A 55,844-nucleotide genomic window follows, 5' to 3' on the forward strand; every position below is an offset into this window, starting at 1 on the left:
GCGAGCACGATCTGCGCGGCCGACGCGGCCAGGTAGTAGAAGCTGACGAAGAAGACCCGGAACAGCTCGGGGCGGGTGAACAGCCTGACGTAGTTCTCCAGGCCGATGAAGTCCCGGTCCGGGCTCACCCCGTCCCAGTCCGTGAAGCTGTAGGAGACCATGCCGGCCACGGGGACGTACGTGAACGTGATCAGCAGGGTGAGAGGTGCGAGCAGGAAGAGCCAGGGGGTGATCCTGCGCAGGGGGTGGTCGCGCCAGGACGTGGCGCGCGGGGAGCCGGGGCGGGTGCGGCGCCGGACGGGCGCGGTGTGCCGCTTCGGTGCCGGTGGGGCTTTCGATGGGGTGACGGTCATGCGGAACGGCCCTTTCGTGGTCCGAGGCGGTGGCCGGCGGTGGGGCCCGGCCCCGGCGGGGCGGCGGCGCGGGCCCCGCACACGTGCGCGTCCGGTCAGCTCCCGGCGGCCGCCGCCGCTTCGGCCCAGCGCTTGTCCAGTTCGGCGAAGTAGCCCTGCAAGGAACCCTTCTGGGCGCCGCGCGCGAGGTCGATGAGCTTTTGCCGGTAGTCCGGCTTGGCGAGGCCGATCTCGGCGGCGTTGTCGATGGCGTTGACCTCCTCGGTCCTGGCCTCGGAACGCTCGATGAGCTTGACATCGTTGTCCTGGAAGGGCTTCAGGACCTCGGGGAAGCTCATGGCGGTCAGCGCCGAGACCCCGCCCTCCTTCGCGGCGAAGCCCGACTTCTCGGTGAACCAGTCGATCCAGGCGCGCGCGGCGGGCTTGTGGTCCGAGTGGGTGTTGACGGCCAACTGGTAGTCGGAGACCAGCGTCGCGCAGAACCGGCCGTCCTTCTGGGCCGGGAACGGCATGAAGCCGATGTCGTCCGGGTTCTCACCGGCCGCCGAGGCGGCGGCGCGCATCTGGTTGACGGCCCAGGAGCCGAGCATCATGCTGCTGATCTTTCCCTTGGCCAACTGGGTCTTGGACGCCTCCCAGTTGGTGGTCGTCGGGTCCTTCTCGGCCAGCTTGTGGTGGACGATGTCGTAGAGGAGCGTGTCGTCGACGTTGAGCTCGCTGCCGGGCCGCCACGGCTTGTCGGCCGTGGCCAGCGCGTCCCAGGCCTTGCCGTCGCAGGTGACCGAGCCGATGTTGTTGCTCCACGCGCCGCTCAGCGGCCAGCCGTCCTTGAAGTTCGTGTAGTACGTCGCGCCGGTCTTCTCCTTGACCCGTCGCAGGTCGTCGAGGAAGCGCGCCGGAGTGGTGGGCCAGTCGGTGATGCCGGCCGCCTTCCAGACGGCCTTGTTGTAGACGAAGCCGTTGGCGGTACCGAAGTTGGCGATGCCGTACGTCTTCCCCTCGACGTCCGTCTTGCCGGTGAAGCGGTAGGTCCTGGCCATCTGCGCGGTGGAGCCGAGCGGGGCGAAGAACTTCGGATAGTCGCCCTTGGCGATCACCCCGGGGATCAGCAGCACGTCCCCGTAGTTGTCGGTGTTCATCCTTATCTTCACCTCCCCCTCGTAGTCGGTGATGCCCTGGAACTTCACGGTCACCTTGGGGTACGTCGTGCGGAACGCGGCGGCGTACTTCTTCATCGTGCCGTCCTGGACGAGGTCGGTGCGGTTGGTGAGCACGGTGATGGTGCCCGACACCTTGGCCGGGTCCGACGGCGACCCGGCCGCCTCCCCCGAGGAGTCCCCTCCGCCCCCGCACCCCGTGACGGTCAGCAGTGCGGCGGCGAGCGCCATCGCGCTCAGCGGCTTCGTCCTCATGTGCCCAACTCCTTCCAAGGATTACGGCTCGGGCCCAGCGGGCTGACGGCACTATGTCAGCCGCGAATGAACCGGTAAAGGCTCGATTTCCGCCGCGATGCTCAATCGTTACCGTTCGCCACCAGGCAGTGAGCAAGTCGCGGTACTGACAGGCGTGTTGGCCGGGCTGGTGGAACGTCGTGAGGACTAGACCGGTTCACAGCTCGGAGGCTAGGTTGGCGGCGTCTCATACGAACCGGGCCCGCGTCCGTCCGATTGGAGCCGCACTATGAAGGACACCGCCCAGCTCAGCGAAGGATGGAGTCTCGACCACGACGGGACGCGCCTGGCCGCCCAGGTCCCCGGCTGCGTCCACACCGACCTGCTCGCCGCCGGCCGGATCCCGGACCCGTTCATCGGGCGCAACGAGCGGGAGATCGCGTGGGTGGGCCGCCGCGCGTGGACCTACACCCGCGACCTCGGCGCCGCGCAGACAGCCACCGGCGCGCACGAGCGGACGGACCTGGTCTTCGACGGCCTCGACACTGTCGCCCGGATCGTTCTCGACGGCGCCGAGCTGGGCCGCACCCGCAATATGCACCGCTCCTACCGGTTCGATGTCACCGGCCGCGCGGGCGAGTTGAGCGTCACTTTCGACTCCGCCTACGACGAGGCGGACGCCGTGCGCGCGACGGTGGGGGAGCGGCCCAACGCCTACCCCGAGCCGTTCCAGTACCTCCGCAAGATGGCCTGCAGCTTCGGCTGGGACTGGGGCCCGACCGTGGTGACGGCCGGCATGTGGCGCCCCGTCCGCCTCGAACACTGGTCGACGGCGCGCATCACGCGGGTCCGCCCCCTGGTCACCGTGGACGGCACGCGAGGGCGCGTGGAACTGCGCGTCGACCTCGAACGCACCGCCGCCGGCGCCGCCCGGCGGCTCACCGCGCAGGCCACGGTGGCCGGCGCGTCGGCCCGCGCCGAGACGGACGGCGACGCGCTCACGCTGGTGCTCGACGTCCCCGACGTACGCCTGTGGTGGCCACGCGGGTACGGCGAACAGCCGCTCTACGACATCGAGTTGACCCTCTTCGCCGATGACCGGCCACTCGACGGCTGGCACCGCCGCACCGGCTTTCGCACCATCGAGATCGACCGCGCCGCCGACGAACACGGCACCGGATTCACCTTCGTCGTCAACGGCACCCGGATCTTCGTACGCGGCGTGAACTGGATCCCCGACGACGTGCTGCCCTCCCGCCTCACCCCCGAGCGTTACCGCACCCGGCTCCAGCAGACCGCCGACGCCCATGCCGACCTGGTCCGCGTCTGGGGCGGCGGCATCTACGAGGACGCGGCCTTCTACGACGCCTGCGACGAACTCGGCCTCATGGTGTGGCAGGACTTCCTCTTCGCCTGCGCCGCCTATCCCGAGGAACAGCCGCTGCGGGGCGAGGTCGAGGCCGAGGCCCGCGAGAACGTCGCACGCCTGATGCCGCACCCCAGCCTCGTCGTGTGGAACGGCAACAACGAGAACCTGTGGGGCTTTCGCGACTGGGAGTGGGAGGGCGCGCTTGCCGGGAACTCCTGGGGCGAGGGGTACTACCTCGGACTGCTCCCGCGCGTCGTGGCCGAGACGGACCCGACCCGCCCCTACCTGGCGGGCAGCCCCTGGTCCGGCTCCTGGGACCACCACCCGAACGACCCCGACCACGGCACCCACCACTCGTGGGAGGTGTGGAACCGGCAGGACTACACCGCGTACCGCGCGAACGTGCCGCGCTTCGTCTCCGAGTTCGGCTGGCAGGCGCCCCCGGCCCTCGCCACCCTGCGCCGCGCCCTGCCCGGAGAGCCGCTCGCCCCGGACTCACCCGGCATGCTCCACCACCAGAAGGCCGAGGGCGGCAACGACAAGCTGAACCGCGGAGTCGCCCGCCACTTCCCCCTGCCCGAGGGCGACTTCGACCGCTGGCACTACCTCACCCAGCTCGTCCAGGCCCGCGCCGTCGCCACCGGCATCGAGCACTGGCGCGCGAACTGGCCGCGCTGCGCCGGCACCATCGTCTGGCAGATCAACGACTGCTGGCCTGTCAGCTCCTGGGCGGCGATCGACGGTGACGGCCGCCCCAAGCCGCTCTACCACGAGCTGCGCCGCCTCTACGCCGACCGCCTGCTGACCCTGCAACCCGGCGCCGACGGCCCCGAACTCGTCCTGGCCAACCAGGGCGCCACCCCATGGAGCTGCGACGTGACGCTGCGCCTGATGCGGGCCGACGGGACCCTCGCGGCGCGCGTCTCGCTCGGGCTCACCGCGCCGCCCCGCGAGGTCCTGCGGCTGCCCGTCCCGCCGGAGGTCGTACCGGCCACCGGATCGGCCAAGGAGTACCTGGTCGCCGACGCCGGTGACCTGCGCGCGCTCCACTTCGAGACGCGGGACCACGCGTTCGACTACCCCGAGCCCCGCTTCGAGATCGCCGTCGAGACCGTCGGCCGGGACCGGGATACAGTCGACGTCGTGGTGACCGCCCAGACTCTCGTACGAGACCTGCTGCTGCAGGCCGACCGCATCGCGCCCCACGCCCGGGCCGAGCGCGGACTGACCACACTGCTCCCCGGCGAGAGCACCCGTATCCGGCTGCACGGCACGGACGGCGCCGGGGCCAACGCCATCCGGGCCGCCTTCTTCTGCGTGGAACCCGCGTGAGCGCACCCACGCAGCGCGTCACCATCAAGGACGTCGCCGCCGCCGCGGGAGTTTCCAAGGGCGCGGTCTCGATCGCGTTCAACCACAAACCCGGGCTCTCCGACGCGACCCGGGAGCGGATCTTCGCGGTGGCCCGGGAGATGGGCTGGGCGCCGAACTCCTCGGCCCGCAGCCTCTCCCGGCAGACCACGGACACGGTCGGTCTCGCCCTGTGCCGCCCGGCCCGGCTCCTCGGTCTCGAACCGTTCTACATGGAGTTCATCTCCGGCATCGAGAGCGTGCTGGCCGAGCGCTCCTGCTCCCTGCTCCTGCGCCTGGTCAGCAGCAGGCAGGAGGAGATCGAACTGCAGCAGACGTGGTGGCGCGAGCGGCAGGTCGGCGGCTCGGTCCTGGTCGACTTCGACCGGGACGACCCGCGGATCGAGCCGCTGAAGAAGCTGGGCATGCCCGCCGTGGCGGTCGGACACCCCGACCTGACCGGCGGCATGCCGTCCGTGTGGACCGACGACGCCACCGCCATGGCCGAAGCCGTTCGCTATCTGGCCGCCCTCGGCCACCGGCGGATCGGCCGGGTCGGCGGGCCCGAGGCGCTGGGCCACAGCGCCATCCGCGAGGAGGCGTTCCGGCGGACGGCGGAGTCCCTGGGGCTCGACGGTTCGCTCCAGGTGGCGTCCGGCTTCGCGGGGGAGGAGGGGGCGCGGGCCACCCGGTCGCTGCTGCTGCGCGCGGAGCGGCCCACCGCCATCGTCTACGACAACGACATCATGGCGGTCGCCGGGCTCGGCGTCGCCGCCGAGATGAACGTCTCCGTGCCGGCCGAGCTGTCCCTGCTGGCCTGGGACGACTCGCAGCTGTGCCGGCTGACACATCCGACCCTGTCCGCGATGAGCCACGACGTGCACGGGTTCGGCGCGGACGTGACGCGGGTGCTCTTCGACCTCATCGAGGGACGGACGGTCACCTCCCACCCCGTGCCCATGCCGTCCCTGACCCCCCGCGCCTCCACGGCGGCGCCGCGCCCGCGCCGCCCCTGACCGGTCGGCACGGCCGAGGTGGCCCGCCTCTCGGGGGCGGGCCACCTCGCCGTCCCCTACGGCAGCTGCACCTCACCCTGGTTGAGGACGCGTGGGTGGAAGTAGCCGGCCTGGAGCTCGGCGTTGCTGTTGTTCCCGCGCAGCTGCTCCGACCACATCATGAAGTAGGCCCAGCGGGTCTGGCCCTCCAGCAGGGACGCGTTCGGGATCTTGCCCATCTCGGCGAGCGCGATCGGCTTGCCGGCCGCGATGGCCTGGAGCTGCTGGTAGTCGGCGGTGCTCGGGTAGTTCTTGTACCAGACGTCGAGGGACGCGACGTCGACGTAGCCGGCGCCCGGGTAGTAACCGGCCCAGCCGCCCGCCGGGTTGTCCTGCACGTTCCACACCCAGATCAGGTTGGTCAGGCCCTTGGCCTCCAGGTAGTCATGGGTGATCCGGTAGAGCTTCGCGCTCCCGTCCGCCCCCGGGCGGTGGCCCCACCAGTTCCAGCTCTCGTTCATCTCGTGCAGCGGCCGGAACAGGACGGGCACCCCCGCCGCCTTCAGTTGCTGCAAGTACGGGACCGCCTCGTCGAGCCGGCGCTTCCACGCGGTGTTCAGGGCCGTGCCGTCGGTCACGACCTGGGTGAACTGCGCGTCCGAGATGGTGGACTTGACGCCGCCCTCGAACGCGCACGAACTGCCCATCGTCGGCGGGCAGACGTGCCAGGTCAGCGCCACCAGCGAGCCGTTGGCCCACTCGGTCTTCGCCTGGTCGATCACCCGCTGCCGGGCGGCCACGTCGGCGGCGTTGAACATCAGGTCGCCGCCCCACAGGCCCGGGTACTGGCCCGTGACGTCCTTGACCTGCTGGGTGTACTGGCCCGGATTGCTCGCCGGCTCCTTGTTGTGCTGGCCGGAGACGATGTGCGAGCCGCTGATCGAGCGCAGGTAGTCGATCACCTGCTGCCTGGACCGGCCGGGGAACGCCTGCGCGTCGGGGGCCAGGGCGAGCGCCACGAGCGCGGCGGCGAGGAGGGCGACGAGCGGCGCCAGCGCGCGCGTCCGCGGCAGCGGAGTTCTGGGCATGGGGGTCCCTTCCGTCAGGGGGTGGGGTGCCTGGACCGTGCTGGCGGGCCACTCTGCACACCCCGGACAACGATGTCCAGGAGGTGAGCAAGTTAAGTAAAGGGCCAGTAATATGGCGGATCCGTCCGTGCAGGGCCGGTGGACAGTGCGCTCAACCGGTCTACGCTGACGGGCTCATGAGCCCCCATCAGGTGACCATCAAGGATGTCGCGGTACGTGCCGGGGTCTCCCGGGCGGCCGTCTCCCTTGCGGTCCATGGCAAGCCGGGGATCTCCGCCCCGACGCGGGCCCGGATCCTGGCGGCCGCCGGGGCGCTGGGGTGGCAACCGGCGCCGGGCCACCCGGAGACGGGCACGATCGGGTTCGTCATCCGCAGGCCCGCCCACCAACTCGGCCTGGAACCCTTCTACATGGAGTTCATCTCGGGGTTGCAGAGCGAGGTCTCGGCCCGCTCCGGCGCCCTTCTGCTGCGCCTGGTGCGGACCCTGGACGAGGAGATCGACCTGCAGCGCCACTGGTGGCGGACCCGGCGGATCGCCGGCTCGGTCCTGGTCGATTTCCGCGCCTACGACCCACGCGGCCCGCTGCTCGCCCGGATCGGGCTCCCGGCCGTCGCGGTCGCCCATCCCTCGCTGACCGGGCCGTTCCCCGCGCTGTGGACCGATGACGCCGCCGCGGTCAGGGCGGCCGTGCGCTACCTGGCCGCGCTCGGCCACCGGGCCATCGCCCGGGTCGGGGGCGCCCCCGACCTCGGCCACAGCACGATCCGCCGCGCCGCGTTCCGCGCGGCGATGCGGGAAGCGGGGCTGGACGCGGACCGGCAGCGGGACACGGACTTCTCCGGAGCGGCGGGGGCCCGGGCCACCCGCTCGCTGCTGACCGCCGAGCGGCCGCCCACGGCGATCGTCTACGACAACGACCTGATGGCCGTCGCCGGACTGTCCGTCGCGGCCGAGCTGGGGCTGCGAGTGCCCGCCGATCTCTCCCTGCTGGCCTGGGACGATTCCCAGCTGTGCCGGCTGACGCACCCGGCGCTCTCCGCGATGAGCCACGACATCCACGCCTTCGGAGCCGAGGTCGCCCGCGCTCTCTACGGCGTCCTGGCAGGGGACCGCCTCGCGGCCCGACCGGTACCGACCCCGACGCTGATCCCGCGCGGTTCCACGGCGCCCCCCGGCTGAGAACGGCGCGGGGGCGGTCTGACACTCCCCAGTGATAATGACCGCCCCCGCAGCGCATCCTCGAAGGGAGTGTCCCCGAAAGCGCCCCTCAATCCTGTGCGGAAGCCTCCACATATGTGGCGCTGATCACTGTGCGCGCGCCGCGGCGGAGGCGCCCGCGAGGACGGAAATCCCGCTCGGCCACCTGCCGGCGCGTTGTACTCTCGCCCCTCATGAGCTGGTTGCCTGACGACTTCGTCCACCCTGTCCACGTGCCGGTGCCCGCCACCCCGTTCCACCTGCGGCCCATCCGGGAGGCGGACGCGGCGATCGACTACCCGGCCGTGATGGGCTCCCGGGAGCGCCTGTTCGCGATCTACGGCCCGGCCTGGGGCTGGCCCGCGCAGACGATGACGTACGAAGCGGACCGCGCCGACCTCCGCCGCCACGAGCAGGAGATCATCGCCCACCAGTCGTTCAACTACGCCCTGCTGAACGAGGAGGAGACGGTCCTGCTCGGCTGCGTCTACATCGACCCGCCCGAGCGGGCCGGCGCCGACGCCGAGATCTCCTGGTGGGTGGTGGACGAACTCCTCGGCACGCCGGCGGAGCGTGCGCTCGACGCGCTGGTGCCCGACTGGATCGCCGCGCAGTGGCCGCTCCGGCAGCCGCGTTACGTGGGCCGTGACCTCAGCTGGCAGGAGTGGCTCGCGCTGCCGCCGCTCCCCTGAACCCGCCTCGGCCGCGCCGGTCCGGGTCTCATTCGTACATGACGTAGGAGGGGCGCGGGGTCAGCGCCAGGACCTCGTCCGGTGTCATCAGGCGGCCGCCGCCCTCGGTGTCCTCCTTGAAGAAGAGCTTGAAACCGGTGTGCAGGTGGGGCGGCATCGCGTCGACCAACTGCTTCCAGGTGTCCCGCTTGAGCCGCGGCGAGCCGATCCCGTCGGCGCTCTTCACGACGGCGACCCCCTGCGGGACCTTCAACCGGTGTTCGTCCCTGACCACCGACGCGGCGACCTGGTGGTAGACGAATGCCTTCTCCGGGAGGTCGTGTGCGTCGACGAGCGAGGCGAGATAGGCGGCGATGCGGGTGAGTTCGGCGCCGCTGGTGTGGCCGTAGCTGTCGCCCGGCACCTGACCCGCGCTCATCTCCCACTCCGGGTCCAGGGCGATGCCGACGTCCGGGTGGACGAGCCACTTCTCCAGCGCCTTCACCTCGTCCAGGGCCGCGGCCCGGCCCGGCTGGACGTTCAGCAGGAGCAGTGCCTTGTGGGCGCGGGCCGCCTCGTGGAAGGTGCGGATCGTCCGGTCCGGGACGCGGGTGCGGTACGTGCCGTCGGACCCGGCGCCGGAGTTGGCGACCGCGGCGAGCAGTTCGAGCACGGGCAGCACGGTGCGGCCGTCCGCGTAGGCGCGGCCCCGGCGTTCGATCTCCGCGATGCGGTCGTCGAGATCGCCGGTACCGAGCCGGCCGAGAGCGGCGGCCCCGGGCAGCCCGCAGAAGCCGACGAGCCGGTGCTCGGGAAAGAGCCGGCGTCCGCCGCGAGGCAGCTCCGGACGGCGGCGGGTGGCCCTGGGGGAGGGGGAGCGCGAGGCGCGGGCCGAGGAGGCGGGCGAGGTGCGGGCCGCGGGCTGCGGACCGGCGGCGCCGCCGCCCTCGGCGCCGGAGGCACCGCAGCCGGCCGCGAGGGTGGCGGCGCCCGCGGCCCCGGCGGCGAAGAAGGCGCGGCGGCGCACGCTCCCCGGGACCGCGTCCGTACCGTCGCTGTGGCTGCCGCTTCCGCCGTGGCTGTCGCCGTGGCCGTCCGTCCGCATCACGCCTCCTGTCCGCCGCTGCTTCGCCGCGCGCCCGCGACACTCGGGTGATCAGCGTGCAGGGGGTGCCTTGCCGCGGGGCGGAGGCGCGAAACGTACGCGTATCCGTCAGGCGCGGCCCGATTCCGCCCGCGTGACATCCCTCCAAGGCCCATCCTGGTGACGCGGTGGCACCTGACGGCGTGGCAGCGTCCTGCCCCGACCCGCCCTGACCAGCATGTGCGGGACCTCTGGCAGTGGCCGAGGGCGTCGACGGGAAAGAGGGAACGGTGCAGATCGGTTACAAGCTGGCCGCGGAGGCGTTCGGCCCCGCCGAACTGGTGCGTCAGGCCGTGCTCGCCGAACAGGCCGGGTTCGACTTCGTGGAGATGAGCGACCACTACCACCCCTGGCTGGACGTGCAGGGACACTCACCCTTCGCCTGGACCGTGTTCGGGACGATCGCCGCGAAGACCGACCGCATCGGACTGGCGACCGGCGTGACCTGCCCGACCGTCCGCTACCACCCCGCGATCATCGCGCAGGCGGCCGCCACGCTGGCCCTGCTCTCGGACGGCCGCTTCACGCTCGGCGTGGGATCGGGCGAGCGGCTCAACGAGCACGTCACCGGCGAAGGGTTCCCCAACTCCGTACCGGAGCGCCACGCCAGGATGCGAGAGGCGCTGGAGATCATCCGGCTGCTCTGGAGCGGCGGCTACCACTCGTACCACGGCCGGTACTTGAAGCTGGACGATGCCCGGGTCTTCGACCTGCCGCAGGAGCCACCGGTCATCGCCGTCGCGGCCGGCGGCCCGCTCGCCGCCCGGATCGCGGCGGAGCTGGGCGACGGCCTCTTCGCGACCGACGCGGAGAGCGAGATCGTCTCCGCCTACCGTGCGGCCGGCGGGAACGGGCCCCGCTACGCCGAGGTCCCCATGGCGTGGGCCCCCGACGAGGAGACGGCCGCGCAGGCGGCGCTGAAGACCTCCCGGTGGGCGGTGACCGGCTGGAAGGTGATGAGCGAACTGCCCAACCCGGCCAACTTCGAGGCGGCCACGACCACCGTCCGCACGGAGGACATCCTCGGCCAGTTCGCGTGCGGGTCCGACCCCGCGCGCTTCGTCGAGGTCGCGCAGCCCTTCGTGGACGCGGGCTTCGACCGGCTGGTGATGCAGAATGCCGGCCCCGACCCCGACGGATTCATCGACTTCTACCAACGGGAACTGGACCAGCGCCTGCGCGCACTGCGCCCCTCCGCGTAGCCCCCGCGTCAGCCGCGACGGCCGGTGGCGGAGGCGAAGCCCAGCCAGGTGTGCCGGTTGCCCGCCCAGCACCAGCCGAGCTTGGGGGCGTTCCGCCGCTCGCGGCCGTCCCGCCCTGTGCCGTTGCTGATCCACAGGGCCGGGGTACGGGCGTCCAGCGCGCCCCCGGCCTTGCGGAGCCGGGAGCCGATGGTCATGAAGCAGTGGTTGCGTTCGAGGGCGGCGGGTTGTTGCAGCACCCAGTGGACGCCCTCGCTGAGCAGCAACGGGGTGCGGCCCGTCGCGGTGAGTGCGGGAAGCGCCTCGTCCGGGCTCCAGTTGGCCATCCGGTCGCCGCGGTCGACCCCGGTCAGCAGGTAGAACGGTGCGTCGGGCAGCTCGATCCCGTCCAGCGGCGCGAAGAGATCGACGTCCGGCATGTCGGTGACGACGAAGCCGGGCTTGTCGTCGCGGCGGAGCAGCGGGGCGAGAGCAGAGGCGGGGGCGTGCCGCGGATGGACGGTGAGCAGGGCGCCGGCGCCGTCCGCGGTGTTCACGGTCGGCCCGGCGTTCTCGGCGAAGGTACGCAGGTCGGTCGCGGGCAGTCCCGCGATCTCGTGCACCCCCAGCTCGATCAGCCGGTCGGCCTGCGCGCGCAGGGAAGGCAGCGTGGGACGGGTGTCCGGGGTGGTGGGTGTGGAGTCGGGCACGTTCTCTCCCCAGGGCCGACTGGTGGTCGGGTCCGTGAACGAAGCGGACCGCGCCAAGGTTCCCGAGTCGGCCCCGGTGCAGATCTGGATGAGCGTCAGAACGCTATGAGCGTCCAGATGTTATGCGCGTCAGAACATGATGAGCAGCCGCGTATGCGGTTTGAGCTTCCGATTCACCGAACGGCTCTGCACGTAGACCTCCAGCCGGGGATTGTTGCCCGCCTTCACCGAGACCGTTCCCTGAATTCCCGTGCCGAAGAGGAGATTGCGTGCGGCGTCACCCGTATAAGCGCGGTCGGTGTCCTTCTCGACCACGATGACTTCTTTGTTCGGCTGGACCTGGGCGCGGGCTCCCAATTGGTAATAGCAGGCGCCGCGTTCGTAGGTCACGCCCGGGTGCGAGTTCACAAAAGGCCGAATCTCGATCTCCTTGTCGACCTTCAGGAGGCGGTACCTGTCCGCCGGAATGGGTTCGAGGCTGGCCCGCACCTCGTCGACCGATATGTCCTGGCCGACCGCGAACAGGTTCTTGGTGCCGCGCACGCCCTGCTCGCGCCCGCGCAGGAAGCTGGTGGCGGCCGCGCGCACCGTGCCGATGGCCTCTTCGACGCCCTTCTGGGAGTCCGCGTCCCAGATCGCGATGTTCCCCGCCGGGAAGCCGTAGTTCTGCGCGGTCCGCTTGGCCAGGGAGTTCGGCACCAGGATCGCGGAGGTCCAGTGGCCGGGCAGGCCGCCCATCCGCGTCGTGATCCGCTCCAGCCACGGCCCGAGGACGGCCATGTCCCCGTCGTGCCGGCGGTCGCCCCCCGACGCGTTCTCCTCGCCGTCCGTCACCACGATCTGGAGGAAGCTGTGCTCGCCGTACTCCTCCCAGATGTGTCCCAGGTCGTCCAGGGATTTCACCGAGGCCTCGATGAGAGCCGTCGCGCCATTGTTCACCTGATACAGCCCCCGCATGGACGGCAGGTGCTTCACGTCCATGTCCCACACCAGGTTCTCCACCCGGTGGTCGAAGGAGTAGAGGCTGATCCGGGTCTCGTGGCCCAGGCTGTCGGATTCGGCCTTCAGACCCGCGACGAACTCGTCCACCACCCGCACCAGTTGATTCTGGTGCGGCCGCATGGAACCCGAACAGTCCACCACCAGCGCGACGTGATTCACCTTGTGCTGAATCCTGTTTGCGGACACGATTCGCTCCCCCTCCGAAGCTTCCCGAGTGATGTATTCACCCTAGGGGGAGGCACTGACAATGGGCCGGGAGCCGCCGTTCGCTCCGACGACCGTGCGGTCACTCAGCCACTCCCTCGGGACGCCCGGTGGTGGCCGTCGCCGTCGGTGGGAGACTGGAACGGTGACGGACGACAGCGAACGGCAGATCGAACAGCGCCTGGAGCGGGCGATCGGTGCCTTGCTGGACCGCCGTGCTCCCACCTCGTCGATCTGCCCGTCCGACGCCGCGCGCGAGGTGTACGAGGGTGAGGACGACGGCTGGCGCGAGCTGATGGAGCCCGCCCGCCGCGCCGCCCGGCGCCTCGCCACGGCCGGCGAGGTGGAGATCACCCAGGGCGGCCACCCCGTCACGACGGCCGGGGTCCGCGGCCCGATCCGGATCCGCCGGCCCCGCTGAGACCCGGGCACCCGCGGGCCGGCCCCGGCCTAACCCGTGACGGCGACCGTCACCCCCGCTGCGAGCAGCAGAGCCACATAAGTCCAGGCGTGCAGCGCATCGGGGATGCGCGGCGGGCGCCTGCGTACCAGTACCACCAGCGGCACCGACCCCGCGAGCAGCGCGAGCGCGGACACCACATCCACCGAGCCGACCAGCCCCGCGGCGGCGGGCGCGTGCCCGCGCAGCAGCAGGGAGACCAGCAGGGCGGGGGCGACGATGACGAGGGTGAGCGGGTTCGCCAGCATGGCGGCGACGGGCATCGAGGCGCCCGCGCGGCGCATCAGCGGGACCGTCATCACGCTGCCGCCCACACCGAGGAAGGACGCGACACCGCCGATGGGCAGGCCGAGCGCCGTCGGCACCCCTCGCGCGTGCCCGGTCCGGGAAGCGGGCCGCCTGAGGAAACCCGGCCGCGCGAGCAGATCGACGACGGTCACCGCGACGTAGAGCACGAACCCCCAGCGGAGCGCCGCGCCCGGCGTGAACCGGGCGGCGGCCGCGCCGAGCCCCCCGCCCGCCGCGAGCGAGGCGAACAGCGCGGCGCGGCCCCGCAGGCGCGCCAGCACCTCGCGCCGGGTGGCGAGCGTGGCCACCACCGCGTTGACCAGCATCACCAGGGCGGAGGTCGCGGTGGCGACGCGCACCGCGTCACCGCCGAGCGCGGCATCCGCCACGGTGATCACGGGGACGGTCACGAAACCACCGCCGAAGCCGAAGAGGACGGTGGTCACCCCGACGAGCAGACCGACGAGGAGGAGGACGAGAACAGACACGAGTACGGACACCCGACGATTGCACCGTGCCGACCAGCTGACCAGCAATCGATGGTCTGCCGAAAACCTTCGCGTCTCAGCCACAGTCACCTACACTGCCCGGATGCGCAACGCCTCCATCGACGACCTCGACCGCCTGCCCGTGGACGTGCTGCCCGTCGGCGTCGACTATCCGGCGGACTTCCAGCTCGTGCGGCACGCGCACCGCCGGGCGCAGTTCCTCTACGGGGCGAGCGGGGTGATGCGGGTGGAGACCGACGAGGGCTCGTGGACCGTCCCCGCCGACCGCGGCGTCCTCATCCCGCCGACCGTGCCGCACGAGGTCCGCATGCTCGGCGTCTCCACCTGGAGCCTCTACATCGAACCGGACGCCGTGCCGTGGTGGCCCGCCACCTGCACGGTCATCGAGGTCGGCCCCCTGCTGCGCGAGCTGCTGCGCGCGGCCGACGACCTCGACGCGCACTACGACACGGCGGGCCGCGACGGCGCCCTCGTCCGCCTCGCCCTGCACGAACTGCGCCGGATGACGCCCGTGCCCTTCGCCGTCTCACTGCCCCGCGACGAGCCGTTCCGCGCGCTGTGCCGCGCCTACCTGGCCGCGCCCGACGCCACGCTGACGAACACGGACTGGGCGCGCGCGGCGGCGATGAGCACCCGCACCTTCGACCGCCGCTTCCGCGCGCTGACCGGGACCGGCCCCGCGACCTGGCGGGCGCGGGCGCGGCTGCTGGCGAGCCTGCCGCTGCTGGCCACCGAGAGCGTGACCGCGGTCGCCGCCCGCCTCGGCTACGCCTCGCCCGCCGCGTTCACTGCCGCCTTCTCCCGGGCCTTCGGCTCACCCCCGTCACACTTCAGGTGAGGCGGCCGGACCGGCCGGCCGGGGGTGCTGCCCGGGGCCCTCGTGGTAGTCGGCGAGGCGGCTGGGCGACAGGTCCGTCGGGTCCTCGCCGGTCTCCAAGAGAGTGTCGGCGGGGCCGATGACGAGCGGGTCGGCCTTGCCCACCGCGGCCTCGTCCCGGGACTCGTAGTCGAACCGCAGCAGGAGGTGGCGCATGGCCTCCAGCCGGCCGCGGCGCTTGTCGTTCGTCTTCACCACGGTCCACGGGGCGTGGCCGGTGTCCGTCGCCCGGAACATCTCCACCTTCGCGCGCGTGTAGGCGTCCCACAGGTCCAGCGAGGCGACATCGGTCGGTGAGAGCTTCCACTGACGGACGGGGTCGACCTGGCGGATGGCGAACCGCGTGCGCTGTTCGGCGCGGGAGACGGAGAACCAGAACTTGATCAGGACGATGCCGTCGTCGGTGAGCATCTGCTCGAACAGCGGCGCCTGCTCCAGGAACTGCTGGTGCTGCCGGGGCGTGCAGAAACCCATCACCGGCTCGACCCCGGCGCGGTTGTACCAGGAGCGGTCGAAGAAGACGATCTCACCGGCGCTCGGCAGGTGCGCCACGTAGCGCTGGAAGTACCACTGGCCCGCCTCCCGCTCGGAGGGCTTGTCCAGCGCGACCACGCGCGCGCCACGCGGGTTGAGCCGCTCCGTGAAGCGTTTGATGGTGCCGCCCTTGCCCGCCGCGTCGCGCCCCTCGCAGAGGATCACGACGCGCTGTCCCCGGTCGCGGACCGTCTTCTGCAACTTGAGCAGTTCGATCTGCAAAAGACGCTTGCCGCGCTCGTACTCCTTGCGGCCGAGCTTCTTGGTGTAGGGGTAGTTCTCCTGCCACGTGCGCAGGGGGCCGCCCTCCTCGTCGAGCAGGACCGGGCGCTCCGGCTGGGAGTCGTCGACCCACAGCCCGTCGAGAAGCGTCTTCTCCTCGTCCTTGCCGCTCAACGTGGTCTCCTCAAGTACGGCGATGCGGGTGCGGTCAGCTGCACTGCAGGTCATACCCCGTCATAGCCGCCACAAAAGAAAGGGTCAGCCGGCTCCGAGGCCGCTGACCCAGTCGTCGACGCCGACGACCTCCGCCCACTGCGGGAACAGGCGCTCCACGAGGACCCGGTGCACGACCGGGTCGGGGTCCAGGCAGGCGTCCGCGAGGACCGTCAGGCCGAGGTCCAGGTCGTTGGCCTGGCACACGGTGGACAGCACCACGGCACTGGTGGCGATGCCGGTGAGGACGAGGCTGTCGATGCCGCGAGCGCGCAGTACGACATCGAGATCGCTGCCGGAGAACGCGCTCGCCCGGCGCTTGGTGACCACCACGTCGCCGGGCCGGGGCGCGACCGCGGGATGGATGCCGGTGCCGGGCGCCCCCTCCACGTAGAGGCCCTCCCGGGCGATCGCGGCGAGCGGCTTGTTGCGCGTGCCGACCTCGGGAAAACCGGGGCGCAGCGCGATGACCACGTAGATCACCGGGATCTCGGCCGCCCGGGCGGCGTCGATGGCCCGGCGCAGCCGGGGCAGGTACCCGGAGCCGTCGTCCACGGCGTCCACGATGGCCTGTTGGACGTCCATCACCAGCAGGGCGCTGCTCATCTCGGCTCCAGAACACGGTGGGGCGACGGGTGGGCCGCGGTCGGCTCGGACGCCGGAATTCTACGTGGCGCCGGCGCCCGGCGGCCTCCCGCGGCCGCGGACCGGCGCTCGCCCTACGGCAGTTGCGCGGTGTCGGCGATCCGGCCCGGCGCCCGCCGCGGTTGCGGCCCGGCCAGACGCCTGCGCTCGGGCCGCCAGGTCGCGACGAGGGCCGCGGCGAGGAGGAGTTCGGCGATGTCGCCGCCGTAGTACATCAGCTCGGCGCCGCCCCGCACCTGTGCCGCCGGTGCGTGCACGCCGAGGAGGAAACCGCCGTAGAGCAGCTGCGAGATCGAGGCGTGTGCGGCGACCGCCACCCCCAGCACGACGAGCCGGGCGGGCACACCGGGCCGGGCCGGAGCGGGGTCGGGTCCGGCGACGGCCCAGGCGAACAGGGAGCCGGAGAGCAGGAAGTGAGCGTGCATCAGCCAGTGCAGGGCGGGCCGGTCCATCGTCGCGTCGTACAGCGGGGTGAAGTACAGCAGCGGCAACGTCCCGGTGGCCAGGACCAGGGCGGTGACCGGATGCGCGAGCAACCGGGCCGGGCGGCTGTGCAGGACGCCGGTGAGCGCGCGGGCCCGGGCGGCGGGCAGGGTGCGCAGCAGCAGGCTGACCGGCGCGCCGAGGACCAGGGCCAGTGGCGCGTACATGCCGATCAGCAGGTGCTGGGCCATGTGCCCGCGGAAGTCCTCGTGCGCGAAGCGGGCCAGCGGCGGCAGCAGGGCGACGGCCAGCAGCGCGCACCCGGCGAGGAAGCAGAGGGCCCGCGGACGGCTCCAGCCCTGGACGGGGTTGCGGCGCCGGGCCCGGCGTGCGAGGAGGAGGTAGCCGACGGCGAGAGCGAGCACGACGGCCGCGGGGAGCAGCGTCCCCCACGGGGCTCCGCCGGCGCCCTGCTCGTGCATGGGGTGGTGCGGGGCAGAGCCCGTCAGCGGGGCGGCGACCATCAGGCGGGCCGGCCGGTCCGCGCGGCCGCCTCGGACGGGCCGGGGGCGTCGGGGTCGAAGGGACGGCCGGTGCGCTGGAGCAGGTACCCGCCGGCCATCAGCAGGACGCCGAGGAACAGGAAGGCCAGGTCCCACCAGATGCGGTGCGGGCCGCCGTGGACGTGGTGGATGCCGAGGATCTGGTGGTCCAGGAGCCCTTCCACGAGGTTGAACAGGCCCCAGCCCGCCAGGATCCAGCCCCACAGCACCCGGGAGGTCCAGACCCGGCGGCGGTGGTGGGTGACGCGGGAGTACAGCAGGCCGAGGCCCAGGATGACCGCGACCCAGCAGACGGCGTGGAAGACGCCGTCCCACACGGTGTTCATCCGCAGGCCCGAGACGGTGTTCGCGGGGTAGTACTTCACCCCGATCCGGTCGCTGTCGGTGCTGGTGAGCATATGGTGCCACTGGAGCAGCTGGTGCAGCAGGATGCCGTCGACGAACCCGCCGAGCCCCACCCCCAGCACGATCCCCGGAAGGCGGATGCTGCTGGGCGCCGTGCCCGCTCGCGTCTGGTCGGTGCCGGCCATCGTCTGTCCCGTCCGATCTGTCGGTCCGCCGGTGGTGTGGTGCCCGGACGAGTACGGCCTTCCCGTCCTGGCCCGGCTCTCACGAACGGGCGTCCTTTCGGCCGAATCGCACCCGGGAGCAAGGGGCGCGGACGGCGCGCGGTCAGGCCCTGACGTGGCGCGCGGCCCCGGCGGGCCGGAGCGTCGCCGTGCGCGCCCGCCGGACCACCGGGCGCGAACGGGTCGCCTTGCCGAGCCACAGGGACGTGGTGGCCAGCAGGGCGCCGAACACCGTGAGCAGGAGCAGGGACACCCACATCTGCCTGCTGCCCGGGTTCAGCCACCCGGTCCAGGCGGCCGACGCCGCCCACAGGAGCGCCCCTCCCGCGTAGAAGCCGCGCACGCGGCGCAGCCCGCGCACGGCGGCCGACGAACGCTCCGGAAGCTCATTGGTAGCTGTCATGCCGGCCCGTGTACCCAGCGATCACCGGATCACCACGCGTTCACCCGGGCGGGCTGTTTTCCGTCATCGTGTGCGCCAGAGTCGATTTGCTCCAGGCGGTGGTTGTGCGGCCGCAACCGCCGCCACCCTGGCCCGGCGGGCGCGGGCGGGTTCTCGCGGGCGACCATTTCGCGCCGTCGGCAGGGAAGTCGGAGCGGGGGCGCGGGTGGGTGCGGCTAGGGTTGCCCCAGGCTCAACGCCGCATCCCCCCGTGTGCGGCGTTGAGCCCCTTCACGTTTGCTGCGTTGTCACGGGCACAGGCGCGCCCGGCGTCACCCCGTCCCGGCGCACCGTTCGATGACCGAGGCGACCTGCTCCGCGGCGGGGGAGTTGCGGTGCGCCCGGCGGGCCAGCAGCAGGTCGACGGTCTCCGGCTCCTCCAGCGGCACATAGGTCACCCCGTCCAGGCTCAGGCTGCGCACGGAGCGCGGGACCAGGGCCACTCCGTGCCCGGCCGCCACGAAGACGACGAGCGTCGCCGTCTCACCGACCTCGGTCAGCCGGTCCGGGTGGAACCCGGCCCGTGCGCACGCGGACAGCACCCGCTCGTACATGGAGGAACGGGCCTGGGACGGATGGATGACGAAGGGCTCGCCGGCCAGCGCGCGCAGCGGCAGCGACGGGCGCCCGGCCAGCGGGTGGTGGCTGGGCACCACGGCCACCAGGGGCTCGGACCGCAGCCGGGTGACGTGCAACCGGCTGTCGGCGACCGAGCCGCGCAGGACCGCCAGGTCGTAGCTGCCGCAGAGCAGGCCCTCGACGAGTTCCGGGGTGAGGAGTTCGCCGCGCAGGTCCATGGTGACCGCCGGCAGCTCCGCCCGTACCGTCCGCGCGACCTGGGGCAGCACGTCGTAGGTCGCGGTGCCGATGAACCCCACGCGGACGCGTCCCGCGTGTCCGGTGGCCAGCTCCCGCAGGTGCACCCGGGCGCGCTCCTCCTCGGTGACGAGGGCGCGCGCGTAGTCGGTGAGCTGCAGGCCTGCCTCGGTCGGTTCCACCCGGCGGGTGGAGCGGTGGAACAGCGGCAGTCCCAGCTCCCGCTCCAACTGCTTGATCTGCTGGGACAGGGCCGGCTGGGCCACGTGCAGGCGGGCCGCCGCACGGCCGAAGTGGCACTCCTCGACGAGCACGAGGAAGGACCGGAGCTGACGGAGTTCCATGGCGCCACCCTAGAAGCATTTATGCATCCGGCTTATCAATCCATGCCGACCAGGTCTTGGACGTGATGAACCGGACGCTCCTAGGGTGAGCACGTGACCGACAGTTACGTGTACGCAGCAGCACGCACGCCCTTCGGACGGTTCTCGAGCGCTCTCGCGCCGGCGAACCTGACCGGAGGCACCCGATGACCGCCCGGGTGTGTGCCGACGCCGACGAGGCCGTGGCCGGGGTCGAGGACGGCGCCACCGTACTGATCGGCGGCTTCGGCATGGCCGGGATGCCGGTCGAACTGATCGACGCCCTCATCCGCCGGGGCGCCGGCGACCTCACCGTCGTCTCCAACAACGCGGGCAACGGGGACACCGGGCTGGCCGCGCTGCTGGCGAAGGGCCGGGTCCGCAAGGTGATCTGCTCCTTCCCGCGCCAGGCGGACTCGTGGGTGTTCGACGGCCTGTACCGGGCGGGCCGCATCGAGCTGGAGGTCGTCCCGCAGGGCACCCTCGCCGAGCGCATGCGGGCGGCCGGGGCCGGGATCGGCGCCTTCTACTGCCCCACCGGCGCCGGCACCCTGCTCGCCGAGGGCAAGGAGACCCGCGTCATCGACGGACGCACCCATGTCCTCGAGTACCCCATCAAGGGCGACGTCGCCCTGATCGGCGCGCACCGCGCCGACCGCATGGGCAACCTCGTCTACCGCAAGACCGCCCGCAACTTCGGGCCCGTCATGGCCACCGCGGCCACCACCGTGATCGCCCAGGTCCGCGAGATCGTCGCGACCGGCGCGATCGACCCGGAGACCGTCGTGACCCCGAGCATCTTTGTCGACCGAGTGGTGCAGGAGGCGGGGCGCGCATGAACCCGACGAGCGGGACGAACGCGTCGAACGGCGGACGGGGGCCGCTCGGCAAGCACGAGATCGCCGCCCTCATCGCGCGCGACATCCCCCACGGCGCCTTCGTCAACCTGGGCATCGGACAGCCGACCCTCGTCGCCGACCATCTCGGCGCCGGCTCCGCGGTCGTGCTCCACACCGAGAACGGCATGCTCAACATGGGACCCGCCGCCCATGAGGACGAGCTCGACCCCGACCTGACCAACGCGGGCAAGGTCCCCGTCACGGAGCTGCCGGGAGCCGCGTACTTCCACCACGCGGACTCCTTCGCCATGATGCGCGGCGGCCACCTCGATCTCTGCGTCCTCGGCGCGTTCCAGGTCTCCGCCGCCGGTGACCTCGCCAACTGGCACACGGGCGCACCGGACGCCGTCCCCGCCGTCGGCGGCGCCATGGACCTGGCGATCGGGGCGAAGCGGGTCTTCGTGATGATGACGCTCTTCGCCAAGGACGGCGCGCCCAAGCTGGTGCCCGAGTGCGGCTACCCGCTCACCGGACTCGCCTGCGTCGACCGCGTCTACACGGACTTCGCCGTCTTCGACCTCACCGGGCAGGGCGTCACCGTCACCGAGACCTTCGGCATCACCCCGGCGGAACTCGCGGCCCGCCTGGAGACCCCGCTGACCTTCGCCGGGGCGTGAGGCCGGCCCGGGGCAGGCGCCCGGATGTTCCGCGGCCGTGACCCGGGGTACAGTCCTGGGGTCGCGGGAGAGCGGGGGCGTGTGGTGACCGAACCGCAGGCGGAGGTGGCGTCGGCCGGTGGCGGGACCTGCGCGGCCGAGCTGGAGTTCCGGCCGCTGACGAGTGGCCCCGTACCGAAGGTGACCGAGCACATCAGCCTGCCCACGCACCCGAGCGGCGTACCCGCACCCCAGCCCTTCGCCCACCCGGCGCTGTTCTACCGGGACGAGCAGGAGTACCTGGCGGGTACCGTGCCGTTCGTCCAGGACGCACTGGCCGCCGGTGAGCCGGTGGCGGTGGCCGTGCCCGGCGGCAGCCTCGCCCTCGTCCGGGCCGCGCTGGGCGGACAGGCCGCGGACGTCCAGCTCCTCGACATGGAGCGGGCGGGGCGCAACCCCGGACGGATCATCCCCCGCGTGCTGCGTGCCTTCGCCGACGGCCACCCCGGGCGCCGGGTGCGCATCGTCAGCGAACCCGTCTGGGCAGGCCGCACGGCCGCCGAGTACCCTGCCTGCGTCCAGCACGAGGCCCTGGTCAACAGGGCGTTCCAAGGCCGTGAGGCGACGGTCCTGTGTCCGTACGACGCGACCCGGCTGGACGAGTCGGTGCTCGCCGACGCCCGCGCCGCCCACCCCACGGTCATCGACGCGGGCACCCGCGCCGCCAGCGCGGCCTACGCCCCCGAGGCGCTCGCCGCCCGGTACAACCTGCCCTTGAGCGCACCGCCCGGCGCGGTGGCGACGGTCTACCGGGCGACGACCCTGACGGACGTCCGCCACGAGGCGACCTGTCGCGCCGCCGCGTTCGGTCTGGGCGCGCCGCGCCTGGACGACCTGGAGCTGGCCGTCGCCGAGCTGACGACGAACAGCGTGGTCCACGGGGGCGGCCAGGGGGCGCTGCGGATCTGGGCCGAGGACCAGCACGTCGTCTGCGAGGTCCGGGACGCCGGTGTCGTCGGCGATCCGCTCGCGGGACGCCATCTGCCGCCCCGGGGACAGCACGGCGGACGCGGGCTGCTGCTGGTGAACGTGGTGGCCGATCTCGTACGGACGCACAGCGATCCGGAGCGGGGCACGACGACGCACGTCTACTTCCGCCGCTGACTCGGTTCGGGCGGGCCGCGGCGGCGCTTCACCCGTGGCGGGCCTGACGGACCGGATCGGGGCGGGGAGCGGCCGGCACCGCCCCGGACCAGGTCTCCAGGCGCAGCAGGTCCAGCAGGGCCGCCGCCGGGTCCGCGTCGGCCGGGAGCACCGCGATGACGGGCTGGGAGACGGCCGGGCGGACCGGGCGGGCGAGGTGCTCGTACCCGGGCGGCACCGTGGAGGCCGGGACGAGCGTGACGCCCAGCCCGTCCGCGGCCCAGCGCACCGCCGTCGCGATCCGGGAGACGCGGGCGGCCGTGGCCGGCGTCGGCCCGCTCGCCCCCACCGCCGCCAGCAGTACGCCGTCGAGGGCGCTCTCGCGGTCGAACCGCACCCACGGCTCGCCCGCGAGATCCGCCAGGTCGACCCGGTCGGCGGCGAGCAGCGGATGGTCCGCGCCGAGCACCACGACGAACTCCTCCTCGCCGAGGCGGTGGGCGTCGGCGGGGGACCGCTCGCACGCCGCCATCAGGGCCAGGCCGAGCGCGCCGCGGCGGGAGAGCCGCTCCAGCTCCGCGGAGCTGGACTGTTCGAGAACGGTGACCTCCAGGCGGGGACAGCGCCGGCGCAACGCGCTCAGGGCGCCCGGGAACTGCCGGGTGCCGAAGCCCATCTGCACGGCCACGACCAGCTCGCCCGTCAGCTCGCCCGCACCCGCCCGGGCCGTCGCCCGCGCGCGCTCCGCGGCCCGCACGGCGACCTGCGCCTCCCGCAGGAAGTCACGGCCGACCGCGGTGGGGACGAGCCCGGTCGGCGTACGGGCGAACAGCGCGACGCCGAGCTCCCGCTCCAGGCCGCGTATCTGCTGGGACATCGAGGGCTGGGCGACGCGCAGCAACTCCGCCGCCGCGGTCACCGAACCGGCTTCGGCGACGGCCAGGGCGTACTCGAACTGGCGCAGGCTCATCGACGGCCGTCTCTCCTCTGTGCGGTGGCCCGCGGCTGATCGCGGTACAGCGGTAACCCCGTCACACCTGCGCGGATTCCCGGGGCCGCGGAGGAGACCGGCCGGCGCGGTCAGACCGCCATGCCGTAGACGATCGTGAAGAGCGTGCCGAGGGAGCCGATGATGAACACGCCGGTGAGGCCCGCGATGATGAGGCCCTTGCCCTGCTCCGCGCTGAAGGTGTCGCGCAGCGCCGTGGCGCCGACGCGCTGCTTGGCGGCGCCCCAGATCGCGATCGCCAGGCAGAGCAGGATCGCGACGGCCATGACGACCTGGATCATCGTCTTCGCTTCGGTGCCGAGCGCGCCGAACGGGCCCCAGTCAGGGGCGATGCCGCCGATCAGCGTGCTGATGTCGCCCTTCTCGGCTGCGATCAACATGTGCGTGTCCTCCCTGAGTTGACCCTGCGCTGCCTCCACCGTAGCCGGGGTTCCCCCGGCTGCCGGCGGAAGCGGCCAGGACAGGGCGTCCGTCCTCACCGGGACGGGACCCGCTCCGTCCCCCACCGCGCGGCCGCGCGCAGCGCGGCGGTCCGGCCGCGTGCGGGTACCGTCCACAGCTCGTGGCCGCGCAACCGCCACCGCTCCAGCAGGGCGTTGGCCGCGAGCATGCCGCTGGTCGCGGCCCGTTCCATCAGCGCCACCGGAAGATCCGTGCGGACCAGGTCGCCGGCGACCATGAGCGCGGGATGGGACGTGCGCACGGTGGGACGGTCGGCGTATCCGTCGACGGCGAACAGCGGGCAGTCCTGGCGCCACTCGTGCCGGGCGTCGACGACGCGTGCCGCGCGGGTCTCCGGGTACAGGCGGTGCAACTGCTCGACCAGGCGCCGCTGTTCGGCCTCCTTGTCGGCGGTGGCCGGGGTGTCGGCGACCGCGTAGGCGTGCAGTTCGACCACGGAGCCGCCCGTGCGGCGCGACCAGGTGTGGGCCTCGTGCTCCCACCGCTCCAGCACGCTGACGTTGTCGAGGCTGCCGTAACCGCTCGTCCCGAGGAAGCCCGCGCGGTCGGTGGCGACCGGGCGGTCCAGCCACAGCCGGGAGACGAGGAAGGCGGGCGCGGTCCGCAGCCCCGCGACGCGCGCGTACCAGCCGTCGTCGGCGAGGCCGGGGCTGCTCACGGCCAACTGCCGCAGGCCGCCGGTGTCGAGAGCGAGGACGCACGCGTCGACGTCGCGGGTGCGGGTCCCGGTGCTCAGGCTGAAGCCGCCGCCCGGCGCGGCGGTGACCCGGTCGACCGGCTCGGACACCCGGATGTCGACATCCAGGGTCTCCAAGTAGTCGCGCAGGGGGTCCCACAGGGCCGTGGGGAAAGGGTCGTTGGGCACATCGAAGAGAAGCCCTTCGGCCGAGCCCAGGAAGTAGATGTGGAACATCAGCGCCATCTCGGCCGCCGAGAGCCGGCGCGGGTCGGCGAAGAAGCTGCGCGAGAACACCTCGAACGCCAGATGGTGCGCGGCGGCCGGGAAGCGGATCGCGGACAGCAAGTCGTGCGCGCTGCACGCGTCCAGCCGCTCGTAGACCTCCGGGACGCGTACGTCCATGAGGGGCAGGGCCGCGCGGGCGTTCATCCGGGGCAGGTCGCCGAGGGTGAAGCTGGGGCTGGTCAGGGCGAAGCCCAGGGCGCTCCACGGCGGGGTCCGCGGCACGTGCCGGAAACTGTCCCGCATCCCGTCGGCGTGCCACAGCGGATAGTCGGGCAACCGCGTCAGCCGCTCCAGGTGCGGATCGGTCCGGCGCAGCAGCGCCCGCAGGTTGTAGTACTGGCGGAAGAAGGCGTGGAAACCGCGGCTCATGGTGGCGGTCGAACCGTCGGCGAGCCGGGTGCTCCACCCGGCGAGCCGTCCGCCGAGGGTGGCCTCGCGCTCGAAGAGGGTGACGCGCACGCCGCGTTCGGCCAGCGCGACGGCGGCGGAGAGGCCGGCGATCCCCCCGCCGACGACGGCGGCCGACGGCGGCGTGCCGGTCGCTCGCGCGGCCCCGGGGGTGGCCGGCAGGCGGACGGCCCGGCGGTCCGCCGCGCCGGGCGGCAGCCGGTATCGGCGCCTCATCCGCGAAGCTCCTCGTCCGGTACGTGGCCGACGACGGTGTGGGTGATGCCGGTCTGCCAGCCGGGCAGCGGCAGGACGCGCACCCCCGTGAACCCCGCGTCCGCCATCCGGCCCGCGAACCGGTCCGCGGTGTCGAACTCGATGACGCTGCGCCACAGATGCTGGTAGAGCGCGCCGTCCCCCAGCGCGGTGGTGACGGGCAGCAGCCCCGCGCAGACCGCCGACCACAGGGCACGGTGGCGGTGTTTCCCGCTCAGCGTGTAGTCGTGCACGGCCAGTCGGCCGCCCGGCGCGAGCACCCCGCGCACGGCGGACAGGATCAGGTCCGGGTCGGCCGTGTTGCGGAACAGGTAGGCCGCGAAGACGGCGTCGAAGGGACCGGTGACCCCCGCGTCGGCCAGCCGCTCCGCCGGGGAGTGCACGAAGGTGACGTCGCCCGCCCAGTCTTTCGCCGCGGCCCGCTCCAGCATCCCGGCCGACGCGTCCACGGCGGTGACCTGCGCCTGCGGGACCGCGGACAGGAGCGCCGCGGTCGAAGCCCCGGTGCCGCATCCCAGGTCGAGCACGCGCAGCCCCCGGCCGCCGCCGCGCAGACCCAGGCGCCGCGCCGAGCGGCGCAAATGGGCGTGATAGCCGGGGTTGGTCCGCACGAGGGCGTCATAGCTGCGCGCGGCGTGGTCGAAGGCACGGGCGAGTGGGGCGTCGCGCAGGGTCGGCATGGTTCTCCTAGGCGTGGCCCCGGTGGTCAGGGCGTGGGGGAGGGGAGCAGCGGGCGGGAGGGCAGGGAGGCCGCGCTGCGCAGCAGGGGCAGGACCGGGCTGTTCAGCCCGATGGAGAGGTCCTCGTAGAGCGAGGTCGCCCCGTCGAGGAAGCGCAGCAGCCGCTCGGTGGGGACGCGGGAGAACAGCCGCGTGAAGAAGGCCGCCCCGTCGAGGTGGCCGCTCGCCAGGGCGTGCAGCAGGACCGCGTCCATCGCGTGCGAGCGCCGGGAGTGCGGCGCCGGCGGCACCGGGCGGCGCCCCGCGAGGAGGGCCGCGGTGATGGCCGTCGTCTGCCGCTGGATGGCGGTGAAGGTGTAACCGGTCGACGGGCGGGTGGCGCCGCCGGCCGCTCCGATCCGGAAGACGGAGCCGCCGCTCTGGCGCGCGAAGACGGCGTCGGTCATGGGGATGACGCCCTCTTCGCGGGCCTCGATCTCGAAGTCGCGGATACCGAGGACCGTGTGCAGATGACTCCGCAGAGCACGGTCGTACTCCTCGGAGGGCAGCACGGACGACGAGAACTGCGTGTATTCGACCAGGGCGGTGGCGGAGCTGGTGGGCAGGACGTAGGTGAAGGCGAGGCCGCGGTCCGGTTGCGGGGTGCGGAAGTCCATCAGTTCGACGGAGCCCGGGTCGAATGCGGGCCGCGGGGTGCGGACGAACCAGCCGCGGAAGTGCTGCAGCAGCGTCGTCCGGGCCCGCGGCAGGCTGCCCAGCGGCCGCGAGTCGAAGACCCAGCGCGCCGACAGGGTCCGGGCCCGGCCCTCGGGCGTCCGCACCAGGACGTCGGCGCCGTCGGCGGTCCCCTCGACCGCCTCGACCGTCGCCTCCGTACGGGTCGAGCCGGGCCGCCCCGCGAGCCGCCGCGCGACCGCCGCCTCGAAGTCGGTGGAGCGGATCATCTTGTACCGCACGGAGCCGGTGCCCGCGTCGATCAGCCGTCCGCCGGGGCCGCGTACCCGCAGCCGGTTCCAGGCGGCGGTGACGGCCTCGTCATAGCGGCCCGCGCCGTCCTCCCAGAAGCACCAGGTCCGCGGCGCGGGGCGCACCGGGCCCGGCGGTGCCTCGATCAGCCGTACGGAGAGCGAGGACCCGGAGGTGGCAAGGCGCTCCGCCAGCGACAGACCCGCGGCGCCCGCACCGATGATCACGACGTCCGACCGCACACTCACCTCCGGCTGTAGACCACTCGCTCCGACAGGCCCTTCCCGTACGGGGCCGGTCACGGATGCACCCCGCCGCCCGCCGGGACCGGCGCGCGGGTGCGCTCAGCGGCCGATCTCAGGTTGCCGCGGCGTGGTGCATCCGATCCCGTGGGAGACGGGGAAAGCCTCTGGACAGCACTTTGCCAGCCCCGCCATCCCAGAAGGAGCCGACATGCCCCCCGATGAGGCAACAGGCGCCGCCACGGCTGTGGTGCCGCACGACGGGGCGGAGCGCGGGGAAACCGAGCTGTCCGCGCCCGCCGGCCGCACCCCGGTGCCGGTCCGCGCGCGGCAGATCGACGCCGACGTGACACGGACCGTGGAGCGCCGCCTCGCCCTGCACCTGGCTCGCCGGGTCGCGGAGGCGGCCTCGGTCGACGCGGTGTTCGGGGCCGACGTCGCCGAGCGCGTCGCCCGCTTCACCCTCGTCGGCGGACGGCGGGTCCGGCCGCGGTTCCTGTGGTGGGGGCTGCGCGCCTGCGGGCTGCCCGACGACGAGCAGATCGACGCCGCGCTCTCGCTGGCCGTGGCGCTGGAGCTGTTGCAGACCTGCGCCCTGGTCCACGACGACGTCATGGACCAGGCCCCCACTCGGCGTAGCCGGCCCGCCCTGCACGTCGACTACGCGACGCAGTACGCGGCGTCCGCGCACCCGGACCGCGGACGGTTCGGCGAATCCGCCGCGATCCTCGCCGGGGACCTCGCGCTGGCCTGGGCCGACGACGAGGTCGCCGCCCTGCGCCTGCCCGCCCCGCGCGCGGGCGCGATCCGCCGCACCTGGTCGCGCATGCGCATGGAGATGGTCGCCGGACAGTACCTGGACGTCCAGGGCGAGCTGACCCGCACCCGGTCCCTCGGCCAGGCCCTCGGCGTCGCGTGTCTCAAGACCGCCCGCTACACCGTGGAACGCCCCCTCCAGCTCGGCGCGCTGCTGGGCGGCGCGGACGAGCCGACGCTGCGCGCCCTGTGCTCGGCCGGACGCGGTGCGGGGCTGGCCTTCCAGCTCCGCGACGACCTCGACGACGTGTTCCCCGGCGCCGCCCGCCGCGGCAAACCCGCCGGCGGTGACCTGCGCGCCGGTAAACCCACCTACCTGGTCGCCCTGGCCCACGCGCGCGCCGAGGCCGCCGGCGACCACGACGCGCTGCGGGTCCTGGAGCGCTGCCCGGGCCGGCCCGGCTTCGACGCGAGCACCCTGGACGAGGTCCGGCACGTGCTCGAACGCACCGGGGCCCGCCGCAGCGTCGAGGAGAAGATCCGGAACCTGACCGCGCGGAGCCTGCGCGAGCTGGACGCGGCGCCGCTCGACCCGCCGGCCCGCGCCCGCCTGCGCGACCTCGTGCGCCAGGCGGCCGGGTCGTCCGCCGGAGCCGGGGACGGAGGCGCGGCCGCATGAGGACCGTACGCGGCAGGACGGACCACGTGGTCGTGGTGGGTGCGGGCCTGTCCGGTCTCGCGGCCACCCTCCACCTGCTGGGCGCGGGCCGCCGCGTCACCCTGGTCGAGGCCGCGGACCTGCCCGGCGGCCGGGCGGGCCAGCTGCGGCGCGGCGGTTACCGCATCGACACCGGGCCGACCGTGCTGACCATGCCGGAGCTGGCCGACGAGGCCTTCGCCGCCGTCGGGGAGCGGCTGCGCGACCGCGTGGACCTCATCGCCCTGCACCCCGCCTACCGGGCGTCGTTCGCCGACGGCAGCAGCCTCGACGTGCACACCGACGCGGACGCCATGACGCAGGCCGTCGAGGAGTTCGCCGGCCCCCGGGAAGCGGCCGGGTACACCCGCCTGCGCCACTGGCTGAGCCGCCTCTACCAGGCACAGATGAAGCACTTCATCGACACGAACTTCGACTCGCCGCTGCAACTGCTCACCCCCGACCTGGCCCGGCTCGCCGCGCTCGGCGGCTTCGGCCGGATGGACGCGCAGATCAGCCGGTTCATCAAGGACGAACGCCTGCGCCGCGTCTTCTCCTTCCAGGCCCTGTACGCCGGCGTCCCGCCGGCCCGCGCCCTGGCGGCCTACGCGGTCATCGCCTACATGGACACCGTCGCGGGCGTCTACTTCCCGCGCGGCGGCATGCACGCCCTGCCCCGGGCCATGGCCGACGCCGCACAGGCGGCCGGAGCCGAACTGCACTACGGGCGCCGCGTCGAGCGCCTGGAGCGCACGGGTGAGCGGATCACCGCCGTCGTCACCGACGCCGGACGCATCCCGTGCGACGCCGTCGTCCTCACCCCCGACCTGCCCGTCTCCTACCGGCTGCTCGGCCGCACCCCGCGCCGCACCCGGCCCCTGCGGCACGCGCCCTCGGCGGTGATCCTGCACGCCGGCACCGACCGCACCTGGCCGCAGCTGGCCCACCACACCCTCTCGTTCGGGGCCGCCTGGCACCACACCTTCGACGAACTCACCCGCCACGGCCGCCTGATGAGCGATCCGTCCCTGCTCATCACCCGGCCCACGGCCACCGACCCCACACTGGCGCCGCCCGGCCGCCACCTCCACTACATCCTGGCCCCCTGCCCCAACACCGACATCGGCCCGAGCCCCGAGCAGTGGGGCGACCTGGCACCCCGCTACCGCGCCGAACTCCTCACCGAACTGGACCGCCGCGGCCTGGACGGAATCGGCTCCGCCCTCGACGAACACTGCCTCGTCACCCCCGCCGACTGGCACGCCCAGAGCCACGCGGCCGGCACCCCGTTCTCCGCCGCGCACACCTTCGCCCAGACCGGCCCCTTCCGCCCCCGCAACCTCGTCCGCGGCACCGCCAACGCGGTCCTCGCCGGCTGCGGCACCACCCCCGGCGTCGGCGTCCCGACCGTCCTGCTCTCCGGAAAGCTCGCCGCCGCACGGATCACCGGCTCCCTCACCGCGGCGCCGCCCCGCGCCCGCGGCCGGGCCGACCGCCCGAAGCCCCATGAAGGAGCACCCTCGTGACCGCCCGAGAACTCGACGCCGCAGGCATCACCGACCCCGCCCTGCGCCGCGCCTACCTGCACTGCCGCCGGCTCAACGCCCGCCACGGCAAGACCTACTTCCTCGCCACCCGGCTCCTGCCGGGCCACCGGCGACCCGCCGTCCACGCCCTGTACGGCTTCGCCCGCTGGGCCGACGACATCGTCGACTCCCACGGCCACGACCTCGACGCCGCGCGCCGGGCCGCCGCCCTCGCGTCGCTCTCGGACAGCCTGCGGCACGGCCTGAGCACGCGCCGCAGCGCCGAGCCCGTCGTCCACGCCCTCGCCGACACCGCACACCGCTACGGGATCGACCCGCGCCACTTTTATGACTTCATGACGTCGATGCACGACGACCTCACGGTGACGGACTACCCCACCTACGAGGACCTGCGCCGGTACATGCACGGCTCGGCCGCCGTGATCGGGCTGCAGATGCTCCCCGTGCTCGGCGCCACCGTGCCGCGCGCCGAGGCCGAACCCTACGCGGCCGCCCTCGGCGTCGCCTTCCAGCTCACCAACTTCCTGCGCGACGTGGGAGAGGACCTCGACCGCGGGCGCGTCTATGTCCCCGCGGACCTGCTGCACGCCCACGGCGTCGACCGCGAACAGCTGCGGTGGAGCCGCGACACCGGCCGCCGCAACCCCCGCATCACCCGCGCCCTCAAGGCGTTCGAGGCGCTGACCCGCGACGTCTACCGGCAGGCGGTCCCCGGCATCGCCCTCCTGGACCCGGTCTCCCGGCCCTGCATCCGCACCGCCTTCGTGCTCTACTCCGGCATCCTCGACGCCGTCGCCGAGGACGGGTACAGCGTGCTGCACCGGCGCGCGGTGGTCCCCCGCCGCCGCCGCGCCGTCGTGGCCCTGGACGGGCTCGCCCGCATCGCCCGCGCCCGCATCGGCCACCGCTGCGCGCCCGCCCCGGCCGCGTCCGCCGCCCTCAGGTCCGCCGCGCCCGTACGCCAGGGAGCGGCATGAGCAGGCGGACCGGGCGGCCCCGGTTCCCCCTGACCCTGCGCAAGGACCCGCCCGCCTGGGAGCGCCAGGAACCCACCTGGCGGGCGGCGCGCCCCGCCGTGATCGAGACGGCCCTGAAACGGGCGCAGGCCCGCCCCTCCGGCAACTGGTACGTCGTCGGAGCCGCCGCCGACGTGCCCCGGCAGGCGCCCCTCGGGCGTACGGTGGCGGGCCGCGAACTGGTCCTGTGGCGGGACGCGCGCGGCCGGATCGCCGCCGGCCCGGGAGCCTGCCCGCACCTCGGTGCCCCGCTCAAGGACAGTCCGGTGCGCTGCGGCACCCTCGTCTGCCACTGGCACGGCATGGCCCTGGACGCCCGGGGCAGGGACGGCTGGCGCACTCTTCCCGTCCACGACGACGGCGTCCTGGTCTGGGTGCGGCTGGACAGCACGGGCGGGGAACAGCCGCTCGACCGGCCGGTCGTCCCGGCGCGGCCGGACCCGGCACACTCCCTTCCGGCCGTCTACACCGGCCTGGGCCGCTGCGAGCCCGAGGACGTCGTGGCCAACCGGCTCGACCCCTGGCACGGAGCCTGGTTCCACCCGTACTCGTTCGTCGACCTGCGCGTCATCGAGAGCCCCGGGGGCGACGCGGCGGGCGGGGACGACACGGAGCCGGACCGGTTCGTCGTGGAGGTCAGCTTCCGGCTCACCTCGCGGCTCGTGGTCCCGGTCCGCGCTGTGTTCACAGCCCCCGAGCCCCGTACCGTCGTCATGCACATCACCGACGGCGAAGGCCGGGACTCCGTGGTCGAGACCCATGCCACGCCGCTGACGCCCGAGGGACACCCCGCGCCGCGCACCGCCGTCGTCGAAGCGGTGATCGCCACGTCCGAGCGCCCGGGCTTCGCCCTCGCGCGGCACGCGGCGGTCGTCATGCGCCCGCTGATGCGCGCGGCGGCGGGACGGCTGTGGCGCGACGACCTCGCCTACGCGGAGCGCCGCTGGACGCTGCGCTCCCGCCAGGACCCGCGGCTTTGAGTACGGCGCCCGGCGGTCACATCCCCCAGATCCGGGCCACGAAGTAACCGGCCACGAGGGCGGCTCCGATCACGATGAGCCACGCCCACCAGGCGGGGTGTTCCCACATCCCGCCGTCGGCCCGTTCCTGATGGGCCTCGGCGGTCGAGCCCTCCGCGGGCGGCGTCTCGGTCGGCGGTACGAGTATGTGTGTCATCCCTCAACGGTCTCTCGCGACCGTTATGTCCGCAATGTCGGCGTACGGGGGTGGGTCAGCGCGGTTCGAGGCGGACCACGATCCCCTTCGACGTCGGGGTGTTGCTCTGGTCGGCGACGCTGTCCAGCGGTACGAGGACGTTGGCCTCCGGGTAGTACGCGGCGGCGCACCCGGGCGGCGTCGAGTAGGAGACCAGCCGGAAGTCGTCGGCCCGGCGCTCCGAGCCGTCCCGCCAGACACTGACCACGTCGACCTTCTGACCGTCCGCGAGACCGAGGGCGCGCAGGTCGGAGGGGTGGACCAGGAGGACGCGGCGGGAGCCGTGGACGCCGCGGTACCGGTCGTTCGTCGTGTACGGCACCGTGTTCCACTGGTCGTGCGAGCGCAGGGTCTGGAGCAGCAGATGGCCCTCGGGGGCGCGCAGCATCTCGAAGTCGTTGCAGGTGAAGATCGCCTTGCCGCTGGGGGTGGGGTAGACGCCGTCGTTGACCGGGTTCGGCAGGCCGAAACCGCCCGGCTTCGTCACGCGGGCGTTGAAGTTGTGGAAGCCCGGGACGACCCGGGAGATGTGCTCCCGGATGTGGCCGTAGTCCTCCTCGAACGCGGCCCAGGGGACCGGGACCCGGTCCCCGAGGGTGCGCCGGGCGAGCCTGCTGAGGATCGCCACCTCACTGAGCAGGTGCTTCGACGCGGGCTCCCGGTGTCCGCTGGAGGCGTGCACCTGGCTCATGGAGTCCTCGACGGTGATGAACTGCTCGCCGCCCTCCTGCCGGTCCCGTTCGGTGCGGCCCAGGGTGGGCAGGATCAGCGCCGTGTCACCGCACACCGCATGGGAGCGGTTGAGTTTCGTGGAGATGTGCGCCGTCAGCCGGCAACGGCGCATCGCGTCCGCGGTGAGATCGCTGTCCGGTGTGGCCCGCACGAAGTTGCCCGCGAGCCCCAGGAACACCTTGATCCGGCCCTCGGCCATGGCCCGGATGGAGTCCACGGTGTCCAGGCCGTGCGCGGCGGGCGGGGTGAAGGAGAACTCGCGCTCCAGCGCGTCGAGGAACTCCTGCGGCATCTGCTCCCAGATGCCCATCGTCCGGTCGCCCTGGACGTTGCTGTGGCCGCGCACCGGGCAGACACCCGCGCCCGGCCTGCCGATGTTGCCGCGCAGCAGCAGGAAGTTGACCACCTCGCGGATGGTCGGCACGGCGTGCTTCTGCTGGGTCAGCCCCATCGCCCAGCAGACGACGATCCGCTCGCTCTTCAGGACCCGGTCCCGCAGCTCCTCGATCTGGGCCCGTCGCAGCCCGGTGGCGGCCAGCACGTCGGGCCAGGAGACGGTACGGCGCAGGTGGGCGGCGAACTCCTCGAAGCCTTCGGTGCGGGCGTCGATGAAGGCCCGGTCCAGAACGGTGCCGGGCGCGGCCTCCTCGGCCTCCAGCAGCAGCAGGTTCAGGGCCTGGAGGAGGGCGAGGTCGCCGCCGAGCCGGATCTGGAGGAACTGGTCGGCGATGTTGGTGCCGCGGCCGATCACGCCGCGCGGCTTCTGCGGGTTCTTGAACCGCATCAGGCCGGCCTCGGGCAGCGGGTTGATGGCGACGATCTTGCCGCCCCTGCGCTTGGTCTCCTCCAGGGCGGAGAGCATCCGGGGGTGGTTGCTCCCCGGGTTCTGGCCGAGGCTCAGCACGAGATCGGCGTGGTGGAGGTCGGGCAGGCTCACGTCGCCCTTGCCGATGCCCAGCGTCTGGTGGAGCGCCGTGCCGCTCGACTCGTGGCACATGTTGGAACAGTCCGGCAGGTTGTTGGTGCCCAGGGCGCGGGCGAACAGCTGGAGGACGAACGCGGGCTCGTTCCCGGCCCGCCCCGAGGTGTAGAAGACCGCCTCGTCGGGGGAGTCGAGCGCGCGCAGTTCCTCGGCGATGAGCCCGAGGGCGTCGTGCCAGCTGATGGGCTCGTAGTGGTCGCGGCCCGGCCGCTTCACCATGGGGTGGGTCAGCCGGCCCTGCTGGTTCAGCCACCGGTCCGAGGCCCTGGCCAGCTCGGAGACGGAGTGACGCGCGAAGAACTCGGGGGTGACGCGCCGGGTGGTGGCCTCGTCATTGGTGTGCTTCGCGCCGTTCTCGCAGTACTCATTGGCGTGCCGGTTGCCGGGATCGGGGTCCGGCCAGGCGCAGCCGGGGCAGTCGAACCCCTTGGTCTGGTTCAGTTCCAGCAGGTTCAGGGTCGTCCGCCGGGGCGAGGTCTCGGCCAGCGAGTACTGGACCGCGTGCGCCACCGCCGGAACACCGGCCGCCCAGGTCTTCGGCGGGGTGATCTTCGCCTGCTCACCGCCGGGGTCGGCGGTCGATGACTCGTGCACCACTTCAGCCTTTCGTTCGGTACCGCCGCCGGGCCGGCCGCTCGGGGGATCGGGGTGGGTCAGCCCGTGGGCCAGTGCGGCACCGGCCGCGGCGCCCGTTCGGCCTCCGGCTGCACGTGGCCGTCGACGACGGTGCCGCGCCACGCGCCGGTCTCCGCGCCCTGGCCCTCGATGTACTCCTTGAAGCCGCGCACGCAGTCGTGGACCTGACGGCGGACCAGGCCGACGGAGTCGGCGGCCCGTTCGATGAGGCCCTGCGGGGTGAAGTCGAGGCGGTAGCGCATCCGGCAGCGGGCCTCGCCCAGCGGCTCGAAGCGGACCGAGCCCGTGTGGTGCGGCTCGTGCATGCTGCGCCAGGCCACCCGCTCGTCAGGGTGCTGCTCGATGACCTTGGCGTCGAACTCGCGGGTCACCCCGGCGAACCGGGTGACCCAGTGCGAGAGGGTGACCTGCGGCTGGTCGATCCGTTCCACCGCGTCCATGAACCGCGGGAAGCTCTCGAACTGCGTCCACTGGTTGTACGCGACACGCACCGGTACGTCGATGTCGACGGCGCCCTCGATCACACTCATAGCTGCCCTGTCTGTGTGCACCGGTGGATAGGAGAGCAGCCGGGTACCCGCGCGTGCGGCGACTCAATCCGCCGGCCCGGCCGCCGTCCGCCCCCATCCTGCGCCGTCGTCCCGCTGTCCGCCTGCCGTGGGCGGACGACCGGGGCACCCGGAGGCGAGCGGTGAGGCGGGTGTCGCACGGCGCCGCAGCGGGGGCGAGCGGCGGGGCACCCGGTCCGCCGCGCCGTCCGGCTACTGCTCCTGCCGGGTGACCGCGGCGATCAGGTCGTGCATCGCGTCGGGGCCGGCGTCCGGTCCGTGCGGGTCGGCACCGTCCGCCGCGGCGGCCTCGGCGCCGCGCCGGAACAGGGCCCGCTCGTAGGCGGTGAGCGCGGTCTCCACGTCGTCGGGGTGAGCGGCGAGCGCCATGGCGAGCTCGGCGCCGTCGAGCATGGCCAGGTTGGCGCCCTCGCCGTTCGGCGCCGAGAGGTGGGCGGCGTCACCGAGGAGGGTCACCCCGGGGACCCGGTCCCACCGGTGGGCGGGCGGCAGCGCGTACAGGGGACGCACGACCGGCGGGGCGTCCGCGTCGGTGATCAGCGCGCGCAGCTCCGGCGCCCAGCCCGTGAACTCCGCCGCGACCCGCGCCGTGGCCGCGCCGGCGTCGGCGGCGGCGAGGGCGGCGAACCACTCCTGAGTCTCGTAGAGCCCGATGTAGGCGTGCAGGGTGTCGCCCTTCTCACGGTGGGCGAAGATCTCCCGGCCCGGCCTGAGTGCGATCATCGACCCGCCGCCGACCGTCTTCGCGGCCGCCGGATGCCGGGTGCCGGCGTCGAACAGGTAGGTCTCGACGACGGACTTGCCGATGTACGCGGGCGTCGCGCCGGAGAGCAGCGGGCGGACCCGGGACCACGCGCCGTCCGCGCCGACGAGCAGACCGGTGGTGCGGGCGGCGCCGTCGGCGAAGGCCACCTCGTGCCGGCCGTCACCGAGGGCGCGGACACCGCTGACCTTCTGCCCCCACCGCACCGTGCCCGCCGGGAGCGAGTCGAGCAGCAGCCGGCGCAGGTCGCCGCGCTGCACCTCGGGACGGCCGCCCGTACCGTCGTCGTCCTGCTCGAAGAGCAGGGACCCGTCCGGGTCGAGAACCCGCATCGCCTGCCGGCCGTCCAGGACGATCTCCTGGAACGCGTCGAGCAACTGCGCCGAGGCCAGTGCGCGCTGCCCGTTGTGGTCGTGGATGTCGAGCATGCCGCCCTGCGAGCGCGCGGCGGGTGAGGGCTCCGCCTCGTGGACCGTGGCCGGTATGCCGTGGACGTGCAGGACGCGGGCGAGGGTGAGGCCGCCGAGTCCGGCGCCGACGATCGTGACGTCAGGGACCATGGGGTGACTTCTCTCTGCGGGGGCCGTGGAGCGGCGCGCTCCCGGCGGGACGTGCCAGGGGAGCGCCCCTCGGGCCGGGGCGGGGTGACGGTCGTGGCCGACGCCGCTGGTGTCCGGCGCCGACCGCACCACTGTCTCCGCGCCCGTCGACACCCCACCGACAGCCCGCCGACGACCACCGACAGGGCCGCGACCACCGACAGGGTCACGACCACCGGCCGGGTCCGACAACGCCCTGCCCGCCGGCCGGGCTCAGCCGGTGCCGGTCCGCGTGGCAGTGACCGCCACCGTGGTGTAGCGCATCGTGAAGCTGCCGCCTCCCGCGTCGATGACGGCCCCGGTCTCCTCCAGCACCCGCGCCAGCCTGTCGGCCGGAAGCCGGGTGAAGGCGCCCTGGGTGGGCATCTGGTCCAGCCAGGCGTCCCGGGTGTAGGTCCACTCCCACTCCCATCGCCACTCCTCCGGTTCGTGGAACTCGGCCGCCGCGCGGATCGTCCGTACGGGCTCGGCGAGCAGCGCCCTGACTCCGTCCAGCGGTCCCTTCGTCATCGCCCGGAAGTCGAACGGCGCGTCGGGCACGGCGCGCCGGCAGGCCGCGACCACGCCCTCCGCCACCTCCGCCGGGAACTGGAAGGCGTTCCAGAACAGGGCCAGGACGCCACCCGGGCGGAGCACCCGCGCGGCCTTGGCGGTGCCCGCGGCCGGTTCGATCCAGTGCCAGGACTGACCGGCGACGACCGCGTCGAAGGTCCGCCCGGCCGGGTCCCAGCCTTCAAAGGCCGCTATGTCGACGGGAGTTCCCAGACGCCGGGCCACCTCGGCCATGCGCGCGTCCGGCTCCACCCCGAGCACCGTGCGGCCGGCCGCCTGGAACTGCCGGGCCGCGATGCCCGTGCCACAGCCGACGTCAAGGACGTCGGGGCCAGGCGCCGCGCCGGTGATCCGGCCCACGAGCGCGTCCGGATACCGCGGGCGGGCGCGGTCGTACCGCTCCGCGTCCGCGCCGAAAGACTCCGCCGTCTCGCGGAGTCGGTGGGGTGCGCGGTCGGGTGGCGGAGGCTGCTCCGCGGAGGTAATGGGCATGCGCCCACTATGAGTGGGCAGATGCCCACTCGTCAACGGACCGTCCGCTCCCTTCGGAGTCGGCGCGGGTGAGATCATGCGGAGCGGGCGAGGCGAGCTCGAGCCGGGACCGCGACCGCACCGGGGCCCGGACACAGAAGGAGAGGGGCGAACGGTGCCGACAGGGACCGCCATCCGCGACGTACGTGAGCAGCTCTTCCAGGCCGCCGAGCGCGTCCTGCTCCGGGCCGGACCGAGCGCCCTGACCAGCCGTGCGGTCACCGATGAGGCGGGCTGCGCCAAGGGCGTCCTGCACCGGCACTTCGCCGACTTCGACGCCTTCCTCGCCGAGCTGGTGCAGGACCGCGTCGCCCGGGTCGACCGGCAGGCCGAGGCGCTGCGGGATTCCGCCGGGACCGCCACCGTCGCCGGGAACGTCGCGGGCGCCCTGACCGAACTCTTCGGCCCGGTCGCCGTGGCCGTCGTCGGTCTCGTCACGTCCCGGGACGAACTGCGCGCCCGGCTCCGCCGGACCACGCCGACCGGCATTCCGGTACTGACGGAAGGCACGGCCATGCTCGCCGGCTATCTCGCCGCCGAGCGCGCACGGGGCCGCCTCGCCGCGGACGCCGACGTCGACACGGCGGCCCCCTTGCTGATCGGCGCCGGGCACATGCTCTTCGCCGACCGCACCGGCCGTCCACCGGAGCCCGGCGACGTCCTCAAAGCCGTCACCGGTGTCCTCGGCGGCGGTGACGTCGCGGGGTCATAGGAGCTGGCGACCGCGGTCCCGGCAGTCCGGGAGCTGCGCGACGCAGAAAGGCAGGGAGAGTGATCTCCCTGCCACTCTCAACATATAGCGCACCGGGGGGCTTGCGGCAAGGCCCCCGTCATGCCACAGAATCCTCGGCCGAGGCCAGGACCTGCGGAGATGAGGACATGACGTGCGTGTGTTGTCGAGGTGGCGACCGGCCGGCGCCGGCCGGTGGGGCATGACCCGCGCGGAGGTGGCGCGATGAGTCAGCGGTACGTGGTGGGACTCGACGAGGTCGACGCGGCGCAGGCGGCGCTCGTCGGCGGCAAGGGTGCGCAGTTGGGAGGACTGGCGCGGATCGAGGGCATCCGCGTACCGGACGGCTTCTGCGTGACGACGGAGGCGTTCCGAAGGGTCGTGGCGCAGGCGCCGTCGGTCCGTGAGCTGCTCGGCCGGCTGGTACGGGCGGACCCGGAGGAGCAGGACGCGGTCCGCGAGCTGAGCGCGCGGATCCGCCGGACCATCGAGGACATCACCGTCCCCGACGACCTCGCGGCGGAGATCGGACACGCCCTCGCACGGCAGGACGAGGACACCGCCTACGCCGTGCGGTCCAGCGCGACGGCCGAGGACCTGCCGACGGCCTCCTTCGCCGGCCAACAGGACACGTACGTCAACGTCGTGGGGCACGAGGCGGTGCTGCGGCACATCAGCCGGTGCTGGGCCTCGCTCTTCACCGAGCGGGCCGTCGTCTACCGCCGCCGTCACGGCATCGACGACCGGACGGTCCACATGGCCGTCGTCGTGCAGCGGATGGTCTTCCCGGAGGCCGCCGGCATCCTGTTCACGGCCGACCCCGTCACGGGCCACCGGAAGGTCGCCACCGTGGACGCCGGATTCGGCCTCGGCGAGGCGCTCGTCTCCGGCATCGTGAACCCGGACGTGTTCACGGTGCGGGCCGGCGAGGTCGTCGCCAGGACCATCGCGGTCAAGCGGCGTGCCGTGCTTCCCGTCCCCGGCGGCGGGACGCGGGAGGCGGCGGTCGAGGCGGAGCGGCGGGACAAGCCGGCGCTGACGGACGCGCAGGCCGTGCGCCTCGTCGAGCTGGGACGGCGGATCGAAGCGCGGTTCGGCGGCCCGCAGGACATCGAGTGGTGTCTCGCCGACGGCGACTTCCACTTCGTGCAGAGCCGGCCGATCACGACGCTGTTCCCCGTGCCGGACGCCGGTGACCTGGATCCGCGCGTCTACATCTCCGTCGGGCACCAGCAGATGATGACCGACGCCATGCGGCCGCTGGGCATCTCGGTGTGGCAGCGGACGGCCATGGCGACGATGCACGAGGCGGGCGGCCGGCTGTTCGTCGACGCCACCCGCGCGCTCTCCACGCCCGCGGGCCGCGCCGGCCTGCTGGCTCTCGCCGGCCGGTCCGATCCACTGACCAAGGACGCGCTGGAGACCGTCCTCGGCCGCGACGACTTCGTCCTGTCCGGCACGGACGCGGACGCGGGCGACGGCGGTCGCCAGGGCGGGCGCACCTCCGCCTCGCTCCCGACCGATCCGGCCGTCGTCACCGAGCTGATCGCGCGCAATGAGGCGTCCCTGGCCGCCTTGGAGCGCGACATCCAGGAGATGTCCGGTCCGGCGCTCTTCGACTTCCTGCTGACGGCCTTCGAGGAGCACAAGCGTGTGCTCAGCGACCCGCGGAGCATGCAGGCGGTGATGGCGGGGATGGAAGCCACCTGGTGGCTCAACGACCACCTGGCCGAGTGGCTGGGGGAGAAGAACGCAGCGGACGCGCTCACGCTGTCCGCGCCCGGCAACGTCACGTCGCAGATGGGGCTCGCGCTGCTCGACGTGGCCGACGTGATCCGCCCGTACCCCGAGGTCGTGGCGTTCCTGGGCGGCGTCTCGGACGACACCTTCCTCGACGAGCTGGCGAAGCTCACGGGCGGCGCCGAGGCGCGCGACGCCATCGAGTCCTACCTCGACCGGTACGGCATGCGCTGCGTCGGCGAGATCGACATCACGCGGCCGCGCTGGCGCGAGCGGCCCAGCACACTCGTGCCCGTCATCCTCGACAACGTCCGCACCTTCGGACCCGGCGCCGCCGCCCGGCGCTTCGAGGAGGGCCGGCGCAGGGCGCGGGCCGCGGAGCAGGACGTGCTGGCCCGGCTGCGGGCGCTGCCGGACGGGGCGGAGAAGGCCGCCGAGACCCAGCGGATGATCGACCGGGTCAGGACCTTCATCGGGTACCGGGAGTACCCGAAGTACGGCGTGATCAGCCGCTACTTCGTCTACAAGCGGGCCCTGTGGAAGGAGGCCGGGCGCCTCGTGGCCGCGGGCGTGCTCGGCGACCCGGACGACGTCTGCTACCTCACGTTCGAGGAGTTCCACGACGCCGTGCGTACGGGCCAGGTGGACGAGGAGCTCGTCCGGCGGCGCAAGGACGCCCACCGGCACTTCCGGACGCTCACCCCGCCGCGGGTGCTGACCTCCGACGGCGAGGCCCTCTCGGGGGCGTACCGGCGCGCGGACGTGCCGGCCGGGGCCCTGGCCGGCGTCCCGGTCTCCGCCGGGACCGTCGAGGGCCGGGCGCGCGTCGTGCTCGACATGGCGGACGCCGATCTGGCGGCGGGCGACATCCTGGTCACGGCGTTCACGGACCCCAGCTGGTCGCCGCTGTTCGTGGGCATCGCGGGCCTGGTGACGGAGGTCGGCGGGCTGATGACCCACGGCGCGGTGATCGCCCGCGAGTACGGTCTGCCGGCGGTCGTCGGCGTGGAGCAGGCCACCCGGCGGATCCGGGACGGGCAGCGCATCCGGGTGCACGGGAGCGACGGATACGTCGAGATCCTGTCCTGACGGGGGCGGCCCGGCCCCGGCGGCGGGGCGGGGTCATCATGGAGGCATGGTGACTCGGCCCTTGCTCGTGTTCGACGGAGACTGCGGTTTCTGCACCACCTCGGTGCGGTTCGCCGAGCGGTATGTGCGGCCGCGCTGCGCGATCACCCCCTGGCAGTTCACGGACCTGGAGGCGCTGGGCGTTCCCCAGGAGCGAGCCGCGTACGAGGTTCTCTGGGTGACCCCGGCGGGGACGGTGTACGGGGGCGCCCAGGCGGTCGCGAAGGCGTTGATGAGCGCGGGGCGGCCGTGGCCGGTGCTGGGCGCCGTGCTGACGCTGCCGCTCGTGCGGGTGGTCGCGCACGGCGTCTACCGGCTGATCGCCGACAACCGCCATCGCCTCCCCGGAGGCACGGCGGCCTGCGCGGTGCCCGGGCGCCGTCCGCAGGGCTCGTAGCGCGCTCTCGCGGCCGGGGTGCGGGGAGCAACTCGCCCTCGCGCGGGCCCTATTGACGCGCGTAGCCGGGGCCGGGCACTGTCAGGGTCCCCGCACCTCTCCGCATCTCCCGCCCCAGGAGGCACTGTGCTCGGACGGAACCTTCGCGCGCTGCTCGCCCTTGTCATGCTCGGGTCACTCACACTGCTCGGGACCGCGGTCACCGCGGGCCCGGCCCACGCCGACGACTGCTACACCTGGAACCGGACCCTCGCCCAGGGGGCGAGCGGCGAGGACGTGCGGCAATTGCAGATCCGCGTCGCCGGCTACCCCGGCTACGGCGCCGTCATCGCGGTGGACGGGGCGTTCGGCCCGGCCACCAAGGCCGCCGTCACCCGTTTCCAGCAGGCCTACGGGCTGCCGGCGGACGGCATCGCGGGACCCCAGACCTTCAGCAAGCTCTACGCCCTCCAGGACGGGGACTGCACTCCGGCCCACTTCACCTACGCCGAGATGAACCGCTGCAACGCCGACTGGTCCGGCGGCGCCGTCTCCGCGGCCGCCGCGAAGGCCAACGCGCTGCAACAGATGTGGAAGCTGGAGGCCCTGCGGCACGCCCTCGGCGACCGCGCCCTGACCACCAGCAGCGGCTTCCGCTCCCACGCCTGCAACAACGCCGCGGGCGGGGCCGCCAACAGCAACCACCTCTACGGCCGCGGCATCGACCTCGTCGGCACACCCTCGTACTGCGAGATCGTCAAGCAGGCCCGCAACCACGGTTTCAACGAGATCCTCGGACCGGGCTACCCCGGCCACAGCACCCACGCCCACCTCGGCAGCCAGAGTTCGCGCTACTGGTCGGCGTCGTCCTGCGGCATCTGACCACCGGCGCCTGCCGCGAGGTACCGACAGGGCGGCGCGAGAGAAATAGCAGCCGCTTTCCGTGGTTATGACCTTGGTCACTCCACCTGATCGCCCCTGACCTGCGTGGAGGGAGCGATCAGCGGGCACGTGGAGCTGCCTGAAGGTGTTCACCTTTCTGTCCGGGCAATGATGCGCCGCCGCCCGAGGGGGCGCATGGTCGGTCGTGAGGGCCGACGGCGCCGGACCGGCGAGGCCGGCCGCGCGCCGGGCCCGGCAGGAAGCCAGAGGAAGGAAGACCGTCCGTGAGCGCGGAGACGACGCAGGCGGCAAGCGACAGCGAGCCGGAGTGGGACCCCGAGGCGGTACGCCGCCACCGTGGCCTGTTCCGGGCGATCGAGCGGCGGCGCAACCCCAAGCTGCGCCGCAGCGACATCACGGTGACCGAGGAGCCCGCGGTGCGCCGCGCGGTGAAGGCCGCGATGCTCGGCAACGCCATGGAGTGGTTCGACTTCGGCATCTACTCCTACATGGCCGTCACCCTGGGCAAGGTGTTCTTCCCGTCGGGCAACCCGACGGCGCAGACCCTCGCCTCCTTCGGCGCCTTCGCCGCGGCCTTCCTGCTGCGGCCCATCGGCGGCTTCGTCTTCGGCCCGCTCGGCGACCGCATCGGCCGCAAGAAGGTCCTCTCCCTCACCATGATCATGATGGCGCTCGGCACCTTCGGCATCGGCCTGGTGCCCTCGTACGCGGCCATCGGGATCTGGGCGCCCGCCCTGCTGCTGCTCTTCCGCGTCATCCAGGGGTTCTCGACCGGCGGTGAGTACGGCGGCGCCGCCACCTTCATCGCCGAGTACGCGCCCGACAAGAAGCGCGGGTTCTTCGGCAGCTACCTGGAGTTCGGCACGCTCGCCGGATACGTGGGCGCGGCCGGCCTCGTCACCATCCTGACCACGTTCCTCGACGACGGCGCCATGACCTCCTGGGGCTGGCGCGTGCCCTTCCTCGTCGCCGGTCCGCTCGGCCTGATCGGCCTGTACATGCGGCTCAAGCTGGAGGACACCCCGGCCTACCGGGAGCTGGAGCGCGAGCAGCACACCTCCGAACGCCCCAAGTTCCGCTTCGGCCCGTTCTTCCGCGAGCACTGGCGCGCGCTGATGCTGTGCATGATCCTCGTCGCCGCCTACGACATCGCCGACTACGGCCTGCTGTCCTACATGCCGACGTACCTCACGGACGAACTCGACTACGGATCGACCGCCGGCCTGGTCGCCCTCGTCATCGTCATGGTCGTCCTGATGTGCCTGGTGCACCCGCTCGGCAGCCTCTCCGACCGGGTCGGCCGCAAGCCCGTGCTCCTCACCGGCATGGCCGGTTTCGTCGTGCTGACCGTGCCCGCGTTCCTGCTGCTGCGCTCGGGCGGCCACGTGGCGATCTACGCCGGCCTGCTGCTGCTCGGGCTGTGCCTGCTGACGTTCCTCGCGACGATGTCCGCCGTTCTGCCCGCGCTCTTCCCGACGGAGGTGCGCTACTCGGCGCTCGCGATCTCCTTCAACGTCGCCGGCTCCCTCTTCGGCGGCACCACGCCGCTGGTGATGGAGGGCCTGACCAGCGCCACCGGCAACGACCTGATGCCGGCGTTCTACATCATGCTGGCCTCCGTGGTCGGCGCGATCGCGGTCCTGGGCATAAAGGAGACCGCTCGCCAGCCGCTGGAGGGCTCCCCGCCCGCCGTCTCCACCGCCGAGGAGGCCGGTGACCTGGTCGAGGCGCAGTACGTCCGCGGGCCCCTCTCCCAGTTCCCGGCCGAGGCTCCCGACGGCCGGGCCGCCACGGACCGCGGCGCCCCGGAGCCGGTCGCCTGAGACCCTGAGCACCATGCGGTCCCCCCTCCCCCGACCGGGAGGGGGGACCGCACCACACGGCCCGGCTACAGGAAGTCGGCGAACGTCTCCGCCAGGACGCGCCACTGCTCCCGCGGCAGCTCGGCGCCCTGGTCGGCCGGCGTGACCACCTGCAAGGCGACATGGTCCGCGCCGGCGTCGACGTACTCCTGCACCCGTCCCCGCACCTGCTCCGCGTCGCCCAGCGCGAACAGGGCCCCCAGCAGCCGTACGCTGCCGCCCCCCTCGAAGTCGCTCTCGGAGAAGCCGAGGCGCAGCAAGTTGTCGGTGTAGTTGGGCAGTTGCAGATAGAGCGCCAGCATGGCGCGCGCGGTGGTACGGGCCCGCTCCGCATCCGTGTCCAGCACCACGGACACCTCCGGGGCGAGCACGGCGCCGGAACCGAGCGCCGCCCGTGCCTGGGCCGTGTGCTCGGCGGTGACCAGATAGGGGTGGGCGCCCAGGGCGCGGTGCGCGGCGAGGTCGAGCATCTTGGGGCCGAGCGCCGCCAGGATGCGGCGTCCGCCGGACACGGGCGGGACGGCGGCGTCGAGCACGTCCAGGTACTCCACCATCGCGCTGTACGGCTTCGCGTACCCCGGCACCATCGGCCCGTGGCTGACACCCAGGCCGAGGACGAACCGCCGGCGCTCGTCCTCCTCCCAGGCGCCGATCTGCTCGGCGACCGCCCGCGCCGGGTGGTCCCAGATGCTCAGGATGCCGGTCGCCACGGTGATCCTGCGGGTGGCGGCGAGCGCGGCCGCGGCGTCGGCGGGGGAGGGGTTCCCGCCGAGCCAGACCGTGCCGAAGCCCAGCTCGTCGAGGTCGGCGAGCGCCGCCGCGACGGCGTCTCTCTGCGCGGGGCCGCTCGCGCGCTCCGTGCTGAGGGCACTGCTCCAGATGCCGATCCGGCCGAATGTCTCGTGCGCCGTGGAAGTCATGGTGTGATCAACCTCGTGCGGCGCCCGCTATTCCCGCCGGAGCGGGTTTCACCCGCCTGCCGCAACCGGTCCCCGGAGCCGGGCACTCCCGGCTGCACCGGGTCCGGACCTGGCGCAAGAACGCGGAGGCGTCAGGGCGTGCGGAGCGCGGCCGGGAAACCGGTCCAGCGCAGCTCGTCCGGGAGGTGGCTCACGTCGTTGTGGACCAGGACGCCGGCGGGCCGGCCCGGGGGATACCGGATGACGGTCAGGGCCGCGTTGCCGGCCGTCAAACCCGTCCAGCGCCACGCCGGTGCGTCCAGCGCGGCGCACACCAGCCAGGCCACGAGGAACGCGTGGGTGACGACCAGTTCATGCCGGGGCGCGTCCCCTTCGAGCACCGGTCCGGTGAACGACGCGCCTGCGCGGCGCGCCAACTCGGCGCCCCGCGCCCGCTCGTCAGCCGAAACCCCGGCCAGGCGGGCCAGGACGGAGCCGGCGACCTCCGCGGGCAGCTCGTCCCGCTCCGGAACGTACGGGACGTAGTCCCCGGCCGCCTCGCTGACGCGCAGCGGCACCCCGTCGAGTTGCTCCGCGACGAGCCGCGCCGTCTGTGCCGCCCGCGGCAGCGGACCGTGGTGGACAGCCGTCAGCGGTACGCCGCGCAGCCGCTGCCCCAGCAACGCGGCCTGCCGCCGCCCGGCATCGGTGAGCCCGCCCTCTTCGGATGTGGCCTCGCCGTGACGGGCCAGGTACACATATCGATCATGCATGCCGGTGTGGACGCCTGCGCGAAGACCGCGGTTCCCGCGCCGAACAGGGCGAGGGGCGAGCGGGCGGAACGGTCGGGTGCGTGGCCTGGCCGGGCGCGGCGCCGTAGCCGGGTCCGGTCGGCGCCTTAACGTGTCGATATGAGTACAGAACAGGACACCTCCGTCCCCGCGCGCCGGCGTCCGACGAGCCTGCGACGTATCGGACTCGTCTGCGCCGTGGCCGCCGCGGGAGCCTTGGTCATGGGGTGCGGCAATGACAACGACGGCGCCGAGAAGGGAGCGGCGTCCGACAGCGCGCAGCCGTCGTCGACGCCGTCCGGACCGGCGTCGCCCTCCGCGTCGGCGAGCAGGCTCACCGAGGACCAGGCCGAACGCAAGGCCCTCGCCCCCCGGGCCAAGGTCGGCTACGACAAGGCGATGACCGCGGCGGTGCGGGCCGTGAGTGGTTCGAAGCCGGTCTCGATCGAGCTCAAGGGCCCCGCCGGCAAGCCCGGTTGGGAAGCCGAGGTCGCGACCGACGACGGCACGGAGAGCACCGTCCGCGTCGACGCCGTCACCGGGGAGGCGGGGCGCCCGCGGACGGAAGCGGATCAGGACGGCGACGACAAGAAGGAACTCGCCGACCGGCTGGCCAAGGCCACGGTGACCCCGCAGCAGGCCGCCGCCACCGCGACGGGCCGAACCAAGGGAACCGTCACGTCCGTCGAACTCGACGACACCGACCAGGGTGGTCCGATGTGGTCCGTCGACATCGTCACCACGAACGACTGGAACAAGACGACCTACGACATCGACGCGACCGACCGCAAGGTCCTGCGGCGGCACACCGATCGGGACTGACCAGGCACTCGTACGCACTGAGGCGTACTGAGGCCGCCGCACGCTGCTAGACGGGGGTGATCGCGATGCCCTCGGGCTCGTCTCCGGTGGGGAGGGTCGCCCGCACCTTCGCCACCGTCGGGTCGATCACCGAGACGGTGTCGGACTCCTCGTTGGTGACCCAGACGCGGCGGCCGCCCGGGCTGACGGCGACACCTTGCGGTTTCTTGCCCACGGACACCCGGGACAGGACCCGGCCGGTGCCGGTGTCCACGATGAGCAGGGCGTCGGCGCCGGAGTCGGCGGCGTACAACTGCCGTCCGTCGGGGCTCACTCCCAGGCTCAGCGGTGCCTTGCCGACCGGCCAGGTGGCGGTCACCTTGCGGGTCGCGGTGTCGATGACGGAGATGCTGCCGGCGCCCGTGTTGGCGACGTAGACCCGGTCCCCCTTCACCGTCGAGGCGATGCCGCTGGGGAAGGCGTCGACGGGGATCCGCGCCACCGGCGCGTTCTGCGGGGACAGGACGGTGACGTCGCTGCTGCCGCTGTCGGTGATGTAGGCGGTGCCGTCCGGCAACGCCGTGACACTGTGCGGGAGTTCGCCGGCCCGGGGTGTCGCGATGACCTTGCGGGTGGCGGTGTCGATGACCGAGACGGTGCCGCCGCCCCAGTTGGCCACCAGCACCTGGCGTCCGTCGCGGCGCGGGAACGCCGCGTAGGGCGAGGGACCGACCGGCACGGTGGCGTCGGCCTTGCCGCTGGTCGTGTCGATGAACGAGACCGAGTTGGACCGGCCGTTCGCCACGTACGCGTGCGAGCCGTCGGGCGCGGCGCCCACGCCGGTCGGCCCCTTGCCCACCGCGAGGGTGGAGACGGGCCGTTCGAGGCGGACGTCGAAGGCGGAGACGGTCCCTGACCTGCTGTTGGCCACATAGGCGACGATGCGCATGGGGAAGCCGGTGGCGGGCACGAGCGCGGCCGGCGGACGCAGCGGCGCGGGCGGCGGTGCGGCGGCCGCGGCGGTGGTGCACGTCAGGACGGCGAGCAGACAGCAGAGCGTCAGACGGAATCGGCCGGACCTCGGGAACTTCGGCATGGCGCCACCTTTGCGGGTGATGTGGGGGAGGCCCTGGGGCGGGCGTGCCTGGTTGAACGCGCGATGTGCGGGTTCCGCACGGTCGGCGACCGGTTTCGTTCTTTCGGTGGCGTCTTTTGCGGCAACTCGACCATTACGCATACGTGCGGGAGTCATATGAATGTGCTGCGCCGACTCCCGGCCCGTCGCCGTCGCGGTCCCCGTACCCGACCCGATCGGGCACAGGATGTCGGGTCCTGACCGGTGCCCGCCGCCTAGCGTGATGATCGTCGAACGGAAGGGGACCGGGCATGCTGGAGCGTCTGAACCAGGCCCTGGAGCACATCGAGAGCCGCCTCCACCAGGAGATCGACGTGGCCGAGCTGGCCCGCGCCGCGGCCACCTCGGAGTACCACCTGCGCCGGATGTTCTCCGCGCTCGCGGGCCTGCCGCTGTCGGAGTACGTCCGGCGCAGGCGGCTGACCGTGGCGGGCGCCGAGGTGCTGGCCGGGAACGTGCCGCTCCTGGAGATCGCGGTGCGGTACGGCTACGGCTCGGGTGAGGCGTTCGCCCGGGCGTTCCGCGCCATGCACGGCGTGGGGCCCGGCGAGGCCCGGCGCGTCGGAGCCGCGCTCGTCTCACAGCCCCGGCTGACCTTCCGTCTCACCGTCGAGGGGAGCAGCAGTATGCGCTATCGCGTCGTGGACAGGCCGGAGTTCGTGGTGGTGGGGTACAAGGCCCGGGTGCCGTTGGTGCACGCGGGGCCGAACCAGGCGATCATCGACTTCGTCCGGGGGATCGGCCGGCCGGCTCTCGAGGAGCTGGCGAAGCTCTCGGACCAGGAGCCGCAGGGCACCGTCGCGGTCTGCGACGACCTGGACCCGAGCCGCGCCGAAGGCACCGAACTCGACTACTACCAGGCGGTGATCACGTCGGCGGCCGCACCGGAGGGCACCACGGCGTTGCGGGTCCCGGCCGGGGCCTGGGCGGTCTTCACGACCTCGGGGCCCGCGCCGCGGGCCGTCCAGGAGTTGTGGCGGGACGTGTTCACGCAGTGGTTCCCGTCCAATCCCTACCGCAGCCGTCCCGGCCCCGAGCTCCTGCGGACCCGCATGTCCGCGGACGGGACCGAGGCGGACGCGGAGCTGTGGCTTCCGGTGGAGCGGGCAGAGAGCTGAGGAAGTGTGGCGGGGCGGGCGGCCACTGGACCACCGACCGGGGAACCGCCCGCCCGGGCCACTGACAGACCCATGGACGGGGGGCGTTGCACGGGTCTGTGTTCTGTCCGGGTGCCCCGCGCCGCACCGCCTACACATCAGGGCCCTGCCTGCTCCTGTCCCGCCTCGGTCGGCGTGGGCAGGCGGACCGCCACCAGAGGGAGGAACCAGCCGATGAGCGGAACGGCGCCCAGCACGCGCTGGCGCTCCTGACCCGCACCCTCGTGTCGCCGCGCGACAAGGTCCTCATCGACCATCCCACCTACCCGCACGCGATCACAACCTTCACGCAGGCGCGCGCCCGACTGCTGCCGGTCGCCTTGACGCCGTCGGGCTGGGACGCCGAGCAGCTGCGGGCGGCGGGGCGTACCGCACAACTCGCCTACCTGATCCCCGACTTCCACAACCCGACCGGAATGTGCATGCCGTCGAGCGTGCGCGAACGGCTCGCCCTGCCGTGCGTCACCGTCGTCGACGAGACCATGACGGACCTGGCGCTGGACGCGCCGAGCCCGGAACCCCTTGCCGCGCACCTGCCGGCGGCCATCAGCGTCGGCTCCGTCTCCAAGAGCATCTGGGGCGGCCTGCGGACCGGCTGGATCCGGGCGGCGCCCGCCGTCCTGGAACGGGTGGCAAGGGCCCGTCCCACCACCGATCTCGGCACCCCGGTCGTCGAACAGCTCGCCACGGCGGTGCTCCTGAATGATCGTCGGACCCGGCGGACCGACACGCTCGGGCGGCTGCGCGAGCAGCGCGATGCCCTGCGACGGGCGCTCACCGCCTACCTCCCGGACGTGCACTTCACGTGCCCGGAAGGCGGGTTGACGCTCTGGGCGGCCTTCCCCGACGCCATCAGCTCCCGACTGGCCGCCATTGCACCGGACTTCGGGGTGACGATCGCGGCCGGGCCACGTTTCGGGATCGGCGGCGCGTTCGCACGTCACATCCGGCTGCCGTACACGCTCCCCTCGGAGCGGCTCACGACGGCGGTCCGCGCACTGGCCGACGCCGAACAAGCCCTCCGCCGAGGAACTACGGGGACCCACGTCCCCGCGCCCCTCGCCTGAGAGCCGGACGATCACCGGCGCCGGTCGTGGCGCCGGTCAACGCGTGGCGGTGACTGACGGTGTCAGGTCAGACTGCGGCGTGCCACGGCGAGAAACTCCGCCTTGAACGGCTCCAGGCGCTCGGCCGGGTACCCCTCGCCGCGCTCCTGCCAGACCGCTTGATTAAGGGCGCGAGCGTAGGCGGTCGTCGGTGCGTGAAGGCCGGGAGCACACAGCAACTCGATGCTCTTCTCGGCTATCCGCAGACCGTCCATCGCCGGCCTCGCCGTCACGTACCAGTCGTCACCGACCTCCCATCGGGGCGGCCTCGCATGCGCCACTCCCTCAGCCTCCAGCGCGCACCGGATGAACTCGAGCACGGTCCTGATCTGCTCAGCACGGCGCTCCTCCGCCCGCGCCGCGGCCCTCCTCCGGTCGTCAGCTCGGTCGGCTGCCCGCTGCGTCGTGCGCTGGGTCAGATACGTCAGCGCACCTCCTACAGCCACACCGACCATCGAAATCACTGGGGTCCACACGTCTCCTGCCACGACCGAGTACTACCAGTACCGGCCCGTGCACCGCTGCCGATCTTGCCGGCCAGGCGCAGCAGGCGCGGTCGTCGACCAGTCGAGCCGCCGGCCGAGGGACGTGAGCCCCACCAGGATCCGCAACCGCGACAGTGTGGGAGGACGTAGGCGTGGCCGCGGAGAAGCCGGTGGCGACGGAGCGTGCAGGCGTCCGCCGCCACCGACAGTGAAGGAGACAGCACGCGGGGTCCGGGCCTGTCGTCTCGTCTCACTCTTCCGGCCCGGGCCCGCGTTCGGATGCACCGACTTTCGGCGGGGTCCGGCGCGCGCACCGGCCGGCGTGGCGTACGCCGCGAACGGGCAGGGCCCGCAGGACCGTTCGGTCCTGCGGGCCCTGCTTCTGTGGTGGCGGGCCGGGACGGCGTGCGGCCGGTCCGCGGCGATTCAGTGTGCGGCGTGCCGGGTCGGCTCGGCGTTGACCAGGAGGGCCGCGGCGCAGCCGGCGAGGAGCATGGCGATGACCGCGTAGCCGATCGCGTGGGTGTAGCCGTGGACCACGCCCGAGGCGACGACCTGTGCCTTCTTCGACGGGTCGCCGAGATGGCTCGCGATGTACGTCGACGTGGCCGAGGTCGCGATGGTGTTCAGCAGGGCCGTGCCCAGCGAACCACCCACCTGCTGCGAGGTGTTGACCATGGCCGACGTGACACCGGCGTCCTGCGGGCGCACGCCCTGCGTGGCCGTGGAGAAGACCGGCATGAACGTCAGCCCCATGCCGAGGCCCATGACCAGCTCGGCCGGCAGGACGTGCGTCGCGTACGCCGAGTCCACGTCGAGCTGGGTCAGGATCAGCAGACCGCACGCGGCGAGCAGCATGCCCGGCACCATCAGGGCGCGGGCCTGGACGCGGGGCAGCAGCCGGGCGGAGATCTGCGTCGAGCCGACGATGATCGCGACCGACATCGGCAGGAACGCCAGGCCCGTCTTGACGGGGGAGTACCCCAGGATGCCCTGGAGGTAGTACGTCATGAACAGGAACAGGCCGAACATGCCGATCGTGGCGAGGCCCATCGTGAGGAAGCAGCCGGCCCGGTTGCGGTCACGCAGGATGCGCAGCGGCAGCAGCGGCGACTTCGCGCGGCCCTGCCACAGGACGAACGCCACCAGCGCGACGACGCCGCCCACCAGCAGCGAGATGACGAGCGAGTCACTCCAGCCGCGCGGCTCGGCCTCGGAGAAGCCGTACACGATGGCGACCAGGCCGCCGCAGCCCAGGATCACGCCGGGCACGTCGAGCCGGACGTCCTTGTGGCCCGGACGGTCGTGCAGCAGGATCTTGGCGCCGATGACCGCGACGATCGCGATCGGGATGTTCACGTACAGGCACCAGCGCCAGTTCAGGTACGAGGTGAGCACGCCGCCGAGCAGCAGACCGACAGCGCCGCCCGCGCCGGCCAGCGCACCGTAGATGCCGAACGCCTTGCCGCGCTCGCGCGGGTCGGTGAACGTCGTCGTCATCAGCGACAGCGCGGAGGGCGCGAGGAGCGCGCCGAAGACGCCCTGCGCCGCGCGGGCCGTGAAGAGCATGCCGGAGCCGGTCGCGGCGCCGCCCACCGCGGACGCCAGCGCGAAGCCGACCAGGCCGATCATGAAGGTGCGCTTGCGGCCGACGATGTCCGCGACGCGGCCGCCGAGCAGCAGCAGGCCGCCGAAGGCCAGCGTGTAGGCGGTGATGACCCACTGGCGGTTGCCGTCCGACATGCCCAGGTCGGTCTGGGCGGACGGCAGCGCGATGTTCACGATGGTCGCGTCGAGCACCACCATGAGCTGGGCCAGGGCGATGATGACCAGACCCCACCAGCGCCGGGGGTCGGGTGCCTCCGCCGCGGGGGAGGAGTGGGAGGCCGGCGCCGTCCGCGTGGCGCCGGTGGATATGGAGTCGCTCATGTCGAGGACGTCGCTTCCTTGCCGAGAGTGTGCCGAAAGTGTTGCTGTGCGCTGCGCTGCGCGGTACGGGCCCCGAACCGGAGGCAGGTGGTCCGCCGGCGGGCCCGCGAGCGCGGTGCTCGAGGCGGAGGGGGGCCGGGGCGTGGGTGCCCCGGCGGGTGGCCGCGGACCCGGGCGAACCGGGCCGGATTGAATCGTCAGTAGTACTGATTATCAGGTAGAGGATACGCTATCAGGCATGACGGACGAAGTCGGGCCGGCCGACCTGCTCACCCATCGGCTCGGGTTCCTGGTGAAACACGCGTACCTGCGCCTGTCGGGCATGCTGGGCGAGGCGCTGGCCCCGTACGACGTGCACCCCAAGGAGCTGGGAGTGCTCTCCGTGATCGCGGCGGACGGCGCCGAGCGGTCGCAGAACGAACTGGCGACCGCGATCGGCCTGGACCGCACGACGATGGTCGCGGTGATCGACGCCTTGCAGGGCAAGGGCCTCGTCGAGCGCCGCCGCAGCGCCCGCGACCGCCGCCGGAACGTGGTGACGCTCACCGAGACCGGCGCCACCTGCCTGCGCGAGGCCGACGTGGCACGCATCGAGGCCGAGGCGGCGTTCCTCGCACCGCTCGACGCGCAGACGGCGGCCCAGCTGACCGAGGCGCTGCGCACGCTGTACGACGCCCATGAGAGAGGCCCCGTACGGGCGGTCCTGCCGGAGCAGGACGCGGCCGCCTGCCCGGGCGATGCGCCGTCACTGACGCCCCCGCGGAACTGACGCTGCGGGCAGGCAGCCGTCACCTGGCCGACAGGGCGGCAGGACGCGCCCGTGACCAAGCCCGGCGTCCCGGTGTTGAGCAGGCGATGACCTGTCGTCTCCGAAGTCCTCGGAGCCACCTGATCCGGGAGATCCCCATGCGAATCCGCACCACTACGGCCACCGCCACCGGCGCCGTCGTCCTGGCCCTGGCCGCGTCCGTCGCCTGGTCCGCCCCTGCCCTCGCCGCCGGCCCCGGGCCGGCCGCTCCTGGCACGGTCCTCCTGTCGAACGAGGCGTACGACAGCCTGCACCGCGTCGACGAGGACGAACGGGAGCTGATCCTGACCGACCCCTCCTACCGTGAGGCCTGGATCTTCTGCCTGCGCTCCGCCGAACCCAGCCATGTCGAACGCAACGCCTGGGGCGCCGGATACGTGTGCATCCCGGACGGGGCGGTGCAGTAGGCGCCGGTCCGGCGGCGGGGGGGCGGACGCGCTCCGGCCCCCCCGGGTCCGTCAGGACCGGCCGGCGCCTTCGCGCAAGTAGGCGCCGAGGCGTTCGATCGCCGCGGGGTTGCGCGGGCTCTCCACGAGGTCGGCGTAGTCCAGCGTGAAGATCCGCCGGTGCTTGACCGCGGAGACGTCGCGCAGCGGCGGGTAGGAGAGCAGGAACTTCTTCTTCTGTGCCGCGCTCGTCGAACCGTAGTCGTTGACGACGATGACGTCCGGGTTCCGTTCGACGACCGTCTCCCAGCCGACCGTGGTCCACGAGTCCTTGAGGTCGTGCAGGAGGTTGACGCCCCCGGCCTCGCTGATGATCTGCTCCGGCGCGGCGTAGCGGCCCGCGGTGAAGGGCTGGTCCTGGCCGCTGTCGTAGAGGAAGACCGAGGGCTTCTGCGCCTCTTCCGGAGCCTTCGCGCGGACGGCGGCGACCCTTGCCCGGTACTGCGCGACCAGTTTCCGGGCCCGGCCCTCGACGCCGAAGATCCGGCCGAGGTTCGCCAGGTCCGTGTAGAGCGCGTCGAGCGGCGGCATGATGCCGCGCGAGGTGCCGGTGCGGGCGTTGCGGCAGGACTCGGTGAGCAGATATGTGCCGATGCCCGCCTTGTGGAGGTCGCCGGGGGTGAGCGCGTTCTCGTTGAACCCGTAGTTCCAGCCGGCGAAGACGAGGTCGGCGTGGGCGGCGAGGGCGATCTCCTTGGTGACGCGGTCCTTGGAGAGCCACTTCACCTTGGCGTACGCGTCCCGGTACGGCAGACCGGCGAGGGAACCCTTGTCGGCGGGCATGACGTACCCCGCCATCCGGTCCTCCAGGCCGAGCGCGAACATCAGCTCGGTGATGCCGACGTCGTTGGTGACGACCCGCCGGGGAGGGGTGTCGAAGGTGACCTTCTCGCCGCAGTTGGAGACGGTCACCGCCCGGGGGCGCGCGGCCTTGTCGTCGGAGGCGACCTGGGCGCCGCAGCCGGTCAGGGTGAGGGCGGCGGCGAGGCCGAGCGAGGCGGAGGACAGGAGGGTGCGCACAACAAGCCTTTCGGAAGCGGGCGTCAGGGGTGCAGGGGAGTGAAGAGGAACTGCGTGGCACCGGTCGCGGGGTGGCGCACCCGGTGTGCGCGGACGGCGAAGACCTGGGCGAGGAGCTGCGGGGAGAGGACCTCGTCCGGGGGGCCCGAGGCGACGACCCGGCCGTGGTGCAGCACGTGGAGGCGGTCGCAGTGGGCGGCGGCGAGGTTGAGGTCGTGGAGCGCGGCGAGCACGGTCGGGCCGCCGGCGCGGACCCGGCGCAACACGTCGAGCTGGTGGGCGATGTCGAGGTGGTTGGTGGGCTCGTCCAGGACAAGGACCCGGGGCTCCTGGGCGAGCGCGCGGGCGATGAGCACCCGCTGCTTCTCACCGCCGGACAGGGACCGGAAGCCGCGGGCGGCCAGGTGGGCGACGCCGGCCCGCTCCATCGCGCCCCGACAGATGTGCCGGTCGCGGGCGGCGTCGCGGTCGCGGTGCGGCAGGCGGCTCATCGCGACGACCTCGGCCGCGGTGAAGTCGAACTCCGCCGCTGTCTCCTGCGGCAGCGCGGCGAGCACCCGCGCCGCGGCCCGTGGCGCCATGCCGTGGACGTCCTCGTCCTCGACCCTGACGCACCCCGCGTCGGGCCGCCGCGCCCGGTAGACGCACCGCAGCAGGGTCGACTTCCCGCTGCCGTTGGGTCCGACGAGCCCCACGAAGGTCCCGGCGGGCGCGTCGAGGGTGACCTCG

General features: G+C 72.9%; 54 protein-coding genes (2 of these 54 only partly in view). 24 read left to right on the top strand and 30 right to left on the bottom strand.

All coding sequences use genetic code 11. The annotated features are described in order from the left end of the window. Together ABZY33_RS12740 and ABZY33_RS12745 are read right to left on the bottom strand one after the other, a co-directional pair. Positions 1-353, bottom strand: the 5' portion of a protein-coding gene (locus ABZY33_RS12740) for a sugar ABC transporter permease (protein ID WP_356491540.1). 616 nt of this gene lie to the left of the window's left edge; only the first 353 of its 969 coding nucleotides appear in the window; its start codon is at positions 351-353; the stop codon falls past the left edge of the window. Positions 354-448: 95 nt separating this feature from the next. Further along, entirely contained in the window at positions 449-1,765 is a 1,317-nt protein-coding gene (locus ABZY33_RS12745; RefSeq protein WP_356491541.1) for an extracellular solute-binding protein, read from the bottom strand. Positions 1,766-2,033: 268 nt separating this feature from the next. Here ABZY33_RS12745 and ABZY33_RS12750 point away from each other — a divergent pair, with 268 nt between their 5' ends. Together ABZY33_RS12750 and ABZY33_RS12755 are read left to right on the top strand one after the other, a co-directional pair. Continuing rightward, on the top strand, positions 2,034-4,445 hold the full coding sequence (locus ABZY33_RS12750; protein ID WP_356491542.1) for a glycoside hydrolase family 2 protein: 2,412 nt from the start codon (positions 2,034-2,036) through the stop codon (positions 4,443-4,445). Further along, positions 4,442-5,479: a LacI family DNA-binding transcriptional regulator gene (locus ABZY33_RS12755; RefSeq protein WP_356491543.1), complete on the top strand. Its 1,038-nt coding sequence runs from the start codon at positions 4,442-4,444 to the stop codon at positions 5,477-5,479. Before ABZY33_RS12750 ends, ABZY33_RS12755 begins: the two co-directional genes overlap by 4 nt. A gap of 56 nt (positions 5,480-5,535) precedes the next feature. Here ABZY33_RS12755 and ABZY33_RS12760 read toward each other — a convergent pair whose 3' ends face one another. After that, on the bottom strand, positions 5,536-6,546 hold the full coding sequence (locus tag ABZY33_RS12760) for a glycosyl hydrolase (RefSeq protein ID WP_356491544.1): 1,011 nt from the start codon (positions 6,544-6,546) through the stop codon (positions 5,536-5,538). A gap of 176 nt (positions 6,547-6,722) precedes the next feature. On the opposite strand from ABZY33_RS12760, the gene ABZY33_RS12765 reads away from it, so the two are divergent. Both ABZY33_RS12765 and ABZY33_RS12770 read left to right on the top strand, forming a co-directional pair. Beyond that, positions 6,723-7,727 carry a LacI family DNA-binding transcriptional regulator gene (locus tag ABZY33_RS12765; RefSeq protein WP_356491545.1) on the top strand — a complete coding sequence of 335 codons (1,005 nt, stop codon included), beginning with the start codon at positions 6,723-6,725 and terminating at the stop codon, positions 7,725-7,727. Between the two features lie 212 nt (positions 7,728-7,939). Continuing rightward, entirely contained in the window at positions 7,940-8,437 is a 498-nt protein-coding gene (locus tag ABZY33_RS12770; protein ID WP_356491546.1) for an N-acetyltransferase, read from the top strand. A 28-nt stretch (positions 8,438-8,465) separates the two neighbouring features. On the opposite strand, the gene ABZY33_RS12775 is transcribed toward ABZY33_RS12770, so the two are convergent. Then, complete coding sequence (locus ABZY33_RS12775) at positions 8,466-9,521, bottom strand: hypothetical protein (protein WP_356491547.1); 1,056 nt, start codon at positions 9,519-9,521, stop codon at positions 8,466-8,468. A 269-nt stretch (positions 9,522-9,790) separates the two neighbouring features. On the opposite strand from ABZY33_RS12775, the gene ABZY33_RS12780 reads away from it, so the two are divergent. Next, on the top strand, positions 9,791-10,762 hold the full coding sequence (locus tag ABZY33_RS12780; RefSeq protein ID WP_356491548.1) for a TIGR03557 family F420-dependent LLM class oxidoreductase: 972 nt from the start codon (positions 9,791-9,793) through the stop codon (positions 10,760-10,762). Positions 10,763-10,770: 8 nt separating this feature from the next. On the opposite strand, the gene ABZY33_RS12785 is transcribed toward ABZY33_RS12780, so the two are convergent. Both ABZY33_RS12785 and ABZY33_RS12790 read right to left on the bottom strand, forming a co-directional pair. Beyond that, complete coding sequence (locus tag ABZY33_RS12785) at positions 10,771-11,451, bottom strand: DUF5701 family protein (protein WP_356491549.1); 681 nt, start codon at positions 11,449-11,451, stop codon at positions 10,771-10,773. Positions 11,452-11,580: 129 nt separating this feature from the next. Continuing rightward, positions 11,581-12,639, bottom strand: a complete 1,059-nt coding sequence (locus tag ABZY33_RS12790) for a vWA domain-containing protein (protein WP_356491550.1) — start codon at positions 12,637-12,639, stop codon at positions 11,581-11,583. A 163-nt stretch (positions 12,640-12,802) separates the two neighbouring features. On the opposite strand from ABZY33_RS12790, the gene ABZY33_RS12795 reads away from it, so the two are divergent. Further along, complete coding sequence (locus ABZY33_RS12795; RefSeq protein ID WP_356491551.1) at positions 12,803-13,078, top strand: DUF3253 domain-containing protein; 276 nt, start codon at positions 12,803-12,805, stop codon at positions 13,076-13,078. Positions 13,079-13,107: 29 nt separating this feature from the next. On the opposite strand, the gene ABZY33_RS12800 is transcribed toward ABZY33_RS12795, so the two are convergent. After that, positions 13,108-13,893, bottom strand: coding sequence for a sulfite exporter TauE/SafE family protein (locus ABZY33_RS12800; protein ID WP_356491552.1), 786 nt, complete (start codon positions 13,891-13,893; stop codon positions 13,108-13,110). A gap of 103 nt (positions 13,894-13,996) precedes the next feature. Here ABZY33_RS12800 and ABZY33_RS12805 point away from each other — a divergent pair, with 103 nt between their 5' ends. Next, on the top strand, positions 13,997-14,752 hold the full coding sequence (locus ABZY33_RS12805) for a helix-turn-helix transcriptional regulator (RefSeq protein ID WP_356491553.1): 756 nt from the start codon (positions 13,997-13,999) through the stop codon (positions 14,750-14,752). On the opposite strand, the gene ppk2 is transcribed toward ABZY33_RS12805, so the two are convergent. The 6 genes from ppk2 to ABZY33_RS12835 all read right to left on the bottom strand — a co-directional run bounded on the left by ppk2 (position 14,738) and on the right by ABZY33_RS12835 (position 19,562). After that, a complete protein-coding gene (gene ppk2 / locus ABZY33_RS12810; RefSeq protein WP_356491554.1) occupies positions 14,738-15,775 on the bottom strand; it encodes a polyphosphate kinase 2 in 1,038 nt (345 codons plus the stop codon). The genes ABZY33_RS12805 and ppk2 overlap by 15 nt on opposite strands. 30 nt (positions 15,776-15,805) lie before the next feature. Next, complete coding sequence (locus ABZY33_RS12815) at positions 15,806-16,366, bottom strand: isochorismatase family cysteine hydrolase (protein WP_356491555.1); 561 nt, start codon at positions 16,364-16,366, stop codon at positions 15,806-15,808. A gap of 113 nt (positions 16,367-16,479) precedes the next feature. Continuing rightward, positions 16,480-17,310 carry a cytochrome c oxidase assembly protein gene (locus tag ABZY33_RS12820; protein WP_356491556.1) on the bottom strand — a complete coding sequence of 277 codons (831 nt, stop codon included), beginning with the start codon at positions 17,308-17,310 and terminating at the stop codon, positions 16,480-16,482. A 41-nt stretch (positions 17,311-17,351) separates the two neighbouring features. Then, complete coding sequence (locus tag ABZY33_RS12825) at positions 17,352-17,921, bottom strand: DUF2243 domain-containing protein (protein ID WP_356491557.1); 570 nt, start codon at positions 17,919-17,921, stop codon at positions 17,352-17,354. A gap of 142 nt (positions 17,922-18,063) precedes the next feature. Further along, complete coding sequence (locus ABZY33_RS12830) at positions 18,064-18,363, bottom strand: hypothetical protein (RefSeq protein ID WP_356491558.1); 300 nt, start codon at positions 18,361-18,363, stop codon at positions 18,064-18,066. A gap of 311 nt (positions 18,364-18,674) precedes the next feature. Further along, on the bottom strand, positions 18,675-19,562 hold the full coding sequence (locus ABZY33_RS12835; RefSeq protein ID WP_356491559.1) for a LysR family transcriptional regulator: 888 nt from the start codon (positions 19,560-19,562) through the stop codon (positions 18,675-18,677). A gap of 185 nt (positions 19,563-19,747) precedes the next feature. Between ABZY33_RS12835 and ABZY33_RS12840 the strand changes: the two genes are divergently transcribed. The 3 genes from ABZY33_RS12840 to ABZY33_RS12850 all read left to right on the top strand — a co-directional run bounded on the left by ABZY33_RS12840 (position 19,748) and on the right by ABZY33_RS12850 (position 22,239). Continuing rightward, positions 19,748-20,419 (top strand): 3-oxoacid CoA-transferase subunit A, encoded by a 672-nt coding sequence (locus tag ABZY33_RS12840; protein WP_356491560.1) that lies wholly within the window; start codon positions 19,748-19,750, stop codon positions 20,417-20,419. Then, entirely contained in the window at positions 20,416-21,096 is a 681-nt protein-coding gene (locus ABZY33_RS12845) for a 3-oxoacid CoA-transferase subunit B (protein ID WP_356491561.1), read from the top strand. The genes ABZY33_RS12840 and ABZY33_RS12845 overlap by 4 nt, the downstream gene beginning before the upstream one ends. Before the next feature lie 198 nt (positions 21,097-21,294). Further along, positions 21,295-22,239, top strand: a complete 945-nt coding sequence (locus ABZY33_RS12850) for a sensor histidine kinase (protein WP_356491604.1) — start codon at positions 21,295-21,297, stop codon at positions 22,237-22,239. 28 nt (positions 22,240-22,267) lie between these two features. Here the strand turns inward: ABZY33_RS12850 and ABZY33_RS12855 are convergent, their stop codons facing one another. From ABZY33_RS12855 to ABZY33_RS12875, 5 genes are all read right to left on the bottom strand, one after another. Continuing rightward, on the bottom strand, positions 22,268-23,188 hold the full coding sequence (locus ABZY33_RS12855; RefSeq protein ID WP_356491562.1) for a LysR family transcriptional regulator: 921 nt from the start codon (positions 23,186-23,188) through the stop codon (positions 22,268-22,270). 110 nt (positions 23,189-23,298) lie between these two features. Further along, complete coding sequence (locus ABZY33_RS12860) at positions 23,299-23,607, bottom strand: hypothetical protein (RefSeq protein WP_356491563.1); 309 nt, start codon at positions 23,605-23,607, stop codon at positions 23,299-23,301. 95 nt (positions 23,608-23,702) lie between these two features. Beyond that, positions 23,703-25,277, bottom strand: a complete 1,575-nt coding sequence (locus ABZY33_RS12865) for an NAD(P)/FAD-dependent oxidoreductase (protein WP_356491564.1) — start codon at positions 25,275-25,277, stop codon at positions 23,703-23,705. After that, positions 25,274-25,996, bottom strand: coding sequence for a class I SAM-dependent methyltransferase (locus ABZY33_RS12870; RefSeq protein WP_356491565.1), 723 nt, complete (start codon positions 25,994-25,996; stop codon positions 25,274-25,276). Before ABZY33_RS12870 ends, ABZY33_RS12865 begins: the two co-directional genes overlap by 4 nt. Positions 25,997-26,022: 26 nt before the next feature. After that, complete coding sequence (locus ABZY33_RS12875) at positions 26,023-27,210, bottom strand: lycopene cyclase family protein (RefSeq protein ID WP_356491566.1); 1,188 nt, start codon at positions 27,208-27,210, stop codon at positions 26,023-26,025. A gap of 205 nt (positions 27,211-27,415) precedes the next feature. On the opposite strand from ABZY33_RS12875, the gene ABZY33_RS12880 reads away from it, so the two are divergent. Genes ABZY33_RS12880 through ABZY33_RS12895 form a run of 4 tightly spaced genes read left to right on the top strand, consistent with a single transcriptional unit; the run spans position 27,416 to position 32,200 of the window. Further along, positions 27,416-28,639, top strand: a complete 1,224-nt coding sequence (locus tag ABZY33_RS12880) for a polyprenyl synthetase family protein (protein WP_356491567.1) — start codon at positions 27,416-27,418, stop codon at positions 28,637-28,639. Next, positions 28,636-30,183 (top strand): phytoene desaturase family protein, encoded by a 1,548-nt coding sequence (gene crtI / locus ABZY33_RS12885; RefSeq protein WP_356491568.1) that lies wholly within the window; start codon positions 28,636-28,638, stop codon positions 30,181-30,183. The genes ABZY33_RS12880 and crtI overlap by 4 nt, the downstream gene beginning before the upstream one ends. Continuing rightward, positions 30,180-31,181 carry a phytoene/squalene synthase family protein gene (locus tag ABZY33_RS12890; protein WP_356491569.1) on the top strand — a complete coding sequence of 334 codons (1,002 nt, stop codon included), beginning with the start codon at positions 30,180-30,182 and terminating at the stop codon, positions 31,179-31,181. The genes crtI and ABZY33_RS12890 overlap by 4 nt, the downstream gene beginning before the upstream one ends. Next, a complete protein-coding gene (locus ABZY33_RS12895; RefSeq protein WP_356491570.1) occupies positions 31,178-32,200 on the top strand; it encodes a DUF5914 domain-containing protein in 1,023 nt (340 codons plus the stop codon). The genes ABZY33_RS12890 and ABZY33_RS12895 overlap by 4 nt, the downstream gene beginning before the upstream one ends. Positions 32,201-32,216: 16 nt before the next feature. Here the strand turns inward: ABZY33_RS12895 and ABZY33_RS12900 are convergent, their stop codons facing one another. From ABZY33_RS12900 to ABZY33_RS12920, 5 genes are all read right to left on the bottom strand, one after another. Further along, positions 32,217-32,396: a DUF6480 family protein gene (locus tag ABZY33_RS12900; protein ID WP_356491571.1), complete on the bottom strand. Its 180-nt coding sequence runs from the start codon at positions 32,394-32,396 to the stop codon at positions 32,217-32,219. A gap of 55 nt (positions 32,397-32,451) precedes the next feature. Beyond that, positions 32,452-34,743, bottom strand: coding sequence for an FdhF/YdeP family oxidoreductase (locus ABZY33_RS12905; RefSeq protein WP_356491572.1), 2,292 nt, complete (start codon positions 34,741-34,743; stop codon positions 32,452-32,454). A gap of 59 nt (positions 34,744-34,802) precedes the next feature. Then, positions 34,803-35,315: an SRPBCC family protein gene (locus ABZY33_RS12910; RefSeq protein WP_356491573.1), complete on the bottom strand. Its 513-nt coding sequence runs from the start codon at positions 35,313-35,315 to the stop codon at positions 34,803-34,805. A gap of 231 nt (positions 35,316-35,546) precedes the next feature. Beyond that, positions 35,547-36,677, bottom strand: a complete 1,131-nt coding sequence (locus tag ABZY33_RS12915; protein WP_356491574.1) for an NAD(P)/FAD-dependent oxidoreductase — start codon at positions 36,675-36,677, stop codon at positions 35,547-35,549. Between the two features lie 252 nt (positions 36,678-36,929). Next, positions 36,930-37,760: a class I SAM-dependent methyltransferase gene (locus tag ABZY33_RS12920; RefSeq protein ID WP_356491575.1), complete on the bottom strand. Its 831-nt coding sequence runs from the start codon at positions 37,758-37,760 to the stop codon at positions 36,930-36,932. 154 nt (positions 37,761-37,914) lie between these two features. On the opposite strand from ABZY33_RS12920, the gene ABZY33_RS12925 reads away from it, so the two are divergent. From ABZY33_RS12925 to ABZY33_RS12945, 5 genes are all read left to right on the top strand, one after another. Continuing rightward, positions 37,915-38,511 carry a TetR/AcrR family transcriptional regulator gene (locus ABZY33_RS12925; RefSeq protein WP_356491576.1) on the top strand — a complete coding sequence of 199 codons (597 nt, stop codon included), beginning with the start codon at positions 37,915-37,917 and terminating at the stop codon, positions 38,509-38,511. A 243-nt stretch (positions 38,512-38,754) separates the two neighbouring features. Then, positions 38,755-41,358: a rifamycin-inactivating phosphotransferase gene (rph, locus tag ABZY33_RS12930; protein WP_356491577.1), complete on the top strand. Its 2,604-nt coding sequence runs from the start codon at positions 38,755-38,757 to the stop codon at positions 41,356-41,358. A 46-nt stretch (positions 41,359-41,404) separates the two neighbouring features. Beyond that, positions 41,405-41,794 carry a DUF393 domain-containing protein gene (locus ABZY33_RS12935; protein ID WP_356491578.1) on the top strand — a complete coding sequence of 130 codons (390 nt, stop codon included), beginning with the start codon at positions 41,405-41,407 and terminating at the stop codon, positions 41,792-41,794. Between the two features lie 165 nt (positions 41,795-41,959). After that, positions 41,960-42,655 carry a D-Ala-D-Ala carboxypeptidase family metallohydrolase gene (locus tag ABZY33_RS12940; RefSeq protein WP_356491605.1) on the top strand — a complete coding sequence of 232 codons (696 nt, stop codon included), beginning with the start codon at positions 41,960-41,962 and terminating at the stop codon, positions 42,653-42,655. A 284-nt stretch (positions 42,656-42,939) separates the two neighbouring features. Continuing rightward, positions 42,940-44,499, top strand: a complete 1,560-nt coding sequence (locus ABZY33_RS12945) for an MFS transporter (RefSeq protein WP_356491579.1) — start codon at positions 42,940-42,942, stop codon at positions 44,497-44,499. Positions 44,500-44,564: 65 nt separating this feature from the next. On the opposite strand, the gene ABZY33_RS12950 is transcribed toward ABZY33_RS12945, so the two are convergent. Then, positions 44,565-45,458: a TIGR03620 family F420-dependent LLM class oxidoreductase gene (locus ABZY33_RS12950; protein ID WP_356491580.1), complete on the bottom strand. Its 894-nt coding sequence runs from the start codon at positions 45,456-45,458 to the stop codon at positions 44,565-44,567. A gap of 131 nt (positions 45,459-45,589) precedes the next feature. After that, complete coding sequence (locus tag ABZY33_RS12955; protein WP_356491581.1) at positions 45,590-46,210, bottom strand: histidine phosphatase family protein; 621 nt, start codon at positions 46,208-46,210, stop codon at positions 45,590-45,592. Between the two features lie 138 nt (positions 46,211-46,348). On the opposite strand from ABZY33_RS12955, the gene ABZY33_RS12960 reads away from it, so the two are divergent. Beyond that, positions 46,349-47,050, top strand: a complete 702-nt coding sequence (locus ABZY33_RS12960) for a PepSY domain-containing protein (protein WP_356491582.1) — start codon at positions 46,349-46,351, stop codon at positions 47,048-47,050. Positions 47,051-47,096: 46 nt separating this feature from the next. Here the strand turns inward: ABZY33_RS12960 and ABZY33_RS12965 are convergent, their stop codons facing one another. Next, on the bottom strand, positions 47,097-48,125 hold the full coding sequence (locus ABZY33_RS12965; protein ID WP_356491583.1) for a beta-propeller fold lactonase family protein: 1,029 nt from the start codon (positions 48,123-48,125) through the stop codon (positions 47,097-47,099). Positions 48,126-48,415: 290 nt separating this feature from the next. Here ABZY33_RS12965 and ABZY33_RS12970 point away from each other — a divergent pair, with 290 nt between their 5' ends. Continuing rightward, positions 48,416-49,282, top strand: coding sequence for an AraC family transcriptional regulator (locus ABZY33_RS12970; RefSeq protein ID WP_356491584.1), 867 nt, complete (start codon positions 48,416-48,418; stop codon positions 49,280-49,282). A 263-nt stretch (positions 49,283-49,545) separates the two neighbouring features. Continuing rightward, positions 49,546-50,388, top strand: a complete 843-nt coding sequence (locus ABZY33_RS12975; RefSeq protein ID WP_356491585.1) for a PLP-dependent aminotransferase family protein — start codon at positions 49,546-49,548, stop codon at positions 50,386-50,388. A gap of 62 nt (positions 50,389-50,450) precedes the next feature. Here the strand turns inward: ABZY33_RS12975 and ABZY33_RS12980 are convergent, their stop codons facing one another. Both ABZY33_RS12980 and ABZY33_RS12985 read right to left on the bottom strand, forming a co-directional pair. After that, positions 50,451-50,915: a hypothetical protein gene (locus ABZY33_RS12980; RefSeq protein WP_356491586.1), complete on the bottom strand. Its 465-nt coding sequence runs from the start codon at positions 50,913-50,915 to the stop codon at positions 50,451-50,453. Between the two features lie 423 nt (positions 50,916-51,338). Beyond that, entirely contained in the window at positions 51,339-52,841 is a 1,503-nt protein-coding gene (locus ABZY33_RS12985; protein ID WP_356491587.1) for an MFS transporter, read from the bottom strand. A 238-nt stretch (positions 52,842-53,079) separates the two neighbouring features. Here ABZY33_RS12985 and ABZY33_RS12990 point away from each other — a divergent pair, with 238 nt between their 5' ends. Then, complete coding sequence (locus tag ABZY33_RS12990) at positions 53,080-53,610, top strand: MarR family winged helix-turn-helix transcriptional regulator (RefSeq protein WP_356491588.1); 531 nt, start codon at positions 53,080-53,082, stop codon at positions 53,608-53,610. Positions 53,611-53,747: 137 nt separating this feature from the next. Beyond that, a complete protein-coding gene (locus tag ABZY33_RS12995) occupies positions 53,748-54,056 on the top strand; it encodes a hypothetical protein (protein ID WP_356491589.1) in 309 nt (102 codons plus the stop codon). A 51-nt stretch (positions 54,057-54,107) separates the two neighbouring features. Here the strand turns inward: ABZY33_RS12995 and ABZY33_RS13000 are convergent, their stop codons facing one another. Together ABZY33_RS13000 and ABZY33_RS13005 are read right to left on the bottom strand one after the other, a co-directional pair. Beyond that, positions 54,108-55,115 (bottom strand): ABC transporter substrate-binding protein, encoded by a 1,008-nt coding sequence (locus ABZY33_RS13000; RefSeq protein ID WP_356491590.1) that lies wholly within the window; start codon positions 55,113-55,115, stop codon positions 54,108-54,110. A 23-nt stretch (positions 55,116-55,138) separates the two neighbouring features. Next, positions 55,139-55,844, bottom strand: partial view of an ABC transporter ATP-binding protein gene (locus ABZY33_RS13005; RefSeq protein WP_356491591.1) — the 3' portion only. The gene runs 56 nt beyond the window's last position; only the last 706 of its 762 coding nucleotides appear in the window; the start codon falls outside the window, past its right edge; the stop codon is at positions 55,139-55,141.

It is taken from the genome of Streptomyces sp. NPDC006552 (assembly GCF_040611655.1).
GTDB lineage: Bacteria > Actinomycetota > Actinomycetes > Streptomycetales > Streptomycetaceae > Streptomyces.

Bases quoted from the DNA above. Each gene is read 5' to 3' on its own strand.
- ABZY33_RS12915 (WP_356491574.1), bottom strand. From the start codon at position 36,677: ATGGTCCCTGACGTCACGATCGTCGGCGCCGGACTCGGCGGCCTCACC.
- ABZY33_RS12990 (WP_356491588.1), top strand. From the start codon at position 53,080: ATGACGGACGAAGTCGGGCCGGCCGACCTGCTCACCCATCGGCTCGGG.
- ABZY33_RS12995 (WP_356491589.1), top strand. From the start codon at position 53,748: ATGCGAATCCGCACCACTACGGCCACCGCCACCGGCGCCGTCGTCCTG.
- ppk2 (WP_356491554.1), bottom strand. From the start codon at position 15,775: ATGACCTGCAGTGCAGCTGACCGCACCCGCATCGCCGTACTTGAGGAG.
- ABZY33_RS12910 (WP_356491573.1), bottom strand. From the start codon at position 35,315: ATGAGTGTGATCGAGGGCGCCGTCGACATCGACGTACCGGTGCGTGTC.
- ABZY33_RS12765 (WP_356491545.1), top strand. From the start codon at position 6,723: ATGAGCCCCCATCAGGTGACCATCAAGGATGTCGCGGTACGTGCCGGG.
- ABZY33_RS12830 (WP_356491558.1), bottom strand. From the start codon at position 18,363: ATGACAGCTACCAATGAGCTTCCGGAGCGTTCGTCGGCCGCCGTGCGC.
- ABZY33_RS12770 (WP_356491546.1), top strand. From the start codon at position 7,940: ATGAGCTGGTTGCCTGACGACTTCGTCCACCCTGTCCACGTGCCGGTG.
- ABZY33_RS12900 (WP_356491571.1), bottom strand. From the start codon at position 32,396: ATGACACACATACTCGTACCGCCGACCGAGACGCCGCCCGCGGAGGGC.
- ABZY33_RS12960 (WP_356491582.1), top strand. From the start codon at position 46,349: ATGAGTACAGAACAGGACACCTCCGTCCCCGCGCGCCGGCGTCCGACG.
- ABZY33_RS12855 (WP_356491562.1), bottom strand. From the start codon at position 23,188: ATGAGCCTGCGCCAGTTCGAGTACGCCCTGGCCGTCGCCGAAGCCGGT.
- crtI (WP_356491568.1), top strand. From the start codon at position 28,636: ATGAGGACCGTACGCGGCAGGACGGACCACGTGGTCGTGGTGGGTGCG.
- ABZY33_RS12940 (WP_356491605.1), top strand. From the start codon at position 41,960: ATGCTCGGGTCACTCACACTGCTCGGGACCGCGGTCACCGCGGGCCCG.
- ABZY33_RS12775 (WP_356491547.1), bottom strand. From the start codon at position 9,521: ATGCGGACGGACGGCCACGGCGACAGCCACGGCGGAAGCGGCAGCCAC.
- ABZY33_RS12815 (WP_356491555.1), bottom strand. From the start codon at position 16,366: ATGAGCAGCGCCCTGCTGGTGATGGACGTCCAACAGGCCATCGTGGAC.
- ABZY33_RS12870 (WP_356491565.1), bottom strand. From the start codon at position 25,996: ATGCCGACCCTGCGCGACGCCCCACTCGCCCGTGCCTTCGACCACGCC.
- ABZY33_RS12950 (WP_356491580.1), bottom strand. From the start codon at position 45,458: ATGACTTCCACGGCGCACGAGACATTCGGCCGGATCGGCATCTGGAGC.
- ABZY33_RS12865 (WP_356491564.1), bottom strand. From the start codon at position 25,277: ATGAGGCGCCGATACCGGCTGCCGCCCGGCGCGGCGGACCGCCGGGCC.
- ABZY33_RS12895 (WP_356491570.1), top strand. From the start codon at position 31,178: ATGAGCAGGCGGACCGGGCGGCCCCGGTTCCCCCTGACCCTGCGCAAG.
- ABZY33_RS12970 (WP_356491584.1), top strand. From the start codon at position 48,416: ATGCTGGAGCGTCTGAACCAGGCCCTGGAGCACATCGAGAGCCGCCTC.
- ABZY33_RS12745 (WP_356491541.1), bottom strand. From the start codon at position 1,765: ATGAGGACGAAGCCGCTGAGCGCGATGGCGCTCGCCGCCGCACTGCTG.
- ABZY33_RS12825 (WP_356491557.1), bottom strand. From the start codon at position 17,921: ATGGCCGGCACCGACCAGACGCGAGCGGGCACGGCGCCCAGCAGCATC.
- ABZY33_RS12935 (WP_356491578.1), top strand. From the start codon at position 41,405: ATGGTGACTCGGCCCTTGCTCGTGTTCGACGGAGACTGCGGTTTCTGC.
- ABZY33_RS12750 (WP_356491542.1), top strand. From the start codon at position 2,034: ATGAAGGACACCGCCCAGCTCAGCGAAGGATGGAGTCTCGACCACGAC.
- ABZY33_RS12820 (WP_356491556.1), bottom strand. From the start codon at position 17,310: ATGCACGAGCAGGGCGCCGGCGGAGCCCCGTGGGGGACGCTGCTCCCC.
- ABZY33_RS12920 (WP_356491575.1), bottom strand. From the start codon at position 37,760: ATGCCCATTACCTCCGCGGAGCAGCCTCCGCCACCCGACCGCGCACCC.
- ABZY33_RS12880 (WP_356491567.1), top strand. From the start codon at position 27,416: ATGCCCCCCGATGAGGCAACAGGCGCCGCCACGGCTGTGGTGCCGCAC.
- ABZY33_RS12835 (WP_356491559.1), bottom strand. From the start codon at position 19,562: ATGGAACTCCGTCAGCTCCGGTCCTTCCTCGTGCTCGTCGAGGAGTGC.
- ABZY33_RS12840 (WP_356491560.1), top strand. From the start codon at position 19,748: ATGACCGCCCGGGTGTGTGCCGACGCCGACGAGGCCGTGGCCGGGGTC.
- ABZY33_RS12985 (WP_356491587.1), bottom strand. From the start codon at position 52,841: ATGAGCGACTCCATATCCACCGGCGCCACGCGGACGGCGCCGGCCTCC.
- ABZY33_RS12805 (WP_356491553.1), top strand. From the start codon at position 13,997: ATGCGCAACGCCTCCATCGACGACCTCGACCGCCTGCCCGTGGACGTG.
- rph (WP_356491577.1), top strand. From the start codon at position 38,755: ATGAGTCAGCGGTACGTGGTGGGACTCGACGAGGTCGACGCGGCGCAG.
- ABZY33_RS12845 (WP_356491561.1), top strand. From the start codon at position 20,416: ATGAACCCGACGAGCGGGACGAACGCGTCGAACGGCGGACGGGGGCCG.
- ABZY33_RS12955 (WP_356491581.1), bottom strand. From the start codon at position 46,210: ATGCATGATCGATATGTGTACCTGGCCCGTCACGGCGAGGCCACATCC.
- ABZY33_RS12860 (WP_356491563.1), bottom strand. From the start codon at position 23,607: ATGTTGATCGCAGCCGAGAAGGGCGACATCAGCACGCTGATCGGCGGC.
- ABZY33_RS12760 (WP_356491544.1), bottom strand. From the start codon at position 6,546: ATGCCCAGAACTCCGCTGCCGCGGACGCGCGCGCTGGCGCCGCTCGTC.
- ABZY33_RS12965 (WP_356491583.1), bottom strand. From the start codon at position 48,125: ATGCCGAAGTTCCCGAGGTCCGGCCGATTCCGTCTGACGCTCTGCTGT.